General features: G+C 70.1%; 47 protein-coding genes and 1 pseudogene (2 of these 48 running past the window's edge). 21 read left to right on the top strand and 27 right to left on the bottom strand.

Going from position 1 to position 57,671, the window contains the following annotated elements:
• Positions 1-17, bottom strand: partial view of a hypothetical protein gene (locus tag OGH68_RS12475; protein WP_413470974.1) — the 5' portion only. Its footprint begins 349 nt before the window's first position; only the first 17 of its 366 coding nucleotides appear in the window; its start codon is at positions 15-17; its stop codon lies off the left edge, out of view.
• Between the two features lie 257 nt (positions 18-274).
• Positions 275-4,036, bottom strand: a complete 3,762-nt coding sequence (locus OGH68_RS12480; protein WP_264243462.1) for an ABC transporter ATP-binding protein — start codon at positions 4,034-4,036, stop codon at positions 275-277.
• A gap of 308 nt (positions 4,037-4,344) precedes the next feature.
• Between OGH68_RS12480 and OGH68_RS12485 the strand changes: the two genes are divergently transcribed.
• Complete coding sequence (locus OGH68_RS12485; protein WP_264243464.1) at positions 4,345-6,399, top strand: TerD family protein; 2,055 nt, start codon at positions 4,345-4,347, stop codon at positions 6,397-6,399.
• A gap of 66 nt (positions 6,400-6,465) precedes the next feature.
• Here OGH68_RS12485 and OGH68_RS12490 read toward each other — a convergent pair whose 3' ends face one another.
• Both OGH68_RS12490 and OGH68_RS12495 read right to left on the bottom strand, forming a co-directional pair.
• Complete coding sequence (locus OGH68_RS12490) at positions 6,466-7,212, bottom strand: ABC transporter permease (protein WP_413470975.1); 747 nt, start codon at positions 7,210-7,212, stop codon at positions 6,466-6,468.
• A gap of 2 nt (positions 7,213-7,214) precedes the next feature.
• On the bottom strand, positions 7,215-8,150 hold the full coding sequence (locus OGH68_RS12495) for an ABC transporter ATP-binding protein (RefSeq protein WP_264243466.1): 936 nt from the start codon (positions 8,148-8,150) through the stop codon (positions 7,215-7,217).
• Positions 8,151-8,267: 117 nt separating this feature from the next.
• On the opposite strand from OGH68_RS12495, the gene OGH68_RS12500 reads away from it, so the two are divergent.
• On the top strand, positions 8,268-9,458 hold the full coding sequence (locus tag OGH68_RS12500; RefSeq protein WP_264250050.1) for a sensor histidine kinase: 1,191 nt from the start codon (positions 8,268-8,270) through the stop codon (positions 9,456-9,458).
• Between the two features lie 4 nt (positions 9,459-9,462).
• Entirely contained in the window at positions 9,463-10,113 is a 651-nt protein-coding gene (locus tag OGH68_RS12505; protein ID WP_264243468.1) for a response regulator, read from the top strand.
• 105 nt (positions 10,114-10,218) lie between these two features.
• On the opposite strand, the gene OGH68_RS12510 is transcribed toward OGH68_RS12505, so the two are convergent.
• From OGH68_RS12510 to OGH68_RS12520, 3 genes are all read right to left on the bottom strand, one after another.
• Positions 10,219-11,901: a thiamine pyrophosphate-binding protein gene (locus tag OGH68_RS12510; protein ID WP_264243470.1), complete on the bottom strand. Its 1,683-nt coding sequence runs from the start codon at positions 11,899-11,901 to the stop codon at positions 10,219-10,221.
• A complete protein-coding gene (gene speB / locus OGH68_RS12515; protein WP_264243472.1) occupies positions 11,898-12,869 on the bottom strand; it encodes an agmatinase in 972 nt (323 codons plus the stop codon). The genes OGH68_RS12510 and speB overlap by 4 nt, the downstream gene beginning before the upstream one ends.
• 63 nt (positions 12,870-12,932) lie before the next feature.
• The gene (locus OGH68_RS12520) at positions 12,933-14,411 is read right to left on the bottom strand and encodes a sodium:solute symporter (RefSeq protein ID WP_264243474.1); all 1,479 of its coding nucleotides are present in this window, start codon (positions 14,409-14,411) and stop codon (positions 12,933-12,935) included.
• A gap of 132 nt (positions 14,412-14,543) precedes the next feature.
• Between OGH68_RS12520 and OGH68_RS12525 the strand changes: the two genes are divergently transcribed.
• The gene (locus OGH68_RS12525) at positions 14,544-16,016 is read left to right on the top strand and encodes a PucR family transcriptional regulator (RefSeq protein WP_264243475.1); all 1,473 of its coding nucleotides are present in this window, start codon (positions 14,544-14,546) and stop codon (positions 16,014-16,016) included.
• 247 nt (positions 16,017-16,263) lie between these two features.
• Here OGH68_RS12525 and OGH68_RS12530 read toward each other — a convergent pair whose 3' ends face one another.
• The 4 genes from OGH68_RS12530 to OGH68_RS12545 all read right to left on the bottom strand — a co-directional run bounded on the left by OGH68_RS12530 (position 16,264) and on the right by OGH68_RS12545 (position 21,356).
• A complete protein-coding gene (locus tag OGH68_RS12530) occupies positions 16,264-17,049 on the bottom strand; it encodes a M48 family metallopeptidase (protein WP_264243478.1) in 786 nt (261 codons plus the stop codon).
• Positions 17,050-17,054: 5 nt separating this feature from the next.
• Complete coding sequence (locus OGH68_RS12535; protein ID WP_264243479.1) at positions 17,055-20,615, bottom strand: type I restriction endonuclease subunit R; 3,561 nt, start codon at positions 20,613-20,615, stop codon at positions 17,055-17,057.
• Between the two features lie 100 nt (positions 20,616-20,715).
• Positions 20,716-21,030 carry a hypothetical protein gene (locus OGH68_RS12540; RefSeq protein ID WP_264243480.1) on the bottom strand — a complete coding sequence of 105 codons (315 nt, stop codon included), beginning with the start codon at positions 21,028-21,030 and terminating at the stop codon, positions 20,716-20,718.
• Complete coding sequence (locus OGH68_RS12545; RefSeq protein WP_264243483.1) at positions 21,027-21,356, bottom strand: hypothetical protein; 330 nt, start codon at positions 21,354-21,356, stop codon at positions 21,027-21,029. The genes OGH68_RS12540 and OGH68_RS12545 overlap by 4 nt, the downstream gene beginning before the upstream one ends.
• A 193-nt stretch (positions 21,357-21,549) precedes the next feature.
• Between OGH68_RS12545 and OGH68_RS12550 the strand changes: the two genes are divergently transcribed.
• Both OGH68_RS12550 and OGH68_RS12555 read left to right on the top strand, forming a co-directional pair.
• Positions 21,550-22,344 carry a helix-turn-helix domain-containing protein gene (locus OGH68_RS12550; RefSeq protein ID WP_264243488.1) on the top strand — a complete coding sequence of 265 codons (795 nt, stop codon included), beginning with the start codon at positions 21,550-21,552 and terminating at the stop codon, positions 22,342-22,344.
• Positions 22,328-22,552: a DUF397 domain-containing protein gene (locus OGH68_RS12555; RefSeq protein WP_319020200.1), complete on the top strand. Its 225-nt coding sequence runs from the start codon at positions 22,328-22,330 to the stop codon at positions 22,550-22,552. The genes OGH68_RS12550 and OGH68_RS12555 overlap by 17 nt, the downstream gene beginning before the upstream one ends.
• 55 nt (positions 22,553-22,607) lie before the next feature.
• Here the strand turns inward: OGH68_RS12555 and OGH68_RS12560 are convergent, their stop codons facing one another.
• The 8 genes from OGH68_RS12560 to OGH68_RS12595 all read right to left on the bottom strand — a co-directional run bounded on the left by OGH68_RS12560 (position 22,608) and on the right by OGH68_RS12595 (position 33,903).
• Complete coding sequence (locus tag OGH68_RS12560) at positions 22,608-23,378, bottom strand: transposase (RefSeq protein ID WP_264243492.1); 771 nt, start codon at positions 23,376-23,378, stop codon at positions 22,608-22,610.
• 76 nt (positions 23,379-23,454) lie between these two features.
• A complete protein-coding gene (locus OGH68_RS12565; RefSeq protein WP_413471087.1) occupies positions 23,455-24,198 on the bottom strand; it encodes a transposase family protein in 744 nt (247 codons plus the stop codon).
• A gap of 85 nt (positions 24,199-24,283) precedes the next feature.
• Positions 24,284-26,395 (bottom strand): AIPR family protein, encoded by a 2,112-nt coding sequence (locus OGH68_RS12570; RefSeq protein WP_264243494.1) that lies wholly within the window; start codon positions 26,393-26,395, stop codon positions 24,284-24,286.
• A gap of 27 nt (positions 26,396-26,422) precedes the next feature.
• Positions 26,423-27,652, bottom strand: a complete 1,230-nt coding sequence (locus OGH68_RS12575; protein ID WP_264243497.1) for a restriction endonuclease subunit S — start codon at positions 27,650-27,652, stop codon at positions 26,423-26,425.
• Entirely contained in the window at positions 27,642-30,245 is a 2,604-nt protein-coding gene (locus OGH68_RS12580) for a type I restriction-modification system subunit M (RefSeq protein ID WP_264243501.1), read from the bottom strand. Before OGH68_RS12580 ends, OGH68_RS12575 begins: the two co-directional genes overlap by 11 nt.
• A gap of 93 nt (positions 30,246-30,338) precedes the next feature.
• Complete coding sequence (locus tag OGH68_RS12585) at positions 30,339-30,998, bottom strand: RloB family protein (protein WP_264243502.1); 660 nt, start codon at positions 30,996-30,998, stop codon at positions 30,339-30,341.
• On the bottom strand, positions 30,998-32,257 hold the full coding sequence (locus tag OGH68_RS12590) for an AAA family ATPase (RefSeq protein WP_264243503.1): 1,260 nt from the start codon (positions 32,255-32,257) through the stop codon (positions 30,998-31,000). The genes OGH68_RS12585 and OGH68_RS12590 overlap by 1 nt, the downstream gene beginning before the upstream one ends.
• Positions 32,258-33,255: 998 nt before the next feature.
• Positions 33,256-33,903, bottom strand: a complete 648-nt coding sequence (locus OGH68_RS12595) for a hypothetical protein (RefSeq protein WP_264243504.1) — start codon at positions 33,901-33,903, stop codon at positions 33,256-33,258.
• Positions 33,904-34,061: 158 nt separating this feature from the next.
• Here OGH68_RS12595 and OGH68_RS12600 point away from each other — a divergent pair, with 158 nt between their 5' ends.
• The 3 genes from OGH68_RS12600 (at position 34,062) to tesB (ending at position 36,820) form a co-directional block, all read left to right on the top strand.
• A complete protein-coding gene (locus OGH68_RS12600) occupies positions 34,062-34,538 on the top strand; it encodes a hypothetical protein (protein WP_264243505.1) in 477 nt (158 codons plus the stop codon).
• 218 nt (positions 34,539-34,756) lie between these two features.
• Positions 34,757-35,914, top strand: coding sequence for an acyl-CoA dehydrogenase family protein (locus OGH68_RS12605; protein WP_264243507.1), 1,158 nt, complete (start codon positions 34,757-34,759; stop codon positions 35,912-35,914).
• A gap of 30 nt (positions 35,915-35,944) precedes the next feature.
• Complete coding sequence (gene tesB, locus OGH68_RS12610; protein WP_264243510.1) at positions 35,945-36,820, top strand: acyl-CoA thioesterase II; 876 nt, start codon at positions 35,945-35,947, stop codon at positions 36,818-36,820.
• A 42-nt stretch (positions 36,821-36,862) separates the two neighbouring features.
• Here the strand turns inward: tesB and OGH68_RS12615 are convergent, their stop codons facing one another.
• From OGH68_RS12615 to OGH68_RS12625, 3 genes are all read right to left on the bottom strand, one after another.
• Positions 36,863-37,204, bottom strand: coding sequence for a helix-turn-helix domain-containing protein (locus OGH68_RS12615; protein ID WP_264243512.1), 342 nt, complete (start codon positions 37,202-37,204; stop codon positions 36,863-36,865).
• A 353-nt stretch (positions 37,205-37,557) separates the two neighbouring features.
• Complete coding sequence (locus OGH68_RS12620) at positions 37,558-38,622, bottom strand: sensor histidine kinase (protein WP_264243514.1); 1,065 nt, start codon at positions 38,620-38,622, stop codon at positions 37,558-37,560.
• Positions 38,619-39,296, bottom strand: coding sequence for a response regulator (locus OGH68_RS12625; RefSeq protein WP_264243516.1), 678 nt, complete (start codon positions 39,294-39,296; stop codon positions 38,619-38,621). Before OGH68_RS12625 ends, OGH68_RS12620 begins: the two co-directional genes overlap by 4 nt.
• 159 nt (positions 39,297-39,455) lie before the next feature.
• Between OGH68_RS12625 and OGH68_RS12630 the strand changes: the two genes are divergently transcribed.
• Positions 39,456-39,662: a hypothetical protein gene (locus OGH68_RS12630; RefSeq protein ID WP_264243518.1), complete on the top strand. Its 207-nt coding sequence runs from the start codon at positions 39,456-39,458 to the stop codon at positions 39,660-39,662.
• A 171-nt stretch (positions 39,663-39,833) separates the two neighbouring features.
• Here the strand turns inward: OGH68_RS12630 and OGH68_RS12635 are convergent, their stop codons facing one another.
• Complete coding sequence (locus OGH68_RS12635) at positions 39,834-40,619, bottom strand: phosphatase (protein ID WP_264243522.1); 786 nt, start codon at positions 40,617-40,619, stop codon at positions 39,834-39,836.
• 221 nt (positions 40,620-40,840) lie between these two features.
• The gene (locus OGH68_RS12640) at positions 40,841-41,437 is read right to left on the bottom strand and encodes a TetR/AcrR family transcriptional regulator (protein ID WP_264243524.1); all 597 of its coding nucleotides are present in this window, start codon (positions 41,435-41,437) and stop codon (positions 40,841-40,843) included.
• Positions 41,438-41,525: 88 nt separating this feature from the next.
• On the opposite strand from OGH68_RS12640, the gene OGH68_RS12645 reads away from it, so the two are divergent.
• The 6 genes and pseudogenes from OGH68_RS12645 (at position 41,526) to OGH68_RS12670 (ending at position 49,355) form a co-directional block, all read left to right on the top strand.
• Positions 41,526-43,142 (top strand): carboxyl transferase domain-containing protein, encoded by a 1,617-nt coding sequence (locus tag OGH68_RS12645; RefSeq protein WP_264243525.1) that lies wholly within the window; start codon positions 41,526-41,528, stop codon positions 43,140-43,142.
• A gap of 20 nt (positions 43,143-43,162) precedes the next feature.
• Positions 43,163-45,169 carry an acetyl/propionyl/methylcrotonyl-CoA carboxylase subunit alpha gene (locus OGH68_RS12650; RefSeq protein ID WP_264250051.1) on the top strand — a complete coding sequence of 669 codons (2,007 nt, stop codon included), beginning with the start codon at positions 43,163-43,165 and terminating at the stop codon, positions 45,167-45,169.
• Positions 45,166-46,110, top strand: a complete 945-nt coding sequence (locus tag OGH68_RS12655) for a hydroxymethylglutaryl-CoA lyase (RefSeq protein WP_264243527.1) — start codon at positions 45,166-45,168, stop codon at positions 46,108-46,110. The genes OGH68_RS12650 and OGH68_RS12655 overlap by 4 nt, the downstream gene beginning before the upstream one ends.
• A gap of 6 nt (positions 46,111-46,116) precedes the next feature.
• A complete protein-coding gene (locus OGH68_RS12660; protein ID WP_264243530.1) occupies positions 46,117-47,277 on the top strand; it encodes an acyl-CoA dehydrogenase family protein in 1,161 nt (386 codons plus the stop codon).
• A gap of 177 nt (positions 47,278-47,454) precedes the next feature.
• The gene (locus OGH68_RS12665) at positions 47,455-48,489 is read left to right on the top strand and encodes an ABC transporter substrate-binding protein (protein ID WP_264250052.1); all 1,035 of its coding nucleotides are present in this window, start codon (positions 47,455-47,457) and stop codon (positions 48,487-48,489) included.
• 3 nt (positions 48,490-48,492) lie between these two features.
• Positions 48,493-49,355 (top strand): annotated as a pseudogene (locus tag OGH68_RS12670) (siderophore-interacting protein).
• 135 nt (positions 49,356-49,490) lie between these two features.
• On the opposite strand, the gene OGH68_RS12675 reads toward OGH68_RS12670, so the two are convergent.
• Complete coding sequence (locus OGH68_RS12675; protein ID WP_264243531.1) at positions 49,491-51,101, bottom strand: beta-N-acetylhexosaminidase; 1,611 nt, start codon at positions 51,099-51,101, stop codon at positions 49,491-49,493.
• 128 nt (positions 51,102-51,229) lie between these two features.
• On the opposite strand from OGH68_RS12675, the gene OGH68_RS12680 reads away from it, so the two are divergent.
• From OGH68_RS12680 to glmS, 3 genes are all read left to right on the top strand, one after another.
• Complete coding sequence (locus OGH68_RS12680; protein WP_264243532.1) at positions 51,230-52,126, top strand: DUF4429 domain-containing protein; 897 nt, start codon at positions 51,230-51,232, stop codon at positions 52,124-52,126.
• An 88-nt stretch (positions 52,127-52,214) separates the two neighbouring features.
• Complete coding sequence (locus OGH68_RS12685; RefSeq protein ID WP_264243534.1) at positions 52,215-52,481, top strand: hypothetical protein; 267 nt, start codon at positions 52,215-52,217, stop codon at positions 52,479-52,481.
• Between the two features lie 52 nt (positions 52,482-52,533).
• Positions 52,534-54,351, top strand: a complete 1,818-nt coding sequence (glmS, locus tag OGH68_RS12690; protein ID WP_264243536.1) for a glutamine--fructose-6-phosphate transaminase (isomerizing) — start codon at positions 52,534-52,536, stop codon at positions 54,349-54,351.
• A gap of 317 nt (positions 54,352-54,668) precedes the next feature.
• Here the strand turns inward: glmS and OGH68_RS12695 are convergent, their stop codons facing one another.
• Together OGH68_RS12695 and OGH68_RS12700 are read right to left on the bottom strand one after the other, a co-directional pair.
• Positions 54,669-55,244: an acetate uptake transporter gene (locus OGH68_RS12695; protein WP_264243539.1), complete on the bottom strand. Its 576-nt coding sequence runs from the start codon at positions 55,242-55,244 to the stop codon at positions 54,669-54,671.
• A gap of 180 nt (positions 55,245-55,424) precedes the next feature.
• The gene (locus OGH68_RS12700) at positions 55,425-55,946 is read right to left on the bottom strand and encodes a universal stress protein (RefSeq protein WP_159691796.1); all 522 of its coding nucleotides are present in this window, start codon (positions 55,944-55,946) and stop codon (positions 55,425-55,427) included.
• Between the two features lie 297 nt (positions 55,947-56,243).
• Between OGH68_RS12700 and OGH68_RS12705 the strand changes: the two genes are divergently transcribed.
• Both OGH68_RS12705 and OGH68_RS12710 read left to right on the top strand, forming a co-directional pair.
• On the top strand, positions 56,244-56,642 hold the full coding sequence (locus OGH68_RS12705; RefSeq protein ID WP_319020201.1) for a hypothetical protein: 399 nt from the start codon (positions 56,244-56,246) through the stop codon (positions 56,640-56,642).
• Between the two features lie 390 nt (positions 56,643-57,032).
• Positions 57,033-57,671, top strand: the 5' portion of a protein-coding gene (locus OGH68_RS12710; protein ID WP_264243542.1) for a helix-turn-helix domain-containing protein. Its footprint extends 564 nt past the window's final position; the window shows 639 of its 1,203 coding nt (coding positions 1-639); it begins with the start codon at positions 57,033-57,035; its stop codon lies off the right edge, out of view.

The following is a 57,671-nucleotide window of genomic DNA, read 5'->3' on the forward strand; positions in this document are numbered from 1 at the left end:
GCCAGCACCCGCCCCACACGCCCGGACCGTCCTGTGGTCCTGCTCCCCGCCCCACCGAACACTCTTGCCCCCAGCCGTCACCGATCCGTACATGCGTACGACGCACAATGGCCCCGCTTGGTTGCGACCCGGCCGCGCCCGCTCCCGCCTTCTGGGCCGGCCCCCGCCCGCTGGCTCCCGTCTTCGGGCCCGGCGGTGGCGTGGCGCACCGCGCGGCCGGCGCACCGCGACGGGCATGAGGCGAGAGGGGCGTCGGGGCGTCAGCCCCTCGCCCTCACACCGCGGCCGGTTCGTCCTCCCCTATGCCCTCTATGCCCTCTCCGATGAAGGTGCGCCACAATGCGGCGTACTTGCCGTCCAGGGCGAGCAGTTCGTCGTGGGTGCCGTCCTCCGCGACCCGGCCGTGGTCCATCACGACCACCCGGTCGGCGCGGGCGGCCGTGGTGAGCCGGTGCGCGACGACAAGGGTCGTACGCCGGCCGGTCAGCCGGTCCGTCGCCTGGTTGACCTGTGCCTCGGTGGCCAGGTCCAGGGCGGCCGTCGCCTCGTCGAGCAGCAGCACGTCGGGGTCGACGAGCTCGGCACGGGCCAGGGCGATCAGCTGCCGCTGGCCGGCCGAGAGGTTCCGGCCGCGCTCGGCGACCTCGTGGAGATAGCCGCCGTCGAGCGTGGCGATCATGTCGTGCGCGCCGACGGCCCGTGCGGCGGCCTCCACCTCGGCGTCACTCGCGCCGGGGCGGCCGTAGGCGATGGCGTCACGGACGGTTCCGGCGAAGAGGTACGCCTCCTGGGGGACGACGCCGAGCCGGTGGCGGTACGCGGTCAGGTCCAGCTCCCGCAGGTCCTTGCCGTCCACAGTGACCCGGCCGGCGGTCGGATCGTAGAAGCGTGCCACCAGCTTGACGACGGTCGACTTGCCCGCGCCGGTCTCGCCGACGAACGCGACGGTCTGACCGGCGGGGATGCGCAGGTCGACGCCGGTCAGGGCCTCCTCGTCGTCGCCGTAGGCGAACGACACCTCCTCGAAGGCGAGGTCGCCGCGCAGCGCCCGCACCTCGTGCGGCTCGTGCGGCACGACCGTCGAGGTCGGCTCCCGCAGCAGCTCCTGCACGCGGCGCAGCGACACCGCCGCCTGCTGATAGCCGTCGAAGACCTGGGAGAGCTGCTGGACCGGTGCGAAGAACAGCTCGATGTAGAGCAGGTAGGCGACGAGCGCGCCGGTGGTCAGTGTCCCCGCCTCGATCCGGCCCGCGCCCACGATCAGCACGGCGGCCGTGGCGACCGCCGCGAGCAGTTGCACGAACGGGAAGTAGACCGAGATCAGCCACTGGCCCCGGACCCGGGCCTGGCGGTAGCTGTCGCTGCGGGCCGCGAAGCTCTCCCGCCCGGCACGTTCCCTGCGGAACGCCTGCACGATTCGCAGTCCCGCGACGGACTCCTGGAGGTCGGCGTTGACGACGCTGATGCGTTCGCGCGCCAGCTCGTACGCCTTGACGCTCTGCTTGCGGAAGAAGTACGTGCCGACGATCAGTACGGGCATGGTCGCGAAGACCACGAGAGCGAGCTCCACGTCGATGACGACGAGAGCGACCATGATGCCGAAGAAGGTGACGGCCGAGACGAATGCGGTGACCAGCCCGGTCTGAAGGAACGTCGACAGCGCGTCCACGTCCGTGGTCATCCGGGTCATGATCCGGCCGGTGAGTTCACGCTCGTAGTAGTCGAGGCCGAGCCGCTGGAGCTGCGCGAAGATCTTCAGGCGCAGGGAGTACAGCACGCGCTCGCCGGTGCGGCCGGTCATCCGCATCGCACCGATCTGACCGGCCCACTGGACGACGACGGTGACCAGCGCGAGGGCGGAGGCCACCCACACCGCGCCGAGGGCGAGTTGCTCGACGCCCTCGTCGATGCCGTGCCGGATAAGCACGGGAAGCAGCAGCCCCATGCCCGCGTCGACGGCCACCAGACCGAGGCTGATCAGCAACGGCACTCCGAAGCCGCGCAGCACCGCCCGCAGCCGGCCGCCCTCCCCGGACGGCGCGCCCGCCGGTTCGGGGCGGGTGGCCTGTGCCTCGTCGATGTCGGGGGTGTCGGTGGCCGGCGGCAGCGCCTCGATCTGTGCCAGCAGTTCGGGGGTGGCGCCCGGGTCCTCCTTGGCCTCCTCGGCGCGCTCGTCCCGTGCCCACAGCCGGGGTGTGATGCCGCGTTCCACATCGAACTCGGCGTCCAGCTCGTCCCGTACGGTCCGGTCCTCGTCCGGCTCACGGCCGGCCTGCGGAAGGATGTGCCCCGGTGAGACGCCGCCCAGTTCGTCCGGGTCGGTCAGCAGCCGCCGGTACAGCGCGGAACGCCGCTCCAGCTCCTCGTGCGTACCGATGTCGGCGAGCCGGCCGGCGTCGAGGACGGCGATCCGGTCGGCGAGGTTGAGCGTCGAGCGGCGGTGCGCGATGAGCAGCGTCGTGCGCCCCGCCATGACGCGCCCCAGCGCTTCGTGGATCTCGTGCTCGACCCGGGCGTCGACGGCGGAGGTGGCGTCGTCGAGAAGCAGCAGCCGCGGGTCGGTGAGGATCGCGCGGGCGAGGGCGATGCGCTGGCGCTGGCCGCCGGAGAGCGTGAGCCCGTGCTCGCCGACCTCGGTGTCGTAGCCCTCGGGAAGCTCGGCGATGAAACGGTCGGCCTGTGCGGCGCGGGCCGCCTTCTCGATCTCCTCCTGGGTGGCCTCGGGGACTCCGTAGGCGATGTTCGCCCGGACCGTGTCGGAGAAGAGGAAGCTGTCCTCCGGGACGAGACCGATGGCACCCCGCAGCGAGTCGAACGTCAGCTCCCGCACATCGTGACCGCCCACCAGGACGGCGCCGCGGGTGGCGTCGTAGAGGCGGGGCAGCAGCAGCGACACGGTCGACTTGCCGCTGCCGGACGCGCCGACGACGGCGACGGTCTCACCGGCGGCGATCTCCAGCGAGAAGCCGTTCAGTACCGGCTTGCCGTCCGTGTACTCGAAGCTCACGTCGTCGAACTCGACGGTGGCCGGCGCGTCCGCCGGCAGCTCCTTCGTCCCCTCCTTGATGCTCGGCTCGGTGTCGATCAGCTCCAGGACCCGCTCCACACCGGCCCTGGCCTGCTGCCCGACGGTCAGCACCATCGCGAGCATCCGGACCGGGCCGACGAGCTGGGCGAGATAGGCCGAGAAGGCGACGAAGGTGCCGAGCGTGATCTCGCCCTTCGTGGCCAGCCAGCCGCCCACCGCCAGCATGGCGACCTGGCCCAGGGCCGGCACCGCCTGCAGTGCGGGCGTGTACGTGGCGTTCAGCTTGATCGTCCGGAGCCTGGCGGCGAAGAGCTTCCTGCTGACCTCGCGAAGCTTCCCGGTCTCCTGCTCCTCCTGCCCGAAGCCCTTCACGACACGCACACCGCTGACGGCCCCGTCGACGACCCCGGCGACGGCCGCGGCCTGCCCCTGCGCGTACCAGGTGGCGGGGTGCAGCCGGACACGGCTGCGCTTGGCGATGATCCACAGGGCCGGTGCGACGGCGAGCGCGATCAGGGTCAGGGGCAGGGACAGCCACGCCATGACGGCGAGGGAGATGGCGAACAGAAGGAAGTTCCCGATGGTCATCGGAAGCATGAAGAGCAGGCTCTGGATCAGCTGCAGGTCGCTGGTGGCGCGGCCGACGACCTGGCCGGTGGACAGCTCGTCCTGCCGCCGGCCGTCGAGCCGGCTGATCGTGCCGTACATGTCGGTGCGCAGGTCGTGCTGCACGTCGAGGGCGAGGCGCCCACCGTAGTAGCGGCGGATGTACGTCATGACGTACACGGCCACCGCGGCGGCGACCAGCAGCCCGGTCCAGGTGCTCAGCGACCGTGTCCCGGCGGTGATCACATCGTCGATGACGACCTTGATGATCAGCGGCACGATCGCCATGACAGCCATGCCGCCCAGCGACGAACCGAGCGCGAGCACGACGTTGCGCCGGTACCGCCATGCGTACCCGGACAGCCGCCGTGCCCATCCCTGCGCTGCTGGCTCCGCCGCCACGTGATGCCTCCCCGCTGTTCTGCCTTCGGCCCCTTGGACCTGATCTTCCGGAATGCACCAACGCGGCCGGCACCCGATTTCATCCCTTCCCCGCAAAGACCGGTCCCGGGACCTAGGACTCGGCACGCGACGGGCGCGGCACAGACGCAAGGATCGATCGCCCGAATTAAGTCTTCACTTCACCTCCACACAAGCACCTTGGGAGCGCTACGGTTCACATCGTGCGCACGGAGAGTGCGAACGACGTCACAGATCGACGCATGGTGGCCGCTCCGGCGTGCCCGGATGCGGCTATGCCTGGGGGCTCCATGCAGGAGATGGCAAAGGGATCCAACGTCGGCCTGGCGGCCCTGAGTGAAGACATCGATTCGGTTGTCGTAAGTCTGCGCTGGAACAGTGCGACCGGGGACGGGGACGCCGACGTCTCGGTACTGCTCCTCGACTGCAACGGCAAGGTACGCAGTGACGGGGACTTCTTCTTCTACAACAACCCGGCTGCACAGGACGGCAGCGTGCAACTGCTGGGGAAGAAACCGACCGACGACGGCAGCGAGGACCGGATCAGCCTGGACCTGACCGCTGTGCCTTCCGATGTCGACCGAATCGTCGTGGCCGCGAGTCAGTACGGTGGCTCGACCTTCGGGGAGCTGAACGACCTGAGGGTGACTGTCTCCGATCGAGCAGGCGAACCGTTGCTCGGCTTCTCCATCACTGACGCGAGTGTGGAGAGCGCATTCATCTTCGGCGAGCTCTACCGGCGGGCCGAGGACTGGAAGTTCCGTGCGGTGGGACAGGGATACGAGACGGGACTGGCCGGCCTCGCCACGGATTTCGGCATCACCGTGGACGAGGAGGCCGACGAGGAGGACACCACCGAGGAACCTTCGGCCGTCTCCGAACCCCTGCCGGCACCCCGATCAGCAACGCCGCAACAGGCACGGCCGACAGCGGTTCTCCCGGAACAGTCCGGTCCCGCTGCTCATCCGGCCGACGCGCAGTCGGGCACGCCGACGCGTGCCCGCGGACCTCGTACGAGCAAGAAGAAGATCACACTGCCCAAGACGGTCAAGCCCTCGCTCGCCGAGAACGACTCGTGGAAGTCCGCCCGGTTGTTCCCCGCGTCGTCACTGAAGAGCGACAGGGAACGCGAGACACGCGCCACCTCCGTTCTGCTGTCGGTCATGGCCGAGGTTCCGGAGCTCGGCCGCCGGCTCACCGCCGCGTTCGGTGCGCCGGCCGGGCGCATGCAGACGTTCACGGAAGTCTCCCTGCCGCACGGTGACACCCCGAAGCGCCCGGACGGCGTGGTTCGCGTGGAACGCGCCGGCAAGCTCTGGACTGCGCTGATCGAGACCAAGACGAACGGGAACGCCCTCAAGTCCGAGCAGGTCCAGAACTACATGGACATCGCGGCACGGCGTGGATACGAGGCTGTGATCACGTTGTCCAACGACGTGGCTCTGGAGGGCCGGCCGCTCGTCGAGGTGAAAACCGACGGGCGGCGCAAGCACAAGGTCGCCCTCTGGCATCTGTCCTGGGCCGAGGTGGCCCACCAGGCCCAGATGCTCATCCGCCACGAAGGAGTGGGCAGCGCCACGCACGCATGGCTCCTCCAGGAACTGCTCCACTACCTGCAACATGAGAACTCCGGCTGCCACGGCTTCCAGAACATGGGACCGGCGTGGGTGCCCGTACGGAACGGCATCGATGCGGAGACCCTCTGCCAGGGAGACCAGCGGGCCCTCGCCGTCGTGGAGAGCTGGGAGCAGCTTGTGCGCCAGGTCTGTCTGCGCCTGGGCGGCGAGCTCGGCCGCAAGGCTTTTCCCGTACAGCCCGCGAGGCGCGGTGCCGACCCACATGGCCGACGGCTCGCACTGGCGGACCAGCTGTGCGATGACGGCCGCCTGACAGCGGAGTTGCGGATCGAGGACACACCCGGCGTACTGGCCATCGTCGCCGATCTCAGGACCGGCAAGCTGCGCACGTCCGTCGATGTTCAGCCGCCGGAGGGCAACTACCCCCTCACATCGGCCAAGCGCCTCGTTCGTGCTCTGTCCGAGGCACCGGCGGACCTCCACGTGGAAACCCTGGTCGAGGACGGCAAGGGCCCGCGCGGAACCCTGGAACGCCTGCGTCCCGAACCGGGCGACCTCCTTCCCAAGGACGGATCACGTATCACCGGCTTCCGGCTGTCCCTGTTCAAGGGCATGGGCGCCACTCGGGGGAACGCCGAATCAGGCTTCATCCGCAGCGTCGACGATGCTGTCGACCGGTTCTACGCCGCCGTCGTCGCTCAGGTGTCCGCCTTCGAACGTCGGGCGGCGAACCGGTCCCGGGGAGCGCGGCCTGCGGCCGTCGGCTGATCGCCTCGGCCGCGCCGCCGATGGCTCGGCAGAGCGACGGGGCACGCCGCCGCGCCCCGTCGGCCCTCATGCGTCGCGTCGTGACAGCCGCCGGTTTCCGGCCCACAGGGCCGCGCCGACCCACAGCACCAGGACGCCCGTCCCCGTCCAGGGGTTCAGCGGTCCGTCGGGGTGCTGGAGCAGTATCTGCTGGCCCGCGCGGTCGGGGAGGAAATCGACCCAGCCGCCGCCCTCGGAAACGTCCCCGAGCACGAACGACAGCATCAACAGGAACGGGATCAGGATGCCCATGACCGCGGGGGCGCTGCGCAGCACTGCCGCGAGACCGGCGGCGAACAGGGTGATCAGCGCCAGGTAGAGCCCGCATCCCACCACTGAACGCAGTGCTCCCGGTGCGCCTATGCCCACGCCCCGGTCGCCCAGGGCCGCCTGGCCGAGGACGAAACAGGTCGTGCTCGTGACCAGACCGACGGCGAGCGTCAGCAGGCCGATGACGGCGAGCTTGGCCGCGTAGAACACGCCCCGGCGCGGGACGGCAGCCAGCGAGACGCGAATGGCACCGGCCCGGTACTCGCCGGCGACGGCGATCGCACCGAAGCAGATCGCTGCTATCTGTCCGAAGTTGAGGCCGAAGAAGGAGGCGCGGACGGGGTCGAAGCCCGCTTCGGCACCTTCTTCGGCGCCGAGCGTCGCGCACATCAGGACGGAGAACCCAACTGTGGCCGCGAAGACTGCGGCAAGCGTGACGCACTGGGAGCGCACGGAGCGGATCTTCAGCCACTCGGAGTGCAGCACAGGGACGATGGACGACATGGTCAGGCCTCCTGAACGGCCGATGCGGGCCGGGCGGTCGTGTACTCGGCCTCGTCGGCCGTGAGAGCGAGGTACGCGTGCTCCAGCGAGGGCTCCTCACCGGCCAGTTCGAGGATGGGAATGCCCTCCTCGGCGGCGAGCGGCCCAATGTCCTCGACCCGGGCGCCTTCGACGGTCCACCGACCGTCGTCAGCCGCCACGGGGTGCAGGCCGCGGTTCGCGAGGGCAGTCCGGAGCCGGGCATCCTCGGTGGTGCGCAGGCGGACCCGGGGCGTCGTCCACGCGTCGATGAACTCCCTCATACCGGTGTCGGCAAGCAGCCGGCCCCTGCCGAGTACCACCAGGTGGTCGGCGAAGGAGGCCGTCTCGCTCATCAGATGGCTGGAGACGAGGACGGCCCTGCCGCCGTCGGCCAGCTCCCGCACGAGCCGGCGGATCCAGATGATGCCCTCGGGATCCAGCCCGTTCGACGGCTCGTCGAACATCAGCACCGCCGGATCGCCGAGCAGGGCCGCCGCTATGCCGAGCCGTTGGCGCATGCCGAGCGAGTACGTCCTGATCCGCCGGTCCGCGGCGCTCGCGATCCCCGCCTGTTCCAGCACCTCGTCGACGCGCCGCGCCGGTATCCGCGCCGCCGCGGCGAGGATGCGCAGATGGTCCCGGCCCGTGCGGGAACTCATGGCTGCCTGCGCGTCGAGCAGAGCCCCCACGTGGCGCGACGGTTCGTCGATCGCCGCGTACGGGCGGCCGCCAATGGTGGCCGTGCCGGACGTGGGCCGGTCCAGGCCGAGGACGAGGCGCATGGTCGTCGACTTGCCCGCGCCGTTCGGACCGAGGAAGCCGGTGACCTTGCCTGGGCGGACGCTGAACGTGAGCCCGTCCACCGCGCGCCTGCCGCCGTAGTCCTTCGTGAGTTCAGTGACTTCGATGCTGGTCATGGCATCAGCCTCGCCGCCGGGCGGTTGCGGCGACCTCCCCCGCCGGAGGAGATTCTCTCCCCCACGAGGGGGAGCCGTCATGGCCGGTGCCGCTGGCACGATGACGGAATGCTCCACATGCTCCGCTTTCTGCATCCACTGACCCGGCGGCTCGCCCGCCGGGTCACCTACACCCGCTGGCTGCACCTGTTCATCGGCACCGTCGCCATGGGCGTGTGGCTGTTCATCGACACGACAAAGCTTTACGTGCCGGTGCTGGCGGTCGGTCTGCTCGGGTTCGTCCCCGCGATGCGGCTCGTCGAGGGGCTTCAGGCCCGGCTCCTGCTGTCGCCGTACGGATACAAGGACGACACCTCCGGCATCGCCGTCTCGTCCTCCTCCACCTGGGCCGACCGCTGGCGAACGGCCCTGTGGATGGAGATACGCCTCGGCCTCGGCCTGTTCACCGGGATACTGACGGTGAACCTGCTCGGCGCGTCGGTCGACCTGGCCCTGCTCGCGGGCGGCCGGCAGCCAGGTTCGGGCTCGCTCGTTCCGCTGCCCGCCGGCGACGGCCACTGGGGGTACGCGCTGCTGGTGCCGCTGCCGCTGGCACTTCTGCTCGGCGCAGTCGTCGGGCTCGGGGAGCTGATCACGGCGATCGCCCTGCGTCTGCTCGGCACCTCCGCGGCGGAACGGCTCACCGCCCTGGAAGAGCGCACGGAGCAACTGCTGGAGCGCAACCGCATCGCCCGCGAGCTGCACGACTCGATCGGGCACGCGCTGACCGTGGCGGTCGTGCAGGCCGGCGCGGCGCGGGCCGCAGGGGACAAGGAGTTCACCGAGCGGGCGCTGAGCGCCATCGAGGAGACGGGCCGCGCAGCCCTGGACGACCTCGAACGTGTGCTGGACGTGCTCCGAGAATCCGGGCAGCCGGTCGGCAGCCGCCCCACGCTCGCCGACGCCGACCGGCTGCTTGAGTCGGCCAGGGCGTCCGGAGCCGAGGTGGAGGCCGAGCTGACAGGCCCGGTGGCCCTCGTACCGGGGCCGGTGTCCCGGGAGGGGTACCGCATCGTCCAGGAGGCGCTGACGAATGTGCTGCGGCACGCCGGCCCCGTGCCCACGCGGGTGCGGATCGCCGTCGCGGACGGCCGGCTCGACCTGGAGGTCGTCAACGCGCTGACCGCCCCGGTCACTCCCACGGCCCGTGGCAGCGGACTGCGCGGCATACGGGAGCGTGCGGCACTGCTCGGCGGGAAGGCCACGAGCGGCCCGCATCAGGGCAGTTGGAGGGTGGAGGTGGGGCTGCCGCTCGACGGCATAGGCTGAGTGAGTGCCGATCACCGTGCTGCTTGTCGACGACGAACCTCTCGTTCGGGCCGGGCTGCGTGCCGTACTGGAGGCGCAGCCGGACATCGAGGTGGCCGGCGAGGCCGCCGACGGTGCGGCGGTGATTCCGATGGTGCGGCAACTGCGTCCGGACGTCGTGGCAATGGATGTGCGGATGCCGCTGATGGACGGCATCGAGGCCACCCGAGCCGTGCTGCGCACGGTCGAGGCCCCGCCGAAGATCCTGGTGGTCACGACCTTCGAGAACGACGAGTACGTGTACGAGGCGCTGCGCGCGGGCGCCGACGGCTTTCTGCTCAAGCGGGCCCGGCCGGCGGAGATCGTGCACGCGGTGCGGCTGGTCGCAGAGGGCGAGTCGCTGCTGTTCCCGGCTGCGGTACGGTCACTGGCCGCGGAGTACGGCAACTCGGCGGCGCGCACGGCCATGGAGCGGGCGGCGCTGACCGAGCGGGAGGCCGCGGTACTGCGGTTGATGGCGCGGGGGCTGTCCAACGCGGAGATCGCGGCGCAGTTGTTCGTCGGTACGGAGACGGTCAAGACCCATGTGAGCGCGGTGCTGGCCAAGCTGGGGGCGAGGGACCGCACTCAGGCGGTCATCGCCGCGTACGAGTCGGGCTTCGTCGCCCCCGCGTGACCGGCCCTGACCGACCAGGCCACGCCCGACCGGCCTCGACCGAACGGCCCCCGCCCGCCCGACAGCGCGGCCCCGCGGGCGGGCGGGAAGGGGGTCGGTGGTCCGTCAGAGGTGCGTCGGGGCGAACATCCGCAGCAGCGCCGGGAGGACGACCACGGAAGGGCCCGGGTGGGCGAAGGCCTTCGCCAGGTCCGCCGACAGCGACTCCGCGCTCGTACGGACCGCCGGGACGCCGAAGGACTCGGCGAGGGCGACGAAGTCCGGGCGGGCCAGCTCGGTCGCTGTGGCCTCGCCGAACGAGTCCGTCATGTACTCGCGCAGGATGCCGTAGCCCCCGTCGTCGACGATCAGCCAGGTCACCGGCAGGTCGTACTGGCGGGCGGTGGCGAGCTCCGCGATCGAGTACATCGCGCCGCCGTCGCCGGAGACGGCGAGCACCGGACGGGTACGGTCGGCGACCGCCGCGCCCAGCGCCGCCGGAAAGCCGTAACCGAGGCCGCCCGCGCCCTGAGCCGAGTGCATGGTGCCGGGCCGGCGGGCGTCGAACGCCGACCAGGCCCAGTACGCCAGGATCGTCATGTCCCAGAAGCTGGGCGAGTCGTCCGGCAGCGCTTCGCGCACCGAGGCGAGGATCTGCTGCTCCAGGGTCAGTTCCTGGGCATCGATCCGAACCCGCACCGCGCCGAGCACGTCCCGTACCGACGCGGCGGCCGACGGGTCCTCGCGCTCCGACACCGTCTCCAGCAGCGCGGACAGCGCGAGCCGCGCGTCCGCGTGGATGCCGAGCGCCGGGTGGTTGGACTCCAGCTTGCCGAGGTCCGCCTCGATCTGGACGACCCGGCCGCGCGGGGCGAACGTGTGGTAGTTCGAGGAGAGTTCACCGAGCCCGGAGCCGACGACGAGCAGCACGTCGGCCGACTCCAGGAAGTCGGTGGTGTGTCGGTCCTCCAGCCAGGACTGGAGGGAGAGCGGGTGCTCCCACGGGAAGGCGCCCTTGCCGCCGAAGGTGGTGACGACCGGCGCGTCGAGCTTCTCGGCGAGCGCGAGCAGCTTGCCGGACGCGTCCGACCGTACGACTCCACCGCCGGCGATGATCGCCGGCCGGGTGGCGTTCGACAGCAGGTCGGCGGCGACGGCGGTCAGTTCGGGACGCGGCACGACGTCCTCGGGCGTGGCGTCCATGGCGGTGACGACCGGCAGGGCGGTCTCGGCGAGGAGGACGTCCTGCGGGATCTCCACCCACACCGGCCCGTGCGGGGCGGTCAGCGCCGACTCCCAGGCCGCCGCGATCGCGGACGGGATCTGGGAGGCGGTACGCACGACGTGCACGGACTTCACGATGTCGCGGAACGACGCCTGCTGGTCGCGCAGCTCGTGCAGGTAGCCGTGCCGGCCGCCGCCGAGGCCGGCCGTGGGCACCTGGCTGCCGATCGCGAGCACGGGCGCCGATGCCGCTGCCGCCTCCTGGAGCGCGGCCAGGGACATCAGCGCGCCGGGCCCGGTCGACAGCAGCAGCGGTGCCGCTTCGCCGGTGATCCGGCCGTACGCGTCGGCCGCGAAGCCGGCGTTGTTCTCCACGCGCAGGCCGACATAGGTGAGGGGCGAGCGGCGCAGTGCGTCGAACATGCCCAGCGCGTGCTGGCCGGGCAGGCCGAAGACGGTCGTCGCGCCGAGTCCGGAGAGGGTTTCGACGACGAGGTCCCCGCCGTTGCGGCCGGCCGGCGGGTTCAGCGCGGCCTCGGTCTGCGCCGCGGTGGGGCGCAGCACCGGATCGTGGTCGTGGGTCACTGCGACGTCCTCGCGTCCGCGATCTGGCGGGACATGATCGTGGTCAGCTCGTATGCCGTGTGAGAGGCGGCGACCGACGTGATCTCGGCGTGGTCGTAGGCCGGGGCGACCTCGACGACGTCGGCGGAGACCAGGTTGCAGGACGCGAGACCGCGCAGGATCTCCAGCAGCTCGCGGGAGGTCATGCCGCCGGCCTCGGGGGTGCCGGTGCCGGGGGCGTGCGCCGGGTCGAGGCAGTCGATGTCGATGGAGATGTACAGCGGGCGGTCGCCGATGCGCTGGCGCAGCTGGTCGGCGACCTCGTCGGCGCCGCGGCGGTAGACGTCCGAGGAGGTGACGATGCCGAAGCCCATCTTCTCGTCGTCGGTGAGGTCCTGCTTGCCGTACAGCGGGCCGCGGGTGCCGACGTGGGAGAGCGCCTCGGTGTCGAGGATGCCCTCCTCGACGGCCCGGCGGAACGGCGTGCCGTGGGTGTACTCCGCGCCGAAGTAGGTGTCCCAGGTGTCGAGGTGCGCGTCGAAGTGCAGCAGCGCCACGGGGCCGTGCTTCTTGGCGACCGAGCGCAGCAGCGGCAGCGCGATGGTGTGGTCGCCGCCGAGCGTCATCATCCGGGCGCCGGTGCCGAGCAGGTCGTCGGCGGCGGCCTCGATGGTCTCGACGGCCTCGTTGATGTTGAACGGGTTGGCCGCGATGTCGCCCGCGTCCGCGACCTGGGCGAGTGCGAAGGGGGAGGCGTCCTGCGCCGGGTTGTAGGGGCGCAGGAGCCTCGACGCCTCTCGGATGGCGTTTCCGCCGAAGCGCGCTCCGGGCCGGTAGGAGACCCCGGAGTCGAAGGGCACGCCGACCACGGCGACGTCGGCGCGGCCGACCTCGTCGAGCCTGGGCAGCCGGGCGAACGTCGCGGGTCCGGCGTACCGCGGGATGCGGGAGGAGTCGACAGGGCCGCGCGGCTGCTCGTTGCTGCTCATGTGAAATGCCTTCTTTCCTGCGCTTCGTGGCGCTTCATTGCGCTTCAGTGCGGTTGTACGATTTTAGCTGTGTGCGGCAGCAGGTTCGGCCGCCGGGGGCTCCGGCTGCGCCTCCTGGTCGCCGCCCCGGCCGGCGAGCCGCTCGCGCCAGTTGGCGAGCACCGCCGCGTCGGTCGGTGGAGTGGCCAGCGAGACGATCACGTAGGCCGCGAGGGAGGACAGCAGGCCGTAGTAGACGGGCTCATTGGCCAGGATCCCGTACCCGGCCATCAGGCCGATGACCGCGCAGCCGCCGACGGCGACGGCGGCCAGCGCGCCGTGCACGGTGCCGCGCTTCCACAGCAGCCCGCCGAGGATCGGCACGAGAAGACCGCCGACGAGCAGGTTGTACGCGACCGTCAGGGCCTCGACGACGTTGTTGAGCGCGATGGCGATGCAGATGACGCCGATGCCCATGATCAGGATGAACGCGCGGTTGCCCTTCACCTCGTCCTGCTCGGGGCCCTTGTGCGCGAGGCCGCGCAGCCGCGACCAGATGTCGTTGTTGGCGACGGTGGCGCAGGCGATCAGCGCGCCGGACGACGTGGACATCACGGCGGCGAGGGCGGCGGCGAGCACCAGGCCGCGCACGCCCATGGGGAGTTCGTCCTTGACGATGGTGGCGAAGGCGTCGTCGGCGTTGGCGAGGTTCGGGTAGAGGACCTTCGCCGCGGTGCCGATGACCGCGCCGGCGATGGCGTAGACGAGGCAGTACGTACCGGCGACGGTGCCGCCGTAGCGGGCGACCTTGTCGCTGCGGGCGGTGAACACCCGCTGCCAGATGTCCTGTCCGATCAGCATGCCGAAGGTGTAGATCAGCACATAGGTGAAGATCGTCTCACCGCCGATGCCGAGCGGGGCGAAGTACTCGGTGGGCAGCGCGGCCTTCATCTCGCTGAACCCTCCGGCCTTGACGACCGCGATCGGAAGCAGGAGCAGCAGCACGCCGATCGTCTTGACGACGAACTGCACCATGTCGGTGAGGGTGATCGACCACATGCCGCCGAGCGTCGAGTACGCGACGACGATGGCGCCGCCGAGGATGATCGAGAGGGTGCGGTTCAGGTCGAGGAGGACGTCGAAGATCGTGGCGTACGCGATGGTCGAGGTGACCGCGAGCATCAGGGTGTACGCCCACATCACGACGCCGGAGATGACGCCGGCCCTGCCGCCGTAGCGCAGGTCCAGCATCTCGGAGACGGTGTAGACCTTCAGGCGGGCGATGCGCGCGGAGAAGAAGACCGACAGCGCCAGGAGCCCGAGACCGATGGTGAAGACCATCCAGGCGCCCGACAGTCCGTACTTGTAGCCGAGGCCCACACCGCCGATCGTCGACGCGCCGCCGAGGACGATCGCGGCCATGGTCCCGGAGTACATCCAGGGGCCGAGGCGGCGGCCCGCGACCAGGAACTCGCTCTTGGACTTGGCGCGGCGCATGCCCCACCAGCCCATGCCGAGCATGCCGGCCAGATAGACGACGATCACTGCGTAGTCGACAGCCATCGGCTTTCCTTCCGTCTCGTCCCCCGGAACAGTCCTTGGTCGCGCTGACGAGAGTCGACGGTAGGTGGCCGGAAAGCGTCGCTGAAGTGTACGTTTTATCCATTCTTCTCGCCGTCGATGGATGGAACGTCCATGCCGGAGCCCGCATCGGCCCCACCCACCCCACCGGTCCCGCTGGCCGCACTCCTCGCCGACCAGGAGCTCGGACTGCGCCAGCTCGCGGGCCCGCCCGCCGCCGAGGGCGCGGTCGTCCACATGGTCCACACCTCGGAGATGGCCGACCCGTATCCCTATCTGCTCGGCGGCGAGCTGCTGCTCAGCGCGGGCGTGCTGCTGAACGACGCCGACCGCTACGTCTCCCGCATCGTCCAGGCCGGCGCGGTGGCGCTCGGCTTCGGCGTGACGCCCGTATACGACACGGTTCCCGCGGAGCTGGTCGCGGCGTGCGAACGGCACGGGCTGGCGCTGCTGGAGGTGCCGCCCTCGACGACCTTCACCGCCGTCGCGCGAGCGGTGTGGCGGCTGATGGCGGAGGCCCGCCACCGTGAGCTGCGCCGGGTGACCCGGGCCCAGCAGGGCCTGGCCGCGGCGGCGGCCCGCCCGGACCCGGTACCGGCGGTGCTGCACCAGCTCGCGGTACGGCTCGAGGGCTGGGCGGCACTGCTCGGCCCGGACGGGACGCAGCTCTACGCGGCGGGCCGCGAACCTGCGGCCGACGTGGTGACGGACCTGACCCGGCTGACGCGCGTGGTCAGCCCAGGCACGTCGCCGCGCCCCGCCCCGGCCTCCGCGACCGCAACGAACCCCGGCGCATCGCCGCGGCCCACCCCGGCCTCCGCGACGGACCGCGGGGCCGCGGGGCACCTCGCCGCGTACGCCCTCGGCGGCAGCCAGGGCCTCGTCCTCGGGCTCGCCACGCCCGCCCGCGAACCCGGCGACCACACGGTCGCCGGCGTCGCCGTGGTACTCCTCTCCCTGCTCACCGCCGCACAGCAGGGCACGGACGCCTCCGGCCGGAGCGCGGCGCTGGTGCGGCTGCTCCTCGGCGCGGCACCCGGCGAGACGGCCCCGCTGCTGGGGCCGGGCCCATGGACCGTGGTCCACGCCCGCGGCGACCGCTCGCCCTTCGCGGCGGCCGCGCTCGGCGCGGCCCTCGGCAGCGCGCTCGTCGACCCGGACGCGGACGGCTCCGTACGGGTCCTCCTGCCGGCCGACCGGGAGGCGACGGCCCAGCCCGGCTGGACGCTCGGCGTCAGCGCCCCCGCCGGCCCCGACGAGCTCGCCACCGCCGACCTCCAGGCGGCCAGAGCCCTCCGCCACGCGGTCGCCACCCGCAAGGACCTCGTCCACCACCGGGCCGCCGACCCCCTGTCCCTGGACGCCGCCCGCCGGCGCCTGGCGCCGCTCGCGGACTCCCCCGCGCTCGTCGAGACACTGCGTACCTGGCTCTCCCTGCACGGCAGCTGGGACCGCACCGCCAACGCGCTGGACGTCCACCGCAACACCGTCCGCCAGCGCATCGGCCGCTGCGCGGCACTGCTGGACGCGGACCTGGACGACGTGGACGTCCGGATGGAGCTGTGGTTCGCGCTGCGGCAGGAGTGAGGCGGCCCTGCGCCCGGCCCGCCGCGGCTCAGCGGCACAGGCGGAGGCGAGGGCCGGGGTGTCCCAGCAAAAGGGGCACGCCTCGGTGTTCCGTCCGTCCTCGACCGTGATCGTCTGGAGGACATCGGACGTCGCGCCTGCGAGGTTCGTCGGTCTACGCCCGGGTCAGCGCGGGGCATTTCACCGTGCGGGCCCACCCGCGCCTTCATCTGGCCCCTGCTGGATCTGGTCGCAGCACCGTCGGCGGCTACGCAATGCCCCCCATCCACATGCGCCGCCCCAGCTCGTCGAGTTCCGTCCTGCGCTCCTCGAATTCGGGAAGGGCCCGCCCGAGCAGCGCCCAGAAGTCCGGCCCGTGGCCATGGATCCTCACGTGGGCGAGCTCATGGGCGACGACGTAGTCCACCAGGTGCATGGGGAGCTGGAACAGCGGCCATCCGAGACTCATCCGTCCCTTCTCCCGGCTGTGCGGGCCTGGCCGGTAGCTGCCCCACCGTCCTCCGAGATCGGACACGTCCAGGGCGGGTTCGGACACCCCCATGCGAGCCGCCCACGGCTGGAGGCGCCCGCCGGCCCACCGTCGGCCGGCCCGGCAGTACCAGGCGACGAGCGCCGCCCGGCCGAGCGCGGGATCGGCAGCCTGCGCCGCGCCCAGCACGAGCCGTCCGGCGACCAGCCGCACAGGGGCGTCCTCCGCGCGTTCCTCGTCGACGGTGAGCCGGTACGTGCGTCCGAGGTATCGGAAGATCTCGCCCTCCACGAGGCGCTTGGGTGGGGTGAGCGGACGGGTCCGTTCGCGGACGGCGAGTTTGTCCGTCACCCACGCCCGGTGCGCCCGGACGAAGTCCGCCGCGTCGGAGGCGGGGCGCCCCTGAGGTGTGTGCAGCGTGATCTCGGAGTCCAGCTCGACCGTGAGCGCGAACCGCTTGCGCCGGGAGCTGACACGCACGTCCAGCACCAGACCGTCGACGGCGAGCCGGTCGCCTTCTGTGAGGGCGACCGGCGAAGCGGAGTCGACGGTGGAGGTGGTCATTCCGCCTATTCTCCCCTCCTCCTCGCCCGGAACGGCCCAGGGTTGGCGTTGGCGTGGGCCGCGAGCCCCTGGGCGAGCGCCCTCAGCGCCCCCCAGTCCGAACCGGCGGGCCGGACCCGTCCTTGGAGCAGCACCATCTCGATCCTGCCGGCGAGACGGGTGACGTCCTGCTCCTGGCGCTGGTAGGAGGTTTTCGTCATGGTCTCGGCCGCCGTGTCGCACACCGCTCCGACGACGGCCCGCAGATCGGCCTCGGTCGTATCCACGCCGGGGTTGTCGACCGTGTCCCGCTCCAGGAGGCGGTACACGACCTGTTCCAGAGGGGTGAGCCCTGCGAACCTCGGATCCTCCTCGCTCTGGCGGCGCGCTTCCTCGAAGAGCGGACCGAACTCCCGGATCTGATCGTCGAAGCGGCCGGGCATCTCCCGAAGGATCTCCTCCAGCCGCTCCGAGAGCCGGGTGTACTTCTCCGGGTCCTCCCGCTTGACTCGCTCCTCCAGGTGGAAGCGCAGGGCGTGCCCCATCTCGGCGGCGGCCTCGCGGGCGGGCATGGCCCGCACACGCTCGTCGAAGAGGGGCGACGCCAGGGAGACAGGTGCGATCACCTGGTCGATCTCCGGGCCCTCCAAGTGCTCGGCGATCAGCGAGCGGACCTTGCGGCCGATCCTGCGCATCGTGAAGCCACCGCCCGCCGTGTCCCGGTGGAGGGTGCGGATGCGCTTCTGCAACAGACCCCAGCGACGGGCCTCGGCCACATAGTCCAGGCCGCGCTCGTGCGGAAGCACCCGCTCCAGCGTGTTCAGGAACTCGTGCAGCACGCTGTCGAAGCCCGCGCGCACGGTCTCGTCGTCGAAGGCCAGGGCCGCGTTGCGTACGGCGGCGAAGTCGACAAGGTCCGCATCGATAACGCCCGCGTGGTCGCGAAGATACCGGCGTACGTCGTCCGCCGCCGGTTCCAGGCTGTCGACCTCCGCGGACATGCTGAGCATGGTGTCGTCGACGTCGGCCTTCTTGTACTCGGCGAGTGCATCGTCCAGGTGCTGGAAGACACCGTAGTAGTCGACGACGTAGCCGATCTCCTTGCCGCGCATCGGACGGTTCACCCGGGCGACGGCCTGGAGCAGTTCCGCGTCCCGGATCGGACGGTCCAGGTAGAGCGACTGCTCGCGCGGGGCGTCGAAGCCGGTGAGCAGCATGGATTTGACGATGAGGAAGGCGATCGGGCTGTCGGGGTGCACGGGATCAGGCTCGGCGCCGGGCCGGTCCTGCTGGTCCACGCTCTCCGAGGACCAGGGATTGCCCCCGGCGGCCGCCGGAGCCTTGGGCTCGTTCACCGGAGTGTGGAAGGGTGTGGTGAGGACCCAGTCGGGCTCCGGAGGGAACGCCGGGAACGCCTGGTGGAAGCGCTCGATGTACGCGGCCTGCCTCACCGGGTCCGTCCAGTGGAGCCACTCGCGCCGCTTGCGCTCCGTGCCGGGCGAGACGACCGGCACGAAGTCGATCCGGCGCAGCAGCGAACGGAACCGGTGCGCCTGGAAGAGGTACCGGGTCCGCCGGTCCATGTCCTCGACCGGTGTCCCGCTGACCGACTCCGGACGGAACTCCGCCAACTCCGCCAGCAGCGCGTCGCGCGCGGCCCGCAGCGCGTGGTGGTACTCGACCGCCGCCTTCCGGCTGACGGCCGCGACCTGGGCCTTGAAGCCGCCGCTGGCCAGCACGGTGGTCACCCAGTGCTCCAGCATGTCCTCGGCCTTGGCGCGGATCATCGGCTTGGACTCGGCGACGTCCCGCTCGCTGGGCCACCGGTTCAGGAGTGTGCGCTTCTCCTCGTCGCTGCGGTCGCGGATGAGGTCCTCGAAGCGACGGTCCAGGCCCTCCTGGTCGAGCACCGCCCCTTCGCCGGTGCGGCCCTCGTAGCGGATGCGGACGACCACCCCGTCGTTCTCGGCGTCCGCCATCCGGTACTCGTCCAGGAACTTCTGACCGGTACCGCCATGGAAGATCCGGCGGGTGTCCTCGGCCTTCCCGGTCATGATCGGCGTGCCGGTGAAACCGATCTTCGCCGCGTTGGGGATCGCCTTGCGCAGGGCCGCATGCAGCAGGCTGGTGTGCGAGCGGTGCGCCTCGTCGACGAGGACGAGGATGTCGGGCGAGGTGTTGCACTCGGGGAAGTTCGGCACCGGCGGCAGCTTCGCCGCGCGCCGCTCCCGCCGGTTCTTCTCGGCCTCCTCGTACTCGGCGGCGAAGTCCCTCTCGTCGCCGTCCTCCTCCGGCTCGGCGGCGAAGGTGAAGCCACCGGCCCCGTACTTCTGAATCATCGCGAACACCACCCGCCTGCCGCCGTCCCGCAGCAGGCCTTCCATCTGGGCGGCGTTCTTCGCGGTCTCCACCTCGGACTCGCTCAAACGCAGGGTCTCCGCGAGCTGCCGCTGCAGCTGGGTCCGGTCGGTGACCACGACCACCATGAACTCGCTGAGCCGGTGGTGCAGATGCATCCGGCGGACGAGGAACGTCATGGTGAGGCTCTTGCCGGAGCCCTGGGTGTGCCAGATGACACCTCCGCGCTCGTCGTCGAGGACCGACCCGCCACGTGCCTTGCCGGTGAGCAGCTTGCGGACCGCCTTCTCGGCGGCCCGGTACTGCTGGTGCCGAGCGACGGCCTTGACCGTCCGCGCGCCGCCCGCCTCGGTCGGCACGGTCATCGGCACGATGTAGTGCCGGACGACTCTGAGAAGCGCGTCCGGGCGCAGCGCGACACCGACCAGCTTGTGGCGCTCGTTGAGTTTGCTGGTCCCGTCGGGGAGTTCGGCGGCAAGCGTGGCCGGGTCCTCGGGTTCGACGCTGCGCCAGGGGTGGAAGTGGTCCGGGGTGGAGGTGATCGTGCCGAGGTGAGCGGTCTCCGCGGTGGCGGCGACGAGGAGCTGCACGGTGCGGAAGAGCTCCGGGACGCCGGCGGGCAGCGGCGACCCGTCGCCGTCCCGTTCACCGTCGTCGGGGAGGGGAGAGCCGGCGTAGTGCCGCAGGTCGACGACGGCGTCGTGGATCGGGTCGACGAGGTCGGGCCGCTTGCACTCGAAGGCGACGAGCGGAATACCGTTCACGAAGAGGACGATGTCGAGGACCGACTCCTCACCGGACCGGTTCCGGACGCGGAGCTGGTCGACGACGGTGAACTCGTTGCGGTCGGCGCGCTCCTCGTGCCACTCGACGTACTGCACGGTGGCGGAGGGGCCGCCGTGCGCGGCGGACGGGCCGGGTAGCAGCAGGCCGCTGAGGAGGAGGTCGGTAGAGGCGAGGTTGGCCTTCTCGACGCCCTCGCCGAGGGAGACGGACGCCAGGGCGCTGACCGCGCGTCTGACGTCGTCCTTCTCGTCCATCCACGGCAGGCCGTCGGCGGCGCGGAGGTTGATCCGTCGCAGGGCCCTGGTGAGCTGATCGGCAAGGAACGGGGCGTCGGCGTCGAGCGTGCCGATGTCCGTGCCGGGGACGTGCTTCCAGCCCATGGCCTTGAGCTGCGCGACGGTCGGCCGCTCCACCTCGTCCCGCTCGGACTGCATCGTCGCCATGTCCCCACGCCCCTCGCCCGCTCACCGCACCCGTGCAGGTGATCCATTCTGCGTGATGGGCCGGGAACGGGCGAGAGTTCAAGCCGGTTGCCTGCTGGGGCTATTGGGGGTGACCGGTGCCTGCGGGGGCGGGCTTCAGCCGCGCGCCCCTGCTTCGCGCGATGCGGTGCACCTCGCGCAGGGACTCCGCGAGGCGGGCGACGACGTATCGGAGCTGCTCGGGCGTCGCGGAGGGGTCGCGCAGCAGGTCCTCGACGTGGCCGAGAAGGTCGGTGGCCATGCCGAGCTGCACGCTCTCGATGTTGTCGGCGACGCGGGAGACGTAGCCCTCGCCGTCTGTGACGAGAAAGCAGGGCTTGCCCTCGGGTCCGCTCCAGGGGAGCAGACGGGTGGCTTCCGTCGTGTGCGGGTTCATGCCGCGACCTCCCGTCCGTGGATGACGCGGGGGCCGACGTCGACGCCGTGCACGGCGAGCCAGAGGGCACGGCGGCGGCTGCGCTGCCAGCGGGCGTCGGCCTGGGTCTGGCGGCGCTCGTGGGCGAGGAGGTAGGGGCGCACGAGCGGGCTGTCCTCTCCCCGGAAGTACGGTTCGGGGGCGGGGGTCGGGGTGGGCTCGGTCTCAGGCTCGTGCGGGTGCTGTACGAGGGGGCAGCGGGCGCACGGCGGGCGGTGGCGTCCGGGCGGCGGTGGCCACAGGAGCCGCAGGAGCGGTTCCAGCAACTGGGCGATGCGGTGCAACACGTCTTCGTCTCCGTGCGTTGAGGGCCAGGCCCCTGGTCCGTTCGCGTCGGTCGCAGGGGTCTCGCGTGCTCGGCCCACCGGGTGTCCCCCAGGGGCTTCGCTCTGTAGTGATTCCCTCACAGCGTGAGACCGGCATGGCTACCCTGAACAGGGGGTTCGAGGTGACAGAGCGTTTGTCGCAAAGGGGTTGACGATGAGCAACGTCTACGGGGAGTGGCTGAAGGCGCAACGGGAGACCGCCGGCCTCACCCAGCAGGAGCTGGCCGACGTGGCGATCATGACGCGCTCCCACATCGCCCACATCGAGGCGGGCCGCCGGATTCCGTCACAGGAGGACGCGCGGCGGCTAGACAGGGCGCTGAGCACGGGCGATGTGCTGCAGAGCTTCCTGCCGAAGCAGGACGTGGCGGTCGCGGACTACTTCGAGTCGGCGCTGGCACTCGAACAACAGGCGACGGTGATCCGCGAGTTCGCGTTGTCGTTCGTTCCGGGCATCCTCCAGACGGAGAGGTACGCGCGTGCGGTTCTAAGCACGTCGTACCCTCCTGTGGGTGAAGCGGAATGTGACAGGCTCGTCGTCACACGCCTCCAGCGCGCGAAAGTGCTGGTGGACCCCGTGGCCCCCGTGGTGTGGGCGCTGATCGACGAGGCGGTGCTACGGCGGGTCGTAGGCAGCAGGGAGATCATGGCGGAGCAGATCACGCACATGGTCGGCCTGGTGGAGTCGAGGCGCGTACGGGTACACGTGCTGCCGTTCGGCGTCGGCGCCTACCAACTGCTCCAGGGCATGCTGAGCCTGATGTGGTTCGAGGACCAGCCACCTCTCGCATACTCGGAAGGGAACAGCGTGGGCACCGTCCATGACTCCCCCGTACTGGTCACCCGACTCCAAGGTGCCTACGATCTCGCACTGAGCGACGCGCTTCCGCTACGGGAATCTCTCGCCCTACTGAGGGCAACGGCAAAGGATTATGAAGATCGTGACTAACCACAGCATCCCTGACAGTTCTGCCCTCCAAGGCTGGCGGAAGTCGTCATACAGCGGTCCGGAGGGCGGTAGCTGCGTCGAGGTCTTGGACGGCTACCCATTTGGGATCCCCGTCCGCGACTCGAAGACCCCCTACACCGAAGCCTTGATATTCTCGAAGGCCAGCTGGACAGCATTTATCGCCGCTATGCGGCCTGCAGGCACCTAAGCGTTGTCCCGTAAATGGCTTCGGGCATGCCTGCTGACCTGGCTTTTTTGCTTCGTCATCCGGCGAGGGTGAGGTTGTGCAGGCGGGCGATGCCGAGCATGGCGTGGTGGACGCCCTCGCCCTTGAGACGGCAGTCGCGGAGGATCTTCCAGGTCTTCATACGGGCGAAGGCATGCTCGACGCGGGCGCGGACCTTGCGGTGCGAGCGATTGTGTTCCTCCTTCCAGGCCGGCAGTTCCGCCTGGCCGCGTTCGCGGCGATGCGGGATGACCAGGCCGGTACCCCGGTAGCCGCCGTCGGCGATCACCGTCGTGCGGCCGACGGCGGCCTTCGCTCCCGACAGCTCCCATGCCTTGCAGTCGTTGCGGTTGCCCGGCAGCGGCCGGCCGACCGCGACGACCAGCCGCGTGTCGGCGTCGATGACCACCTGGTGATTGGTCGAGTACCGATAGTTCTTCGACTGCTCGGCGACCTGATGGTCGCGGGTGGGGACCAAGGTGCCGTCCACGATCAGCACGGTGTCCTTGCGGAACCGTTTGCGAGGCTGCAGGGCCAGCGCCGGGCCAAGGTGGTCGACGATCCTGTCGGCCGCGGACTTCGACACCCCAAACAGCGGCGCCAGTTGGCGCAGTGTCAGGTTCGTCCGCCAGTACGCGGCGACCAGCAGGACCCGGTCCTCCAGCGGCAGGCTCCACGGCCGGCCCTTGCGTACTGGATCCGCACCCTCACGCCGCAACGCGGTGATCAGCTTGCCGAACTGACGCGAGCTCAGCCCGGTGAACGGGGCTATCCAAGACGGCTCCGACGCCGTGATGACACCAGCCACGACAAGATCATCTCACCCGTGACCAGCAGTTACGGGACAACGCTTAGGCTCACAATCTCACCTAACTGAACGCTTCTCATCCTGAGCTCCAGGCGATCTCGATGGCGTGAACGGCGGCGACCGTGCGGCCGATGCGGTTGGTGCTGCAGCGGGCTTTGCGGAGGATCCGCCATTGCTTGAGGCGCGCAAAGGCACGTTCGCCCGGCGCCCGCAGCCGGGCGTGGTCCCGGTTGAACTGGGCGTACTTCTCGGGAAGGTCTCGGCCGTAGTAGGGGGTGCGGACGGTGGCTCCGGCTCCGCGGTAGGCCCGGTCGGCAAGGACGAGGAGCTGACGGGACAGACAGGCTTGGATCACACCGTGTGCGCGGGCTGCGGTCAGGTCGTGCGTGCGGCCGGGCAACGCTCGCGAGAACCACAGCGGTGTCCCGTCCGGCGCGGCCACGACCTGCACGTTCATCCCGTGACGGCGGTGCTTCATCGAGTAGTACGGCTCGTCCGCCGCGATGCGGTCGGTGGCGATCAGGGTGCCGTCGAGGATGACGAACCCCTCCGGCGGCAACTCGCGCAGGGCCTCGTGCAGGCTCGGGGCGCGCTCGGCGAGGATGTCGACCGTTTCGCTCACGTAGCGGCCGGCGGTCGCGGTGGAGACGCCGAACCCGGCTGCGACCTGGGCCAGGGTCTCGTTCTTGCGCAGGTGCACCAGGACAAGCAGGGCCTGCCGGAAGCAGCCCAGCCTGCGCCAGCGGGAGTTCAGCTCACACCTTCGGGCGTAGATGAGCCAGGAAACGTGCTCCACGACCTCGTGCGGGACGTCGAGCATGGCACGATGCGGGACCAACAGGGCTCCTGTGTCGAGACGTTGGCGAGTGAGATCACCAGCCGAAACGACCAGGAGCCCTGCCGCGTTACGGCCCCCGACCGCCAGCCGTCATCACCCGCGAACCACAGGATGAGAAGCGTTCACTCTCTGGTTCGTTCCTAATTGAGTCGGCAATATCAACCAGAGATCCCCGATCCGGAACAAACCATCTGCGCGTTCCTTGGACCGCCTTAGGAACGTTCTTACCTGCTAGTTCAAACATGACCTGCACAAGGCGACTTGGCGAATATCTGCCGCCATCCCACTCCCAGAGCAGTGGATTTGCTTTATCATCCACCCAGGTCGCCCGCGATCTACGGGGATCTTCGGACACCCAAGCAGATAGAGCCCTCCTTTCCGGCTTAGTATTAGGCCGGAATTCAAGATGCACCCCTTCCTCAATCGCACCAGCATCAACGATCACGGTGACTGCGTTCGCTTGCCGGGCTCGGCGTTCTCGCTCCTCCGCCTTATAGTCAGGAGCGAGCTCGGGTGTCGGCCGTCCGGAGATCCAACCTTGCTTGACAGATTCAACAATTGCCACATATCTGCGCGCGGTCCGGAAAATACTCCATACCTGCAAAGTCTCAGCTGCACCGGAATCAATAGCCTCCATCACCCAGCGAAGGATCTCGTCCACCTGTGCAGAAACACTACCAAGAAGAACTCCCCATTCACCATCTGGAACGCTAGCCCATTCAGGGTTCTTCTGGAAAAAGAGATGCGAAATAATGTTCCGACCTTGATCGGCCAGAGATGCCGCTTTCCCTTCCCTGTCGGATTGAGTATCCTGAAGAAATGTTCCCACTTCTCGAACTACTTGAACCGCACGCCAAGTCTTACGGGCGTCCGGGTGGCGAAAAATCTCAAAGTAAGTATCGTCACTCCAAATGCGCCGCTCCTCTGAGTTAGAGCGAAACGACATCTCAGAGTTCGAGTGGGAGCACGCCAGTGCAACCGCTGCCTCAAGGATCCCGCACCCCTGCGACGCATCCGGAACTGACTCGCCACGCTTGTTCGCATACTTCAGATCCAGCACCACGTCGAATTCGTAGCGCAACCTAGCCTGAATCTTGTCAAGGGCTCGGAAGTCCTGTTGAGCTACACCATTCTGAGTGTTCGTAGCAACTGTCACTCTGCGATCAAAGTTTTGCGGTGTCCCCTGAAGCGGAATAACCCTCACTGAAATGCGAGCCTTAGCCACGGAGGTGGGGTTACGTTCATACGCCTCATGGATTGATGCAACAGTCTGAGCGCCGTTTACAACACTCGCACCAAGAAGCTCCAAGTCGCCCCGGAGGCCGGCTTCCATCCGATCACAAAGGATCGTAATCCCGTTATGGAAATACCAGAATTTTTCCGGCTCAGAAAGCAAGGTGTCCACAATCCCAGAGTTCACCTTGGTTAGACCAAGAGGGTGGCGAATATTTCTCCCAAAGAGACGATGCCTCTCCCCAGAATACCAATCCGCAATTTGATCGGCAGAGATATTTCCGAAGTAAGCAAGGTAGGGCTCCTCAAGGAATCTCAGGTCCGTCATTTTAGCCCTGAGGTTAACCCTTGGATCATGAATACCTGCACGGATCGCAGAAATGAAATCCGAAAGCAGGAGCGGCTCGACCCGCATCACTTCTGGATCAAATTCATCGCGCAGCTCCGTCAAGCCGATTTGCACGTTTGGGGAAATGGGTTGGTCGCCTGCAAGCGCGGGAACCAAGACAATCTTGACCCGTGGATTGTTCAGCGCAGAATCAAGATCCGGAACGAGTGGGTCAATTCTTTGATTAAAGCGATTGTACTCTCCCCTGACGAGCTTTCGCAGCCCGTCTTCTAGCGCCCTTAGGGCATTCCCGTCAAAGGTTGCATTTCCCTCCTTGCTCCACTTTGCTTGAACGATCCAAACTTGAGGAACTTCACTATCGGCATCGACGGCAATCGCATCAATACCCCAATCGTCAAAACTGTCAATTACACACTTCGCACTTTGCTCTGGACTCATTCCTGTAAGAACATGCACAGAAAGAGCCGCCAATGCGCGGCTGAGGAATGAGGAGCGCTGAATATGCTTCGGTCGATCGGCGAGGTCAGTCAAATCGATGAAGGGCGGGAACTGGGCGTCAAGTTCCGATTCAAGCTGTCGGACGTGAAGGTCTTTCATGCACTTACCCTCCTGATTTTCTAGAAATCACGGCATCGCTGGAGTGCCGCACACGGCTCCAGATAGAAGATTGCCGATCGCACCGATAGTAAGCCCTCTAAGCTTACTCAGCTCTGACACTTCGACATCAATCAGCCGATCACACGAGTGCAGCAAATCGATCAACTGCTTCTGTTCGCTAAGGTTGGACGGGAAATCGATCTCCAACTCTCGAAGCTTCGAGGGGTTGACGTTGACCTGCTGGACGGCGACAGTCGAAATGGCCCTGACTCTTTGACGGATCACGGGATGCATGAGCCACTCGACAAGATACTCCGCAGAAAGTTGCGATGCATCTGGGTTAATTCTTACAAGATAGGACGCGAAGGAAGCTCTTGGCAGCTCCTCTTGCCACATTGCCGACTTTCCAATGTGGTCAATACTGTTGGTCCGGTTGAACAACACGTCGCCGAACTTAAGTTCAAGTTTGGTAGGCACAGGTATGGGGCTGTACCTCAGGTCTGACAACTCAAGCCGCCCACCTTCGAGATTGTTCATCCGAAGAACGGGAATCCCTCGCACATCACCATCCAGAGCCTCGGAAACGCCGTACTCTGCCAAAGGAACCACTTCTTTGAGTGGCACCCGAACCCACCCTTTCGTGCGTTCTCCTCGCTGCAAAGGGAACATGGCTGACAGCAGCGCCCCCTGACGCACACCACGAAGCTTCGCGACCGTAGCTTGAAGGGCACGCTCCTGCGCCGCCACCGCGTCGATCACCTCGATGATCCGCCGCTGCTCAGACAAAGGAATCAGAGGAAAAAGCAGGGACCCGAACCGGTTTCCACCGAGGTGCGAGATGCTCGTCTTTTCCGCGATGCTGGCGAAAACCCCTTGCGCCCGCCATCGCACGAACACTGCTTGCGCATACTTCGGAAGAACCTCACTCCCCGGGCGGAACCTGATGAGCGTGTTCTGAAAACAGAACGCCCCCGGCTCGCCCGTATAGATGGCGCTCCTTCCCACCATCCGAAGGTTCTCTTGGCCTTCGTTGAGAAGAATGTCCCCCGAACGTAGCCCGTATACCTCGCGCTCCCCCGATGAAAAGCCCATCGTCTTGACGTCGGACAGGTCGATCCGTCCCTCGTAGACGTTCGCGACTCTCAGATAAGGGTGTTGCCCCGCCGCCTCTCGGCTGCTCGGCGAGAGCTGCTTGCCCATGCGGACCTCGCCGACCTCCCGTACGGGAACCCACCGGATCTCGGCGTCAGTCGACATAGCCCAGCTCCTTCAGAAACCCGTCCAGCGTCGCCGCCGCTCGCTCCCGCTCCGCGCGGATCTCCGCCAGCGAGACCGCGTACTTCTCCGTCCACACCCCGTACGCGTCGACCAACTCCCGCCGACGCCGCACCACATGGCCCTCCAGTTTCCCCGCCAGGTCGTCCCGCAGCAGATCGAGCACCACCCGGCGCTCTCCCTCCGGGTCCTTCGCATACCGCTTCTGCGCCGCCTTCAGCCTCGGCGGGTCCTCCGCCAGCTTCGCTGGGTCCGGCCAGGGGAACCAGAACTCCGCCTCCAGCTTCTTGATCCGCGCCGCCGCCTTCGTGCGCTCCCGCTTCACACTCGCCAACTCCGCCAGCTGCTCCACGCTCAGTTCGACCTGTTCCCGTGTGACAGCGTCTTCGTCACCCTCGGTCTCGCCGTCCTCCCCCGGCTCAGAGGGCTCCGCGTTGAGCTCCTTCCAGCGCGTGTCCAGCTCCGTCTTACGTGCGTCCGCCTCCGCCAACTCCGTCAGGAACTCGGGAACGATCGCCGCGACCACCTTGTGGTCGTACGCCTGACGGCGTTCCGCCGCCGTGCGCTTACGCACCTTCCGCGTCTTCGGGTCCTGTTCCGGCGCGAGCAGCGTCTCGACGTTCTCGACCCAGCCGTCCAGCACCCCGGCGAAGCCGTTCTCGGACAGGGCCAGCAGGTCGTACTTGGCCTCGTACCACCAGCCGGCCACCGCGCCCGCGAGCGCGTACCGGTCGAGGAGCCCGATCCCACCGAGCCGCTTCACGAACGACTCGATCAGCGAACCCCGCACCGCCATCAGCGCCGCCTTGCGCTCCGAGGCCGTCAGGTCCGCCAGGCGCTCGTCCGTGGCGGCCACCGCCTCCAAGTGACGGGTCTCCTCCTCCCACCACTTGGCGAAGACCCTCCGTAGCTCCTCCTCACGGGGCCGCGCAAGTTCCGCCAGCCGTGCCGCGTCCGGGCGCTCGCCCTCCGGGAGGAAGTCCACATACGCCGGGTCCACCGGGTCCCGCTCGACGAACAGGTCCTCCAGGCGCACCCCGTACGCGTCGAGCAGCTCCTGCTTCGCCTGGATCTCCGCGCGCGGCATCCCGCCCGTCAGATGCGCCCGCACGTCCTGCGGCTCCGGTGGAGGCGTGTTGTCCACGTAGCGGCGGATGTTGAGGTTGTAGTCGTTCTCCCGCAGCTCCTCGCGGTCGACCCACCGGGCGAAGCCGGGCACGTCGTCCTGCGCGCGGAAGGTGGTGACGATCTTCTCCGCGTGTTCGGGAAGCAGCACGTTCTGCGCTCGCTCCGCGTGGTACTCGCGGTCGGCGTTGACGAAGAGGACCTTGCCCTCCCGGTCACGGTGCTTCTTGCCGGGCGGGCGGAGCACCAGGATGCACGCGGGGATGCCCGTGCCGTAGAAGAGGTTCGGGGCGAGACCGATGACGGCCTCGATCGCGTCCTTCTCGATGAGCTCGGCGCGGATGTCACGCTCGCCGCCGCCCCGGAAGAGCACGCCGTGCGGCATGACCGTGATGACCATGCCGCCGTGCCCCTCCTGCTTGGTCATCCAGAGCATGTGCTGGAGGAACATCAGGTCGGCCTTGCCGCGCTCGCTCGTCGCGCCGTACTTCGCCCGGTCCGCCTTGTGCGGGTAGTTCTCGTACGCGTAGTCCATGGAGAACGGCGGGTTGCTCAGTACCCCGTCGAACCGGTCCGCGTCGGACCTCGGGACGTGCGCCGGTTCCGACAGGGTATCGCCGGTGCGCAGGTCGAAGCGGGTGCTGACACCGTGGAGCACCATGTTCATCGTGGACATGATCCAGGAGCCGCTGTTGGCGTCCTGGCCCGCGAAGAACATGTTCTCGGTGTCCCCGCCGTGCTCCTCCACGTACTCCTTGGCGTGGATGAGCATGCCGCCCGAGCCGACGCAGGGGTCGTAGATGCGGGTGCCGTCCTTGGGGTCGAGCAGCTCGACCATCATGCGGACCACTGCACGCGGGGTGTAGAACTCACCGCCCTTGCGGCCGGCGCTGTCGGCGAACTCCTTGATCAGATACTCGTACGCGGCGCCGATCAGGTCCGGGAACTCGAAGTCGGCCGTCCGCAGCCGCACCCGCCCGAAGTGGGCAATCAGCAGCTTCAGCCGCTGGTCGGCGAGCTTCGCCGCACCGGCCGTGGCGCCCGAGCCGCCGATCCGGTTGAAGTCGAGCTGGTCGAAGAGGCCTTGCAGCTTGGCGTTCTGTCCTTCGAGGGCCTGGAGCGCGGGGCGCAAGCGCTCCTCGTTGACGTTCTGGGTGGCGGAGGAGATCCGCGCCCAGCGCGCTTCCTCCGGGACGAAGAGGACTCCCTTGTCGCTGTAGGGGGTCGGGCTCTCCAGCCACCCTTCCAACTGCTCACCGGTCAGGCCGAGGGCCTTCTCGGCGTGCTCCCTGATCCGCTCCCGCGCCGCCTCGAACTCGTCGTTGGCGCGCTTCAGGAACAGCAGGCCGAAGATGTAGTCCTTGTACTCGGAGGCGTCCATCGTGCCCCGGAGGATGTCCGCGGCAGCGAACAGATGCCGTTCCAGCTGCGCGAGCGTGAGCTTGGCCACGTCACCGTCTTCCCTACGACCCGATACGACCAGGGAACCCTACGGCGAGACGGGGCACAGGTCCTAACCGCGAGCGTGAATGGCCACTTCGCGTCAGTACCCGGTGATCCTGAGGCCCTTCTCGACGAATTCGAAGACGTCCGTGTACGGGTCGCGCTGGTCCTTCGCCACATGGGCGGGATGCTGGGCGTTGATCTTCTGCGCCCACTTCTTCGCCTGGGCGAAACTGCCCTCGGGGAGTTCGTCCGGCCGCATGTGCTTGAGCTGCTCAGGGCTGCCGGTGAAGGGAAGCTGCCGCACCGCCTCACCGCAGACGCCGCCGAACTGGCCGTTGACCGGCTTGTGGTGGAGCAGCCGCCAGAGCTCGAAACACGGGTGCGAGAAGGCGACCTCCACCCCCGCCTCCTTCGCCCGCTTCAGGGCGTCCGGAATCTGCAGGTGCTGGTCCCGGTCGAAGAGGCACCACACCTCGGGCCACAGCTTCTCGTCCAGCTTTGCCTTCTTCGCCGCCCGCGTCTCCTCGCGCATCAGCCGCGCCGCGGCCTCGACCAGCGTGATCGGCTTGCGCTGCGATCCTGGCGCGGACGCGTTCGCGATGCGGACCTCGACACCGGTCTCCGCGGGCTTGCCGCGCACGATCTCGATGTACTGCGGCTCGGTCACCCGGCCCTCGGTGAAGACGTGGACGACCTTGTAACGCCGCTGCCCCTTCTTCGCGGGCCCCAGCGCGTCCTTCCCCCTCGTGCGCCCCATCAGCTCCCGCTCCGCTCCGCCTCGTGCTCCCGCTCCCCCTCGGTCGCCGCCAGCAGCCGCCGGGCGATCTGGCCCTCCAGCAGTGCGGGGACGGCGCCGAAGGCGCCGGCCAGGTAGGCCTTCATCAGGTCCTCGTCCTCCCCCGGGGAGGCGGCGGTCAGCGGAAAGAGCTCGGTGGCCCCGGCCTCGTCCTTCTCGGTGAGCCACACCTGGGCCGGCTCCAGCAGACGGCCGCCGCTCGGTGTGGTGAGGACGGAGGGGTCGTGCGAGGTGAAGACGAGCTGTGCCCCCCTGGCGTTGGCCTCGGGGTCGTGGAAGAGCCGGATGACCTCGGCCGCGAAGCGCGGGTGGAGGCTGGCGTCCAGCTCGTCGACGAGTAGGACCGCGCCCTCGTCCAGTGCCAGGAGCAGGGGGCCGAGCAGGGCGAACCAGGAGCGGGTGCCGTAGGACTCGTACCGCCATTCGAGCGGCGTGTCGCCCGTGCCGGACCGGTGGGTGAGCCGGACCTCCGGTCTGCCGTGTGCCCCCTTGACGGTTTCCGCGCCGGTGATGCCGAGGTCCGCGACGCGCAGCAGCTCGTTGATGCGCCGGGCGCGCCTGCCCGCCAGCTCGCGGGTGGTGAACGCCTCCCGCTCCGGCCGCTCCTCCTCGGGGTTGATCAGCCAGAGGTTGCGGCGGAACCAGTGGAAGAGAGGGGTGAGCTGGGGGTGGTTGTCGGTGCCCGCCGTGGAGAGGACCAGGGCGTTCGGCCGGGTGCGCCGTTCCAGACCTGAGCGGTCCTTGACCCGGGCGCCCGGCCAGTCGTAGACCTTGGCGCGCGAGGCGTCCCGGTCGAGCCACACCTGGCGGTGGCCGCGCGGATAGCTGTGCAGCCACTCGGCCTCGACCCGCTCGGGGCCGAGCTCGAAGCCGTAGGTCCAGCGCACGCCGTCGAGGACCAGGTCCACCTCGTAGAAACTCGGCTCCTCACCGCCCTTGCCGTCCAGTGCGAAAGGGATGCGGTCGGTGCCGTCGTACGAGGCCCAGCGTGCGTAGGAGTCCTGCACCGCACGGCTCATGTCGGTCATCGCGGCGAGGACGTTGGACTTGCCCGAGGCGTTCGCGCCGAAGATGCCCGCCAAGGGGAGGACGCCGACCGCTCCCCCGGCCAGCTCGACGCGCCGCGCGGCGGTGCTCGGCTCGTCCCCGGGTACGACGAACGTCAGCTCCTGCTCGTCGCGCAGTGACCGCACGTTGGCCGTGCGGAATCTCAGCAGCATGCCGGCCCCTCTCCGGCGGCCAGCCTAGTCGTCACCGGGGACAGCGCCTCGTCACGGGCCCGAACAGGTGGTGCCGTGGCCCTGTCCGGTGTGACGGGTCCGCTGTCACATCGGCTGCGCCCGGGCGCGGACCGGTCCGCGTCACCCCGTCGCGCTCGCCGCCGCCCTCCCCTCAACGCGGCCCGAGAAGAGGCAGCCGCCGAGGAAGGTGCCCTCCAGGGAGCGTCCGGATGGAGCTGTGGTTCGCGCTGCGGCACGGATGAGGTTCGTGGGACGTCCACGGTTCCGTGGCAAACCCACGACTGCCGCGCCCGAAGGCTGTCACCACACACCAACTTCCTTTTTCGCTCAGCTGTGTTGAAATTCCGTCATGGTGACTCCCGCCGACGGAATCATGCTTGCGGACCCGGACGGGCCCGCGCGCCGCCTGCGCGCGGAGATCGAGCGCTTACGGGACGAGGCAACACATCAGAAGAGGCTCGCCGACCGCCGGGCCGAACGCTGGAACAAGGCGAACATCCTCCTCGGCTTCCCCGCCGCGCTGCTCGCCGGCACGGCCGGTGCGGCGGGCCTGGCATCGGCCGACGCCCGCATCCCGGCCGCGCTGATCGCCCTGGCCTCGGCCGGTTTCGCGGCCGGCGCGGGCTTCCTCCGCGGGGACACCCGCTGCCGCGCCAACAAGCGCGCCCGCCAGGCATGGGCGGCCGTGGAGGGCCGCGCCACGGTGAAACTGGCGGGCGACCGCCTGGACCCCCGAGGACCTCGCCGAACTCCTCGACCACCGCCAGACCGCCCTCTCCGCCTACGACGGCGAAGACACCCGACCGGCCCCGCCGCCCGCCCTGTCGGGCTGAGCGACGGGCAGCCCGCCACCCCCGGCTGCGAGCGATGCCGTGCACATCGCGCAGAGCCTCCGCCAAACGTGCCGCGGTGCAACGCAGTTCGCGTGGTCCGCGTGCGTCACGGACCTGCCGCACCACGAGCGGTAGCGCCGCCGCTCAACCACCCACGCCCACGTCGTTGTTCGGCGCCCCGTCGCCGGCCGGAGGCAGATCGCCGCGCTCGACCGGTTGCCCGGCGTCCTCCCGCGCGGGAGGCAGTACGTCGTCGAGTTCCGCGTCGCTCGCGGCGTGCGCGGCCTCGGCCGCCTCGCGCAGGGTGTCACGTCCGACGGTCGCGGTGTCGGCCTCGACCCGTACCAGACGCCCGTCCACCTCGGTCGCGTACTCGTGCTGCGCGCCGCTGGTGCGGTACCAGCTCCTGCCGTCCTTCACGCACTCGACCGCGTCGCCACCCGTGCCGCCGGTGCCGACCCCGACCGGGATCTTCGGGCAGCTCGCCGCGTCCATGGTGCCCCGGTCGACACCGACGCGTATCTGCGCGCCGCCGCCCTGCTCCACGTACGTCGCCGAGAACCCGTCGGCGCCGAGGACGCCCACGGACTGCTCGGCGATCTCGTATCCCGGCACCTCGGTGACGTAGACGTTCTCGATCGCCACCTGGGCCGCACGCGCGCGTGCCTCGAGTTCCGACCGGTCGGCTCCGCCACCGCCGGTTGCCGTCTCCGTGCCGCAGCCGACGAGGGCGACGGACAGCACGGCGGTCAGGGGCATCAGGGTGCGCGGCGACCGCGCGGCAGGCTTCATGCAGGCCATGGTGGCGCACGGCGTTCCGCGCCCCGGTGCGCATTGTCGCGTTCGTTGCCGTGCCGCGACCTTCCGGGAAACGTTGACCGGCCGGGCAGAGCCGCCGTAACGTGCGTCACACCAACGGACAATCCTGCATTGGTCGGACTATGGGTACTTTGCGCGCAGATCACCGCAGCGGCATATTCGCCGGCACCGTCGTACTGGCGGCATTCCTGCTCTCGACACTCACCGCATGCGGGGCGCAGAGTTCCGCGTCCGAGCCCGCGGGCGACCACCCTCCGCGGATCTCCTCGCAGGCCGGGGCCGCCTCACTCGAAAAGGCCCTCACGGTCCAGGCCGCGGCCCAGAACACGGCGGCCGAGGATTCCGCCGCGGAGAGCGGCGCCCTCCGGACCGCCGCCCTCTTTGCCGGCAACGGGGGCCTGTGCACTACAGATCCCGCCGACCGCCAGAACTGCCGCAACCCCGGGGGAACGATCGACCCCAACGGCGGGGATCTGGACGGCGACGGCGTCTTCGAGCAGAACGAGCCGGTGGGCCCCGGATACAAGGACCCCCGCGCCTACGACGGCGGCAGGACGTCAGGTGAGACGCAGTGCGAGTGGCTGCGCTCTCAGGGAATCGCCTGCTGAGGGATCACCCACTCAGGGGACGCCTGCCGAGGGCGCCCGCAGCGCCGCCCACCTGGATGAACGGGGGCCCCGTCATGTGACGGGGCCCTCGTTCACGCCCGGGCGTGCGCAGCATCACTATGGACACTTTCAACAACCGCCGGGTAACTTGGACTGAGCAAGCGCTTAGACATCGCAGCGTATCCACCCAGTCATGACCCAGTCACGAGGAGGCGTCCGTGCGCCGTACCGTTTTCAACGAGGACCACGAGGCGTTCCGGGACACCATCCGCGCCTTCATCGAGGCCGAGGTCGTTCCGGTCTACGACGAGTGGTTCGCTGCGGGCCAGGCGCCGCGCGACTTCTACTACAAGCTCGGCGAGCTGGGCGTCTTCGGCATCAACGTCCCCGAGGAGTTCGGCGGCGCGGGCCTGGACACGCACAAGTTCGAGGCCGTGCTCTACGAGGAGACCGCACGCGCGGGCGTGAACTTCGGCGGCTCCGGTGTGCACGTGCTGCTCGCCCTGCCCTACATCAAGGCGCTCGCCACCGACGAGCAGAAGAAGCGCTACCTGCCGAAGTTCGTCTCCGGCGAGGAGATGTGGGCGCTGGCGATGACCGAGCCCGGCACCGGCTCCGACCTCGCGGGCATGAAGAGCACCGCCAAGCTCTCCGAGGACGGCACGCACTACGTCCTCAACGGCGCCAAGACCTTCATCACCGGCGGTGTGCACGCCGACCGTGTGATCGTGTGCGCCCGCACGGCCGCGCCGACCGCCGAGGACCGCCGCCACGGCATCTCGCTCTTCGCCGTGGACACCAAGTCCGAGGGCTACTCGGTCGGCCGCAAGCTGGACAAGCTCGGCCTCAAGACCTCCGACACCGCCGAGCTGGCCTTCGTCGACGTCAAGGTCCCGGTGGAGGACCTGATGGGCGAGGAGAACAAGGGCTTCTACTACCTCGGCCAGAATCTGCCGTCCGAGCGCTGGGGCATCGCGTTCGGCGCGTACGCCCAGGCCAAGGCCGCCGTCCGGTTCGCCCAGGAGTACGTGCAGGACCGCACGGTCTTCGGCAAGACCGTCGCCTCCTTCCAGAACACCAAGTTCGAGCTCGCTGCCTGCAAGGCCGAGGTGGACGCCGCGGAGGCCGTCGTCGACCGCGCCACGGAGGCCCTCGACGCCGGGGAGCTCAGCGCTGCCGAGGCCGCGTCCGCGAAGCTGTTCTGCACGGAGGTCGCGCACCGCGTCATCGACCGCTGCCTCCAGCTGCACGGCGGCTACGGGTTCATGAACGAGTACCCGATCGCCCGGCTGTACGCCGACAACCGCGTCAACCGCATCTACGGCGGCACGAGCGAGGTCATGAAGATGATCATCGCCAAGGACATGGGCCTGTAGGCACACCACGCCCACCAGTACGTTCCTCCCATGAGTTCAGCACTCGACGAGCTGCTCGATCTGCTCGACCTGGAGCAGATCGAGCAGAACATCTTCCGCGGCAGCTCCCGGTCCGCCGTCGTCCCCCGGGTCTTCGGCGGGCAGGTCGCGGCCCAGGCGCTGGTCGCCGCGGGCCGTACGGTCCCGGCGGACCGCACGGCCCACTCCCTGCACTCGTACTTCCTGCGCATGGGTGACCCGGGAGCGCCGATCGTCTACACGGTCGACCGCATCCGCGACGGCCGGTCGTTCACGACCCGCCGCGTGGTCGCGGTCCAGCACGGGCAGCCGATCTTCCACCTCTCCGCGTCGTTCCAGACGTACGAGGAAGGGCTGGAGCACCAGGCGGAGATGCCGGCCGCGCCGGGCCCGGAGACGCTGCCCACGGCGGCCGAGATGCTGCCGCGCCACGCGGACCGGTTCATCGACCCCCGTGTGGTGGACCGGCTGCTCGAGGCGCGGGCGGCGGTCGACCTGCGGTACGTGGACGAGCCGCCGTACGCCACGGCGGGCCGGCCGCGCGAGCCGCGCTCCCAGGTGTGGTTCCGTGCGAACGGGAAGCTCGCCGACGACTCCCTGCTGCACGTCTGCCTGGCGACGTACGTCTCCGACATGACGCTGCTCGACTCGGTGCTCCTCGCCCACGGGCGCGGCGGCTGGGCGGTCGGGGACGTGGTCGGCGCGTCGCTGGACCACGCGATGTGGTTCCACCGGCCGTTCCGCGCGGACGAATGGCTGCTGTACGACCAGGAGTCGCCGTCCGCGTCCGGCGGACGCGGTCTGGGTCAGGCCCGCATCTGGACCCAGGACGGGCAACTGGCGATCACGGTCATCCAGGAGGGCGTGGTCCGGGTACCGCGCGACTGAACGACCGTACGCCCGCGCACGCCCCCGCCACACGCCCGCTGCTCAGGCAGCGGGCGTGTGGGCGTTGAACGCCACGCGCGAGGTGTCGCCGTCCAGTTCCAGGCTGAGCGCGGCGTCGAGCGCCCGCGCCAGCCGGGCCAGCAGGGGCAGCGTCGGCATGGTGCCGCCAAGCTCCAGCTTGGAGATCTGCGGCTGGGTCATCTCGGCGCGTTTGGCCAGCTCGGTCTGCGAGATCCCGAGCTCGGTACGCCTGTCGTACACGGCCTGGCCGAGATCGAAGGCCAGCCTGATCTCTTCGCGCCTCCGAGCGGTCTCGGGACTCTCGGCGCTCCCCTCGGCGATTTCCCTCTCCCGCGCAAGCTTCCACCGTGCATGGCTGGTCATGGGTCTCCCTTTCCTCAATGACGCGGGTGTACTCCTCACGTGCGGGACCGTGCTCGGCCCACCCGCGGCGGCACGTCCTGGAGCGCAATTCCCGGACGCCGTCACCCAGATGACGCGAGTGCGGCTCTCCGAGGGTCGCGGCGTCCGCCGACGGGCGCTCCGCCGCGTGCTCGACCCGCTCGAAGTCGGCGCCGGACAGGTTCGTCAGCCACAGCCGGACCTCCGGCTCGATCTCGATGACCAACAGATCAACCATATGCGCGAATGTATATACCGTCGAATATATACAGGGGCGTTGAGCGGGTACATACTCCCTTCGTGCACACGACCTTGCCGGGTTGACGGGCCGCTGCTCAGCCGGTTGCCGTCGGCACCGGCAGGGCCGCGTCCACCGTGAAGCCTCCGTCCGCCGTCGGGGCCGCGATCAGGGTGCCGCCGAGGGCTGCCGCGCGGGTGCGGAGGCCGGGGATGCCGTGGCCGCCCTCGTCCGGGGGCGGGCAGGGGGCCGGCGGCGGGGTGTTGCGGACCGTGATGCGCAGAAGGCCGCCGGTGCGGCGGACCGAGACGTCCGCCGACGCGCCCGGGGCGTGGCGGCGGATGTTCGTCAGCGCCTCCTGGACGATGCGGTACGCGGTGTGCTGGACGGCCGGTGGGCAGTCGCCCGCATCGAGGTGGGCCGCGTCCACGATGTCGCCCGCCGCGTCGAGGAGTTCCGGCAGCCGGTCCAGGCCCGGGCCGTCGTGGCGGATGGCCCGGCGCAGGTCGGCCGCGGCCCGGCGGCCCAGTTCGCCCAAGGCCGCGGCCTCCTCCCGGTACGGGGCGGACTCGGCCGTCGCGGCGAGCGCGCCGCAGCGCAGGCTGATCAGGCTCAGATGGTGGGCGGCCGTGTCGTGCACGTCGCGGGCGAGCCGTTCCCGTTCCCGCAGTGCGGCCTGTTCGGCGGCGTAACGGCGCTCCCGCTCCCGGGAAAGGGCCAGCTCGGCGAGGCGGGCGGCGAGTTCGGCGCGGGCACGGCCGAGCAGACCGAGGGCGGCCGGGGCGACGGCCAGCAGCCCGGCCAGCATGATGCCGAGGACCGTGTCCGGCAGCGACCAGACGTATCCGCCGAGGTCCCGCCACGGTACGAACGCCACGACCGCGACGGCCGCGGATCCGGCGACCACTTCGCCGCGACGGCGCTCGGACGCGGCGAGCGCGTGCAGGGCGCACAGCGACGGCAGCCACAGCACGCCCGTCGCGAGGGTGGGCAGCGCGAGGGCGAGCACCGTGCGGGGGAAGCGCTTGCGCAGGACGAGGGCACCGGCGACGGCGAGCGCGCCCGCGGTCATCCAGGGCTTCAGCCAGGCGCGGGTGGCCAGGACCTCGGCGACGGCGAGGGCGACGACGAGCGCTTCGACCGCCCAGGTTCGGCGGGTCATCCCTGGTCCCGTCCGCCCGTGGTCCGGTGGACGACCGCCGCCAGGCCCACCCGGCTGGTGACGGCCAGCTTCCGTTTCAGCGCGCCGATGTGCGTCTTGACCGTGGTCACGCCCATGCCGAGGTGCGTGGCGATGTCGGCGTTGGCGAGCCCGGCGGCGATCAGGGCGAGGACGTCGCGCTCCCGGTCCGTGAGGCCGCTGAGGTCGTCCGGCCCGGCGGGAGCGGCTGCCGGGCCGGAGCGCGCCCAGCGGCCGAGGACCGCGGCGCTGCCGGGCGGCGTGCAGATCACTCCGCCGGCGGCGAGCAGCCGCACGGCATCGACGAACAGGCGCGGATCCGTGGTCTTGAGCAGGAAGCCGGCGGCCCCGTCGCGCAGCGCCCGCTCCACGTGATCGGCCCGGTCCAGGGCGGTGAGCATCGCCACCACGGGCGGATCGGGCAGCGCACGCAACTCCCGCAGGACATCGAGGCCGCCGGCCCCGGGCATGTCGATGTCGAGCAGCACCACGTCGGGGGCGAGCCGCCGGGCGGTCGCGACGGCGTCCGGTCCGTCGCAGGCGGCGACGACGGTCACGGCGCCGGCGGCGTCGAGGATGCGGTGCAGCGCGGTGCGTACGAGTTCCTCGTCGTCGACGAGGAGCACACGCACCGGCGGCCTCGAGTCGTAGAGCAAAGGTCGTCCTGTGGTCTGAGCGATGCGGCGCCTGCGGCTGCGAGCCTGGATGCAGATCCTAGGACGCCACAAGCGCCCGCCCGGATCCCCGGAGGCTGGACCACCCTCCGGGACCGCCACGCCGCCCGGGCCGCCGGGCCCCGTCCCGGAAGGGAACCGATGAGTGCGGACACCCCGGCCGAGGAGGAACCGTCGCACGCCGCTGAGCCGGCGCGCGACGCGGCCGGGACCGCCGGATGGGCGAAGGCGTCCCCCCACGCCCGGGCGGCGTGGACCACAGGCGGTGCCGTGCTGATCGTCGTGGCGGTGGTGGCGTTCTTCGCCCTGCACGAGCGGGTGATCGAGCTCGGCACCGGCCCGCGCTAAGCGATCGGTCTCGCCCTGCGCGGCACGCTCTCCCTGACGCTGCTGGCGGGCACGTACTGCGTGGTACGCGGCCGCTGGCGCGACTGAGCCCGGCCGCGGCCTGTCCCTGAGACGACTGAGTCCGGGCGGTCCGCCCACGGGGTCCTGCGCGGACGCAGGACCCCTTCGCCGTTACGCGGGCGTGAGCCCCGCCGCGTCCAGCAGGTACTCCGTCATCGGGTCGTAGAAGCGCGGGTCGGTGACGTGGTCGTCCAGGGGGACGGTCACCTGGAGCGTGCCCTCGGCCTCGCCGATGAACAGCGCCGGGTCGTTGCAGTCCGCGTATCCGATGGAGTCCAGCCCGCGCTGGCCCGCGCAGCCGGCCCAGCCGTGGTCGGCGACGACCAGGTCGGGAAGCGGCCTGTTCTCCCGCGCGAGGCCGTCGAGGATCGCGGCCATCGGCGCCGGTGAGTGGGTGTGCCACAGGGTCGCGCCGCGCTCCAGCATGGCGACGTCGGCGAACTGGAAGACCATGCCCTCGTCGGCGAACAGCCCGCCCGGGATCCGTACGATCTCGCATCCGGCCGCCCGCAGCGCCGCCGCGGTCTGCCGGTGCACGTCGAGCAGCCCGCCGGGGTGCCCGGTCGCGAAGAGCACGCGCTCCTTGGCGTCGGCCGCCTTGCGCAGCCGCGCGGCCATGCGCTCGAGCGCATCGACGGTGAGCTCGGGGTCGATGGTGTCCTGCCCCTGCCGGTGCCCCGGGTCGTCGCTCACGCCGCACCGCTCGGCCATGACCGCGAGCACGTCCTGCTCGTCGCTCCAGCGGTCACCGAGCTCCAGCCCGAGCCAGTAGTGCCGGTCGCCGTTGGCCAGCTTGCGGTAGTGGGAGAGGTTGTTGTCGCGTGGTGTGGCGACGTCTCCGGCGATACGTGAGCGGACGAGGTGGTCGACGAGAGCGGCACGGCTGGGTATCGGCATGGACCCATTGTGCCGTGGGGTGCGCGGAGGGTGTCGACCGTATTGCCCGCTGGGACGCGTGGGCCGCGGCCGCGGCGGTGGAGCGGAACGGAAGCCCCAGCCCCGTTTCCTGCCTCCCGACCGGCGGAGCGCGGCCTCGACGACCGCTCCGCCGGCACTCCCCAGTCCCCCGCCCGCCAGGCGGGCCGGAGGGGCCGGGGAGCCGGGCGCGACCGCGGTGCCTACCGGGTCGTCAGTGAAGCGAACGCGCCGTGTGCCAGGCGCCTGAGCAGGGCCTCCGTCGCGGCGCGGCCGAGGGGGCCGCCTCCGTCGGCCTGGAGGTGCGGGGTCGAGTTCAGCAGGCCGAAGACCGCGTGCACGGCCGCCCGCGCCTCGGACTCGGCGACGTCCGGGTGCAGCTCCCTGACCACGGTCACCCAGAGCTCCACGTACTGGCGCTGGAGCCGGCGCACCCGCTTGCGGTCGCTGTCCCGGAGGCGGTCCAGCTCACGGTCGTGCAGGGTGATCAGGGGGCGGTCGTCGAGTGCGAAGTCGATATGGCCGTCGATGAGCGACGAGAGCAGGGCCTCGGCCCCGGCTCCAGCCTCCTCGACCCGCAGCCGCCCGCCGTCGAGGAGGCGCTCACTGATGCCGACCAGCAGCTCCGCCAGCATCGCGTCCTTGCCCGGGAAATGGCGGTACAGGCCAGGGCCGCTGATGCCGACCGCGGCTCCTATCTCGTCGACCCCCACGCCGTGGAAGCCGCGCTCTGCGAAGAGGCGGGCGGCCTCCTTGAGGATCTGCTCGCGACGGGTCGGGGCCGCGGTCCTGGTGCTCATGAACATTCATTCTAGACAAGGCGGTTAGCGGTCGTTAACCTGGACGCAACACGTTAACGCTCATTAACCGAGCAAGGGAGCTCGATCGATGCAGCAGGCACCAGTGCTGACGAGCGCCGCGGACCCGGCGTCCGAGGCCTGGCAGGCCAATGAGGCGGCGCACCAGGAGCTGGCCGACGGCCTGCGCTCCCGCCTCGCGGCGGCGCGACTCGGCGGCGGCGACAAGGCACGGGCCCGGCACACGGCGCGCGGGAAGCTCCTGCCGAGGGACAGGGTGGACACCCTGCTCGACCCCGGCTCACCCTTCCTGGAGCTGGCACCCCTCGCGGCCGAGGGGATGTACGGGGGCCAGGCCCCGGCCGCCGGGGTCATCGCCGGAATCGGGCGGGTCAGCGGCCGAGAGGTCGTGGTCGTGGCGAACGACGCGACCGTCAAGGGCGGCACGTACTACCCGATGACGGTGAAGAAGCACCTGCGGGCGCAGGAGGTGGCGCTGGAGAACCGGCTGCCGTGCGTCTATCTGGTCGACTCGGGCGGCGCGTTCCTGCCGATGCAGGACGAGGTCTTCCCCGACCGCGACCACTTCGGGCGGATCTTCTACAACCAGGCCCGGATGTCCGGCGCGGGCATCCCGCAGATCGCGGCGGTCCTCGGCTCGTGCACGGCGGGCGGGGCGTACGTCCCGGCGATGAGCGACGAGGCCGTGATCGTGCGCAACCAGGGCACGATCTTCCTCGGCGGCCCGCCGCTGGTGAAGGCCGCGACGGGCGAGGTCGTCACCGCGGAGGAGCTCGGCGGCGGCGAGGTCCACTCCCGCGTGTCGGGCGTCACGGACCACCTCGCGGAGGACGACGCGCACGCCCTCCGTATCGTGCGGAACATCGTCGCGACGCTCCCCGGGCGCGGACCGCTGCCCTGGACGGTCGAGCCCGCCGAGGAGCCCAAGGTCGACCCGGCCGGGCTGTACGGCGCGGTGCCCGTCGACTCCCGCACGCCGTACGACGTCCGGGAGGTCATCGCCCGGATCGCGGACGGCTCCCGCTTCCAGGAGTTCAAGTCCGAGTACGGGCAGACGCTGGTCACCGGCTTCGCCCGCATCCACGGCCACCCGGTCGGCATCGTCGCCAACAACGGCATCCTGTTCGCCGAGTCCGCCCAGAAGGGCGCGCACTTCATCGAGCTGTGCGACCAGCGCGGCATCCCGCTGCTCTTCCTGCAGAACATCTCGGGCTTCATGGTCGGCAAGGACTACGAGGCGGGCGGCATCGCCAAGCACGGCGCGAAGATGGTCACCGCGGTGGCCTGCACGCGTGTGCCCAAGCTGACGGTGGTCGTCGGCGGTTCGTACGGCGCGGGCAACTACTCGATGTGCGGCCGGGCGTACGGCCCCCGCTTCCTGTGGATGTGGCCCAACGCCAAGATCTCGGTCATGGGCGGCGAGCAGGCGGCCTCCGTGCTGGCCACCGTCAAGCGGGACCAGCTGGAGGGCCGCGGCGAGCAGTGGTCCGCCGAGGAGGAGGAGTCCTTCAAGGACCCGATCCGCGCCCAGTACGAACAGCAGGGCAACGCCTACTACGCGACGGCCCGCCTGTGGGACGACGGCGTGATCGACCCAATGGAGACCCGGCAGGTGCTGGGGCTCGCTCTGACCGCGTGTGCCAACGCCCCGTTGGGGGACGCCGGCTTCGGCGTCTTCCGGATGTGAGGGACCTCAAGACGATGACGATGTTCGACACCGTTCTGGTGGCCAACAGGGGCGAGATCGCCGTACGGGTCATCCGCACCCTGCGGTCGCTCGGCGTCCGCTCCGTGGCCGTCTTCAGCGACGCGGACGCCGACGCCCGCCATGTGCGCGAGGCGGACACGGCCGTCCGTATCGGCCCGGCACCGGCCGCCGAGAGCTATCTCTCGATCGACCGGCTGCTGGACGCCGCGACCCGCACCGGCGCCCAGGCCGTCCACCCGGGCTACGGCTTCCTCGCGGAGAACGCGGGCTTCGCGCAGACCTGCACGGAGGCCGGCCTGGTCTTCATCGGCCCGCCCGCCTCCGCGATCTCCCTCATGGGCGACAAGATCCGCGCCAAGGAGACCGTCAAGGCTGCCGGTGTGCCGGTCGTGCCGGGCTCCTCCGGCAGCGGTCTGAGCGACGACGAACTGGCCGCCGCGGCCCGGGAGATCGGTATGCCGGTGCTGCTCAAGCCCTCGGCGGGCGGCGGCGGCAAGGGCATGCGTCTCACCCGTGTCGAGTCCGCGCTGATGGACGAGATCGCGGCCGCCCGCCGCGAGGCCCGCGCGTCCTTCGGCGACGACACGCTGCTGGTCGAGCGCTGGATCGACCGCCCCCGGCACATCGAGATCCAGGTGCTGGCCGACGGCCACGGCAATGTGGTCCACCTCGGCGAGCGCGAGTGCTCGCTCCAGCGCCGCCACCAGAAGATCATCGAGGAGGCGCCGTCCGTCCTGCTCGACGAGGCGACGCGCGCCGCGATGGGCGAGGCGGCCGTGCAGGCGGCCCGCTCCTGCGGCTACCGGGGCGCGGGCACGGTGGAGTTCATCGTTCCGGGCACCGACCCCTCGCAGTACTACTTCATGGAGATGAACACCCGTCTCCAGGTCGAGCACCCGGTGACCGAGCTCGTCACGGGCCTCGACCTGGTGGAGTGGCAGCTGCGGGTCGCGGCCGGTGAGCCGCTGGCCTTCACCCAGGACGACATCACCCTCACGGGGCACGCGGTCGAGGCCCGTGTCTGCGCCGAGGACCCCTCCCGCGGTTTCCTGCCCTCGGGCGGTACGGTGCTGCGGCTCCAGGAGCCGCAGGGCGACGGCGTGCGCACCGACTCCGGTCTCACCGAGGGCTCGGAGGTCGGCAGCCTGTACGACCCGATGCTCTCGAAGGTCATCGCGTACGGTCCCGACCGCCCGACCGCCCTGCGCAAACTGCGCGCCGCCCTCGCGGGCACGGTCACGCTCGGCGTCCCGACGAACGCCGGCTTCCTGCGCCGTCTGCTTGCCCATCCGGCCGTGGTGTCCGGCGAGATGGACACCGGCCTGGTGGAGCGAGAGGCCGACACCCTCGTGCCGGACGGCGTCCCGGAGGAGGTGTACGAGGCGGCGGCCGCGGTCCGGGCCCAGGCCCTCGCGCCCGGCGCGGACGGCTGGACCGACCCGTTCTCGGTGCCCAGCGGCTGGCGGATGGGCGGACAGCCGGCACCGCTCGCCTTCCCGTTGCGCGTGCCGGGAGCCGAACCCGTCATCCACTCCGTCGGCCGGCAGGCGGCTCCTCGCGTCGAGGAGCACACGGTCCTGGTGGAGATGCACGGCGTCACCCACGCCTTCCACCGCGCGGGTGACTGGCTCGGCCGGGACGGCGACTCCTGGCACGTGATGGACCACGACCCGGTCGAGGCGTCGCTCAGCGGGGCCGCGCGCTCCGGCGTGGACACCCTGGCCGCTCCGATGCCCGGCACTGTCACGGTCGTCAAGGTCGCCGTCGGCGACGTGGTGGCGGCCGGGCAGAGTCTGCTCGTGGTCGAGGCGATGAAGATGGAGCACGTCATCTCCGCACCGCACGCCGGGACGGTCACCGAGCTCGACGTCACCGCCGGCTCGACCGTCGCCATGGATCAGGTGCTCGCCGTGGTCGCCCCCGACGAGACCGGAGGGCCCGGCGAAACCGGTGCGACCGGCACGGCCGGCACTCCCGGCGGGACCGACGAGGAGGCCCGGGGATGACCGGCACGGAAGAACTGCCCATGGCCGTCCGCGCCGCGGGCCTGCCCGCCCGTGTGCGCATCCACGAGGTCGGCCCCCGCGACGGCCTGCAGAACGAGAAGTCGACGGTGCCCACCGAGGTCAAGGCCGATTTCATCCGGCGCCTCGCCGGCGCCGGGCTGACCACCGTCGAGGCGACCAGCTTCGTCCACCCCAAGTGGGTGCCGCAGCTGGCCGACGCCGAGAAGCTGTTCCCTCTCGTCAGCGGCCTGGCCGGCGTACGGCTGCCCGTCCTGGTCCCCAACGACCGGGGTCTGGACCGGGCGCTGGGCCTCGGTGCCCGCGAGGTGGCCGTGTTCGCCAGCGCCACGGAGTCGTTCGCCAGGGCCAACCTCAACCGCACGGTCGACGAGGCGCTCGCCATGTTCGAGCCGGTGGTGACCCGGGCCGTCGAACACGGCCTGCGGGTGCGCGGCTACCTCAGCATGTGCTTCGGCGACCCGTGGGAGGGGCCGGTCCCCGTCGAGCAGGTGGTCCGGGTGACCCGGCGCCTCGCCGACCTCGGGTGCGACGAACTGAGTCTGGGCGACACGATCGGCGTCGCCACCCCCGGCCATGTGGCCGCCCTGCTCACCGCACTGAACGAGGCCGGGGTGCCGAGCGACCGGCTCGCCGTGCACTTCCACGACACCTACGGCCAGGCCCTCGCCAACACGCTCGCCGCGCTCCAGCACGGCGTGAGTGTCGTCGACGCCTCGGCGGGCGGCCTCGGCGGCTGCCCGTACGCGAAGAGCGCGACCGGAAACCTGGCCACCGAGGACCTCGTGTGGATGCTTCACGGCCTCGGCGTCGAAACCGGGGTCGATCTCGGCCGGCTCACCGCCACAAGCGTGTGGATGGCCGAACAACTGGGCCGCCCCAGCCCCTCCCGTACCGTCCGTGCCCTCTCCCACAAGGAGTGACTCCTGATGTCCCTTGACCACCGGCTCTCCGCCGAACACGAGGAACTCCGCCGTACGGTCGAGCAGTTCGCGCACGACGTGGTCGCCCCGAAGATCGGCGACTTTTACGAGCGGCACGAGTTCCCTTACGAGATCGTCCGCGAGATGGGCAGGATGGGTCTGTTCGGCCTGCCGTTCCCCGAGGAGTACGGCGGCATGGGCGGCGACTACCTCGCCCTCGGCATCGCCCTGGAGGAACTGGCCCGGGTCGACTCGTCCGTGGCCATCACCCTGGAGGCGGGCGTCTCGCTCGGCGCGATGCCGATCCATCTGTTCGGCACCGAGGAGCAGAAGCAGCAGTGGCTGCCCCGGCTCTGCTCGGGCGAGCTCCTCGGCGCCTTCGGCCTGACCGAGCCCGACTGCGGCTCCGACGCGGGCGGCACGAAGACGACCGCCGTGCGGGACGGCGACGAGTGGGTCATCAACGGCTCCAAGTGCTTCATCACCAACTCGGGCACCGACATCACCGGTCTGGTGACGGTCACCGCGGTCACGGGCCGCAAGGCGGACGGACGGCCGGAGATCTCCGCCATCATCGTCCCCTCGGGCACGCCGGGTTTCACGGTCGCCGCCCCCTACTCCAAGGTCGGGTGGAACGCCTCCGACACGCGTGAGCTGTCGTTCGCCGACGTCCGCGTCCCGGCCGCCAACCTGCTGGGCGAGGAGGGCCGGGGGTACGCGCAGTTCCTGCGGATCCTGGACGAGGGCCGCATCGCCATATCGGCGCTGGCGACGGGTCTGGCACAGGGCTGTGTGGACGAGTCCGTGAAGTACGCCGGGGAGCGGCATGCGTTCGGCAGGCCGATCGGGGCGAACCAGGCGATCCAGTTCAAGATCGCGGACATGGAGATGAAGGCGCACATGGCGCGCGTCGGCTGGCGTGACGCGGCGTCGCGGCTGGTGCGTGGCGAGCCGTTCAAGAAGGAGGCGGCCGTCGCCAAGCTGTACTCGTCGACCGTCGCGGTGGACAACGCCCGTGAAGCGACCCAGATCCACGGCGGCTACGGCTTCATGAACGAGTACCCGGTGGCCCGCATGTGGCGCGACTCCAAGATCCTGGAGATCGGCGAGGGCACGAGCGAGGTCCAGCGGATGCTGATCGCACGGGAGTTGGGACTCACCGGCTGATCAGGCACCGAGCGGCGCGCGGCATCCCGGCACGGGGGCCGCGCGCCGTCGCGTGCGCGGGGTGACGCGGCGTCCGGCCGTTCGACCGGCACCCCCTCTGGACACCTTATGAGGTTAGGCTAACCTACCTTCAACCTGCCAGTGGCCTATGCGGCACGCATGAAAGCGGACACCACCATGCCCAACGCCCGAGCATCTCACCTCACCCGACGCGGCCTGCTCTCCGCAGGCGGCGCCCTCGGGCTCGGCGTGGCACTCGCCGCGTGCGGCCAGGAGAGCAAGGACGACACCAGGGGCACCTCCGGCAAGGCGGCTCCCAAGTCCGGCCCCTGGTCCTTCAAGGACGACCGCGGTCTGACGGCCGAGGCGAAGTCCACCCCGAAGAACATCGTCGCCTTCACCGGCACCGCCGCCGCGCTGTTCGACTACGGCATCCAGGTCACCGGCGTGTTCGGCCCGACCAGAACCGCCGACGGCAAGGCCGACGTCCAGGCCGGCGACATGGACGTCACCGAGCTCGAGATCCTGGGCAACGTCTGGGGCGAGTTCAGCATCGAGAAGTACGCGGCGCTCGCGCCGGAGCTGCTGGTGACGGACATGTGGGAGAAGGACGCCCTCTGGTACGTGCCGGACCAGTCCAGGGACAAGATCCTGAAGCTGGCCCCGAGCGTCGCCCTGTGGGCCGCCCGGATCAACATGCCGGGCGCTCTCCAGCGCCGGGCGGACCTCGCCGAGTCCCTGGGCGCCGACATGAAGGCCAAGAAGGTCACGGACGCCAAGGCGCGGTTCGAGAAGGCCGCGGAGCGGCTGCGCCAGGTGGCCAAGACCAAGCCGAACCTGAAGGTCCTCATCGGCTCCGGCAGCCAGGACCTCTTCTACGTCTCCGTCCCGAAGATGTCGGCGGACACGCTGTACTTCCAGGAACTCGGCGTGAAGTTCGTCGAGCCCGAGCCGAACGCCCAGGGCTTCTTCGAGGAGCTCAGCTGGGAGAACGCCGCCAAGTACGATGCGGACGTCATCATCCTCGACAACCGCACCGGCACCCTCCAGCCCGACACCCTCAAGGCCAAGCCCACGTGGGCCCAACTGCCCGCCGTGAAGGCCGGCCAGGTCGTCCCGCGCGTCACCGAGCCGATCTACTCGTACGGCAAGTGCGCGCCGATCCTCGAGGACCTCGCCAAGGCCCTCGAGAGCGCGAAGAAGGTCTCCTGAACGATGACGACCGCGGCCGAGCTCGCCCCGTTCCGCTTCTTCGGCCTCCAGGTGGCGCGGACGAGGCGGCTCGGCCCGTCGCTCGTCCGGGTCACCTTCACCGCCACAGCCACCGAGGACGGCGACGGCCTGCGGGACTTCACGGCCGGCGGCCGCGACCAGTCTCTCTCCCTGTTCCTGCCGCACCCGGGCCAGGACGCGCCCGTCGTCCCCGTCGACGCGGGTGATCTCCACGCGGTGCTCGGCGCCCACCGGGCGCTCCCCGAGGACGAGCGGGCGGTGATGCGCTCGTACACGGTGCGCGAACACCGCGCCGACGCGGGCGAGGTGGACATCGACTTCGCCTCCACGACGACGGCGGCCCGGCCTGCCGCTGGGCGCTGTCCGCGGAGCCGGGGCACCGCGTGACGGTGCTCGGACCGGCCGTCGCCGACAACACCGGCGTGCGCTGCCGCCCGCCCGAGGACACCGACTGGGTGCTGATCTGGTCGGACGAGACGGCACTGCCCGCCGCGGCGGCGATCCTGGAGTGGCTGCCGGCCGGCCGGAAGGCCAGGGTCTGGATCGAGGTGCCGCACGCCGGTGACCGGCTGCCGCTGAAGACCGACGCGGACGCCGACGTCACCTGGCTCGTCCGCGAGGAGAACGCTCCGCCGGCCGTGGAAGCCGTCGCCGCCGCCGAACTGCCCGGGGGCGTCCCGTACGCGTGGATCGCTGGGGAGTCGGGGAGCGTCAAGGCGCTGCGGCGCCATCTGGTGAACGACCGCGGGTTCGACCGCCGGCGGGTCACGTTCGTCGGCTACTGGAAGCGCGGCCTGAGCGAGGACGGCCTGCGCGAGGCGCCGCCGGAGGAGACCGAGCAGTAGTACGTCCGCCCGAACCGCCCCGGCCGGCGGGTGGTTGCGATCAGCACCGTGCGGCACCCGATCGCGCGGCTCGCCGCCCGGAACGGCCGGTGCCCGGCGGGATACGGTCCCTCCCGCCGGGCACCGGTTCCTGGGTCACTGCGCCGGCCACGGCACCTGCGGCGAGCGGTAGTAGTCGATCCCGAGCGCCGACAGCCGCGGCCCCTGTGCAGCGAGCCGCACCTTGTAGGTGTCCCAGTCGTGCGTGGACGCCGGCGACCACCCGAGCTCGGCGACACCGGGCAGCCGCGGGAACGCCATCTGGTCGATGTGCGCGTCGCTCGAGATGGTCTCCGTCCACAGCGGCGCCTCGACGCCCTTGACGGCGCTCGCGGGCGCGCCCGGCAGATAGGTCCCCGGGTCCCAGTCGTAGGACCGCCGCACCTCGACGTAACCGGCCCAGGAGAGGCCCAGCTTGGTCTCCTTGTTGTACTTCATGTCGAGGTAGACCCGGTCGGCCGGCGAGAGGATCAGCCCGGTGCCGTTCCTGGCCGCCTCCGCCACCTGCTCCTTCTCCGCCTGGCCGGTGCCGTCGAGGCCCCAGTACTGGGCCAGTGCGCCCTGCTGCGGGCTCGCCCCGGTCAACTGGTGCCAGCCGATGACGGTCTTGCCGTACTTGGCGACGATCGGCTGCACCTTGTTCATGAACGCCACGTAGTCCGCGTGGCTGGTGGAGTGCGCCTCGTCGCCGCCGATGTGGATGTACCGGCCGGGTGTGAGCGCCGCCAGCTCGCGGATCACGTCGTCCACGAAGTCGTACGTGATCTCCTTCCGCACGCACAGCGAGCTGAAGCCGACGGCCGTGCCGGTGTACAGGGGCGGGGCGACGCCGTCGCAGTTGAGCTCGGCGTACGAGGCGAGGGCGGCGTTGGTGTGGCCGGGCATGTCGATCTCCGGCACGACCTCCAGGTGGCGGGAGGAGGCGTAGCGGACGATCTCCTTGTAGTCGGCCTTGGTGTAGTGGCCGCCGGGGCCGCCGCCCACCTGGGTGGAGCCGCCGTACGTGGCCAGCCGCGGCCACGAGTCGACGGCGATGCGCCAGCCCTGGTCGTCGGAGAGATGGAGATGCAGTTTGTTGATCTTGTAGAGCGCCACGTGGTCGATGTAGCGCTTGACCTGGTCGACGGTGAGGAAGTGCCGTGAGACGTCCAGCATCGCGCCGCGGTGGGCGTAGCGCGGGCTGTCCGTGATGGTGCCGCCCGCGACCTGCCAGGGACCGCTCTGCCGGGTGTCCGACTCGACGGCGGCGGGCAGCAGCTGACGCAGTGTCTGCACACCGCGGAAGAGCCCGGCCGGACGGTGGGCGGTGATGGTGACGCCCTCGGGCGCGGACCGCAGGCGGTAGCCCTCCTCGCCCAGGGCGCTCTCGTCCGCCGCAAGCCGGAGCCGGACGGAACGGGCCGCGGGCTGTGTGGTGACCGGCAGGGCGTAGCCGGTCGACGGGCGCAGCACCTCCGCGAGGCGCTCACCGACGGCCCGCGCCTCGGGCGAGGCGTCGGTCCGGATGCGGGCCCCGGCGGTCAGGGTGAAGGGCGCGCCGGCGGGGCTGACGGAGGCGGGTGCGGGGACGACCTGGCCGAGCGGCCGGACGGTGGGGGCGTGTTCCGCGCCGGAGGCGGCGGCCGCCGGGACGGAGCCGGAGAGGGCGGCCGCCGTGACGAGCAGGAGTGAACCGAGCAGTCGGGGAATCGGTCGGGGCTGACTCACAGGCTGGGTCCCTTCGACGGATGTCGTCTGTGCGCAGAGCAACCAGACTGTCACCATGCGTACCGTGCGCCTCAACTGCGGTCAAGGTGTAGACCACTTGCTCGTTCCTCCGGTGAAAGAATCCCCTCATGGTGGAAATCATCCAGAAGGACGGGACCTGGACGTTCGACGGGGACACGGTGCGCATCGTCCCGGGCAGTGACAAGAGCGTGAGCCCGCTGCGCCGGACCCTGGGGGAAGTCGCGGTACCGCTCGGGGCGTTGGCCGGCATCTCGTTCGAACCCGGCAAGAAGGCGGGCCGTCTGCGACTGCGGCTGCGTGACGGCGCGGACCCGCTGCTCCAGATCACCGCCGGCAGGCTGGAGGACGCCTGGGACCCGTACCGGCTGAGCGTGGAGCCGGGGCGCACCGGTGTCGCCGAGTACTTCGTCGACGAGGTGCGCCACGCGCTGCTGCTGGAGCAGGTGGAGTCGGGCCCGCTGGACGGCTACGTACTGCCGGGGCCGCCGCTGCCGATCACGGTCGGCGCCGGGGACGGGACGGCCACGTTCGACGGCGAGCGGATCCGCCTGGAGTGGAACTGGAAGACGGAGGAGTCGAAGCAGGCGGGCGGCCCGCGCACGCTGGCGCTCGACGACGTGCGCGCGGTGGAGTGGCTGCCCGCCGCCGGACTGGAGAACGGCTATCTGCGGTTCCGGACGACACCGGAACCGGTCAGGACCCCGCCCAAGCACGATCCGCACGCGGTGGAGCTGTGGGGCTTCCGCAAGGACCCCCTCATGGCCCTGCTCGCGGCGGCGGTCGTCGCACGCCTGCCGCACCCTTACGCGGCCGGTACGGCGCAGTCCGCACCGGCGCCGTCGGCACAGACGCGTGGGACTGCCGGGCCGGACGGCTCGACCGGGGCGGACGATCACGACGTGCTGCTGCGCAGGCTGCGCGAACTGGGCGAGCTTCATCAGGCCGGGATACTGACCGAGGACGAGTTCAGCACCGCGAAACAGGCCGTCCTCAAACGAATGTGAGCTATCTCCTGCCCGGAATCGGGCAGGATTCTTGCAGACGGGAGCGTCCACCCTCCAATATCTACGGGTGCTCGAACCTCGCCAGTCAGTGCGCACGTCGCACGACGACCTCATCGACCACCTGGTGCGCAGCACCGCGCTCCAGCGCGGTGAAGCCGCCCGGGTGATCCTCGACGTACTGGCGTACTTCGACGAGACGACCGAGGAGTTCGTCCGCCGCCGCCACCGCGAACTGCAGTCCGGCGGCGCCGTGAACTCCGCGATCTTCGAGCGGATCGCGGCCGAACTCCCGCACCGCGCCGTGGCGCCGCCGGAGCTCTCGCTCCGCCAGCTGCGCCGCATCGTCTACGGCTGAGCAGCCCGTCAGGGCCGGGCACACATCTGATCTATGGAGGGGCAGAAACCGTATGTGCGGAATCGTCGGATACATCGGCAGGCGTGATGTGGCTCCGCTGCTGCTGGAGGGCCTGCAGCGGCTGGAGTACCGGGGTTACGACTCCGCGGGTGTGGTGATCAACAGCCCCAGGTCGGCCGGGCTGAAAATGGTCAAGGCCAAGGGCCGCGTCCGCGACCTCGAGGCCCGCGTCCCCAAGCGCTTCGCCGGCACCACCGGCATCGCGCACACCCGCTGGGCCACCCACGGCGTCCCGAGCGACGAGAACGCCCACCCCCACCTGTCGCCCGACAACCAGGTCGCCGTCGTCCACAACGGCATCATCGACAACGCCGCCGAGCTGCGCGCCAAGCTCGAGGCCGACGGGGTCGTCTTCGCCTCCGAGACCGACACCGAGGTGCTCACCCACCTGATCGCGCGTGCCCAGGCCGAGACCCTCGAGGAGAAGGTCCGCCAGGCGCTGAAGCTGATCGACGGCACGTACGGCATCGCCGTCATGCACGCCGCCTTCCCCGACCGCATCGTGGTGGCCCGCAACGGCTCCCCGGTCGTCCTCGGCATCGGCGAGAAGGAGATGTTCGTCGCCTCCGACGTCGCCGCCCTCGTCGCCCACACCCGCCAGGTCGTCACCCTCGACGACGGCGAGATGGCCACCCTGAAGGCCGACGACTTCCGTACGTACACCACCGAGGGCTCGACGACGACGGCCACCCCGACCACCGTGGAGTGGGAGGCCGAGTCGTACGACATGGGCGGCCACGACACGTACATGCACAAGGAGATCTCCGAGCAGCCCGACGCGGTCGACCGCGTGCTGCGCGGCCGGATCGACGACCGGTTCAACACCGTGCACCTGGGCGGCCTGAACCTGGACGCGCGCGAGGCCCGCTCCATCCGCCGTGTGAAGATCCTCGGCTGCGGCACCTCGTACCACGCGGGCCTGATCGGCGCCGGGCTCATCGAGTCCCTCGCCCGTATCCCCGCCGACGCGGAGCCGGCCTCCGAGTTCCGCTACCGCAACCCGGTCGTGGACCCCGACACCCTCTACATCGCCGTCTCCCAGTCCGGCGAGACGTACGACGTGCTCGCGGCCGTCCAGGAGCTGAAGCGCAAGGGCGGCCGGGTGCTCGGCGTCGTGAACGTCGTCGGCTCGGCGATCGCCCGTGAGGCGGACGGCGGCACGTACGTCCACGCCGGCCCGGAGGTCTGCGTCGTCTCCACCAAGTGCTTCACCAACACGGTGGTCGCCTTCGCGCTGATCGCCCTGCACCTGGGCCGCATCCGCGACCTGTCGGTCTCCGAGGGCCGGCGGATCATCGACGGTCTGCGCAGGCTGCCGGCCCAGATCAGCGAGATCCTCGAGTCGGAGGGCGAGATCAAGAAGCTCGCCGAGCAGTACGCGGACGCCAAGTCGATGATGTTCATCGGCCGGGTGCGCGGCTATCCGGTGGCCCTCGAGGCGTCCCTGAAGCTCAAGGAGATCTCCTACATCCACGCGGAGGCCTATCCGGCCTCCGAGCTCAAGCACGGCCCGCTCGCACTGATCGAGCCCGCGCTGCCGACCGTCGCGATCGTGCCGGACGACGAGCTGCTGGAGAAGAACCGGGCGGCGCTGGAGGAGATCAAGGCACGCAGCGGCCGGATCCTCGCGGTCGCCCACCGCGAGCAGGAGAAGGCGGACCACACCATCGTGGTGCCGAAGAACGAGGACGAGCTGGACCCGATCCTGATGGGCATCCCGCTCCAGCTGCTCGCCTACCACACCGCGCTGTCGCTCGGCCGGGACATCGACAAGCCGCGCAACCTCGCGAAGTCGGTCACCGTCGAGTAGCACTGCCGCACCCGCCCTGTGGCGAGTGAGCCGAAGGGGCGCGCGGCTGTCGAAAGGGAGTGGGGGCACCTCCCGCCGACGGCGGGGGGAGCGCGGAGGTCCCGAGGAACGTGGGGGCACCTCCCGGACGAAGTCTGGGGGAGGACCGAGCACGATCGACCGTCGACAGACGCAGAGAGCGCCCTGGAGGCGAACCGAGCCTCAAGCAGAAGGAGAGCGCCCTCCGTGCGCGCCACCGGCGCGACGGAGGGCGCTCCCCTTTCCCGGCCGGTGCCGCCCGGAGCACCGGCCCTTCTGCTGCCGTGAGGCCCGCGACCTCAGCCGGTGGCCGTCACTCCCCGGCGGCCGGCAGCGCGTCCGGTGAACGTGGGCCACTTGGCGAGCGCCGCCGTCGCGCCGTACCAGGCCACCAGGCCCGCCACCGCGCCGACCCAGCCGCCGGCCTTGGCGAGCCCCTCGTTGCCCGCGAAAGCGGCGATGCCGCCCAGCAGCAGCGCGAGGGTCAGCAGCCCGTACACGCCCTGGCCCAGCACGCCGCTGCCGGAGGCCGCGGCGGTCAGGGTCAGCGCGAGCAGCGCCCACAGCAGCATGAAGAGCCCTGCCGCCTCGGCCGAGGTCTCCGCGCCGACGGCGGTGCCCCAGGTGAACCAGAACGCGCCGAGTCCGGCGAACGCCGTGCCCGAACCGCCGTTGCCGGCACGGAACTCGAGCAGGCCGACGACGAAGAGCGCCACTCCGCCGACCCAGGTGGCGAGCGCGGCCGTGTCCGCCGCCGTCACGTTGTCGATCACGCCGGTGTTGCCGACGCCGAACGCCAACAGGGTCAGACCGAGGGCGAGATGGCCGAGAGTCGAAGTAGAACCAGCGCTTCCCGCAGAGACGTTGTTGTCCACGGCGGGCTCCCTTCCTGTCCTGTGCAGTTGTGCTGCAAGTGCCGCTGTTCCCAGGACCGTTATGTACCCTTCACAAGCGCACAATCCACCTGCTACGGATGGGTAGCTTCTGCGGTGCCGGAGAAGTCCGAACAGGAAGGGGGACATTGACGCCGCCTCAGCGGCAGCCCGGGTACGGGACTACGGGATGACGACCACCGGGCGCTGCGCGCGCTTAGCGAGCCGCCCCGCAACCGAGCCGAAAAGCCGGCCGACGATTCCGTGCGTGGAGCCGACCACGATCGCGTCGGCCGAGTACTCACGGCCGACCTCTTCCAGTTCATGACAGATGTCGCCGCCGCGCTCGACCAGGATCCAGGGCACCTCGGTGAGGTAGTCCGCGCAGGCCAGCTCCAGGCCGAGGACCTCGGTGCGGTGGTCCGGCACATCCACGAAGACGGGCGGCTCGCAGCCGGCCCAGACGGTGGTGGGCAGCCGGTTGGCGACATGGACGATGATCAGCCCGGACCCGGTCCGCCGCGCCATTCCGATGGCGTAGGCGAGCGCCCGCTCACTGGAGGTGGATCCGTCGAAACCCACGACGACTCCGTGCCGGAAGGCGGGATCGCAGGAATGGCGTGCTTCTTCCGCCGCCCGCAGGTCCGACAGGGGATCGGCTACCTGCTTGCGGTCCGCGGGTTCGGGAATTTCGTGACCGGCCATCGGTGTCTCGGCGAAGGAGGTCCTCTTCGGAGGGATCGACTGAGGGAGCTGCGTCGGCTGGGGCGGCGGAGCCGTGTCCGGGAATCATCTTCCCAACCCCATACCCCAAGGGTACGGCGACACTCCTCTCCTGCCCAGGGCCTGCGGCCCCCATGCGCGACGTTCCAGGGAGCATGCCCGAGCGGGCCCGGGATCGCAATGCCGCTTGGCCACTACAGCCGTCTGCGCGCCGTGCGGTGACCGGATGACCGCGGCCCTCGTTGGCCACGGGCCACCCGCCGCCACCAGGAGACCCACGTGCCCGCACGACCGTCCGGACCCGCCCGCTCTCCCCGCCGCGCCACCGGCCCCTCACCCTCGCGGCCGCCCTCCTCGCGACGGGGTCCCTCGCGGCCGCCCTCGTGCCGGCCGTCCGACCCGACGGGCGAGATCGTCCGCTGGGGAGCATTCAGCTGTCTGCTGGTCCCCGTCGTGCTCGTCGTGTACGGGACGTCCGTCGGCGGCGCGGCCGCCGCCGCCCTCGGCCTCGCGGCGGTGACCGCGGCCTGCCGGGTCCTGCTGCGGCACTCCGAGCGGACCGCGGCGCGGTGCCGCGCCGCGGTGGACACGCCACCCACCGGAAGCCGTGACTCCGGTACCGTCCCGAGGGCGCGCCGCGGCGCACGGCACGGATCGAGGCGCACTCCGGGCGGCTGAACGGTTTTCGCGCGCGGGCCATCGCATGTTTTCAGCCAACTTCACCGCACAGCCCAAACCTTGCCGAAATGGCCTGCGAACCCCCTTGCCACCAGGGAGGAAAGGGCCGAGGGCGGCGTCCGCACCCTACGGGGACGGGCCATGCCCGTGAGGCGCACTTCCCTGCGGGCCCCCCTGAGTGAAACGCTTCGTGATCGAATGCATCGCGCCAAGTTGCCATGTCGACATAGCAGGGCATCCCGAACGTGTCACACCGGCGCCACGGGACGCAGTAGATTCGATCATGAGTATCGAAGGCCGGGGGACTCGTGCAGAACCGAGGGGAAACGTGCAGGAGCGAAAGGCCCGAAACGAACGGGGAGACGCGCACTTCGAGGGGGGTTTAGCGTCATGAGTCAGGACTCCGCCGCATCGGAGACGGCACGGAAGCTGTCCGGGCGCCGGCGACGGGAAGTCGTCGCCGTGCTGCTGTTCAGCGGCGGCCCTATATTCGAAAGTTCCATCCCGCTCTCGGTGTTCGGAATTGACCGTCAGGACGCCGGAGTTCCCCGCTACCGCCTGCTGGTGTGCGGGGGCGAGGACGGACCGCTGCGGACCACCGGCGGTCTGGAACTGACCACACCGTACGGCCTCGAGGCGATCAGCAGGGCCGGCACCGTCGTGGTGCCCGCCTGGCGCTCGATCACCTCGCCGCCACCGCCCGAGGCGCTCGATGCGCTGCGCCGGGCACACGAGGAAGGGGCCCGTATCGTCGGCCTGTGCACCGGGGCGTTCGTCCTGGCCGCGGCCGGCCTGCTCGACGGCCGCCCCGCCACGACCCACTGGATGTACGCCCCGACCCTGGCGAAGCGCTATCCGTCGGTGCACGTGGATCCGCGGGAGCTGTTCGTCGACGACGGGGATGTGCTCACATCCGCGGGCACGGCGGCCGGAATCGACCTCTGCCTGCACATCGTGCGCACCGACCACGGCACGGAGGCAGCCGGGGCGCTCGCCCGCAGGCTCGTCGTCCCGCCCAGGCGCAGCGGC

The sequence above is a fragment of the Streptomyces peucetius genome (assembly GCF_025854275.1).
In the GTDB taxonomy this organism is placed as follows: domain Bacteria; phylum Actinomycetota; class Actinomycetes; order Streptomycetales; family Streptomycetaceae; genus Streptomyces; species Streptomyces peucetius_A.

Bases quoted from the DNA above. Each gene is read 5' to 3' on its own strand.
- OGH68_RS12485 (WP_264243464.1), top strand. From the start codon at position 4,345: ATGCAGGAGATGGCAAAGGGATCCAACGTCGGCCTGGCGGCCCTGAGT.
- OGH68_RS12490 (WP_413470975.1), bottom strand. From the start codon at position 7,212: ATGTCGTCCATCGTCCCTGTGCTGCACTCCGAGTGGCTGAAGATCCGC.
- OGH68_RS12495 (WP_264243466.1), bottom strand. From the start codon at position 8,150: ATGACCAGCATCGAAGTCACTGAACTCACGAAGGACTACGGCGGCAGG.
- OGH68_RS12500 (WP_264250050.1), top strand. From the start codon at position 8,268: ATGCTCCGCTTTCTGCATCCACTGACCCGGCGGCTCGCCCGCCGGGTC.
- speB (WP_264243472.1), bottom strand. From the start codon at position 12,869: ATGAGCAGCAACGAGCAGCCGCGCGGCCCTGTCGACTCCTCCCGCATC.
- OGH68_RS12520 (WP_264243474.1), bottom strand. From the start codon at position 14,411: ATGGCTGTCGACTACGCAGTGATCGTCGTCTATCTGGCCGGCATGCTC.
- OGH68_RS12525 (WP_264243475.1), top strand. From the start codon at position 14,544: ATGCCGGAGCCCGCATCGGCCCCACCCACCCCACCGGTCCCGCTGGCC.
- OGH68_RS12530 (WP_264243478.1), bottom strand. From the start codon at position 17,049: ATGACCACCTCCACCGTCGACTCCGCTTCGCCGGTCGCCCTCACAGAA.
- OGH68_RS12535 (WP_264243479.1), bottom strand. From the start codon at position 20,615: ATGGCGACGATGCAGTCCGAGCGGGACGAGGTGGAGCGGCCGACCGTC.
- OGH68_RS12540 (WP_264243480.1), bottom strand. From the start codon at position 21,030: ATGAACCCGCACACGACGGAAGCCACCCGTCTGCTCCCCTGGAGCGGA.
- OGH68_RS12550 (WP_264243488.1), top strand. From the start codon at position 21,550: ATGAGCAACGTCTACGGGGAGTGGCTGAAGGCGCAACGGGAGACCGCC.
- OGH68_RS12555 (WP_319020200.1), top strand. From the start codon at position 22,328: ATGAAGATCGTGACTAACCACAGCATCCCTGACAGTTCTGCCCTCCAA.
- OGH68_RS12565 (WP_413471087.1), bottom strand. From the start codon at position 24,198: ATGCTCGACGTCCCGCACGAGGTCGTGGAGCACGTTTCCTGGCTCATC.
- OGH68_RS12570 (WP_264243494.1), bottom strand. From the start codon at position 26,395: ATGAAAGACCTTCACGTCCGACAGCTTGAATCGGAACTTGACGCCCAG.
- OGH68_RS12575 (WP_264243497.1), bottom strand. From the start codon at position 27,652: ATGTCGACTGACGCCGAGATCCGGTGGGTTCCCGTACGGGAGGTCGGC.
- OGH68_RS12585 (WP_264243502.1), bottom strand. From the start codon at position 30,998: ATGGGGCGCACGAGGGGGAAGGACGCGCTGGGGCCCGCGAAGAAGGGG.
- OGH68_RS12590 (WP_264243503.1), bottom strand. From the start codon at position 32,257: ATGCTGCTGAGATTCCGCACGGCCAACGTGCGGTCACTGCGCGACGAG.
- OGH68_RS12595 (WP_264243504.1), bottom strand. From the start codon at position 33,903: ATGAAGCCTGCCGCGCGGTCGCCGCGCACCCTGATGCCCCTGACCGCC.
- tesB (WP_264243510.1), top strand. From the start codon at position 35,945: ATGAGTTCAGCACTCGACGAGCTGCTCGATCTGCTCGACCTGGAGCAG.
- OGH68_RS12615 (WP_264243512.1), bottom strand. From the start codon at position 37,204: ATGACCAGCCATGCACGGTGGAAGCTTGCGCGGGAGAGGGAAATCGCC.
- OGH68_RS12620 (WP_264243514.1), bottom strand. From the start codon at position 38,622: ATGACCCGCCGAACCTGGGCGGTCGAAGCGCTCGTCGTCGCCCTCGCC.
- OGH68_RS12630 (WP_264243518.1), top strand. From the start codon at position 39,456: ATGAGTGCGGACACCCCGGCCGAGGAGGAACCGTCGCACGCCGCTGAG.
- OGH68_RS12635 (WP_264243522.1), bottom strand. From the start codon at position 40,619: ATGCCGATACCCAGCCGTGCCGCTCTCGTCGACCACCTCGTCCGCTCA.
- OGH68_RS12640 (WP_264243524.1), bottom strand. From the start codon at position 41,437: ATGAGCACCAGGACCGCGGCCCCGACCCGTCGCGAGCAGATCCTCAAG.
- OGH68_RS12645 (WP_264243525.1), top strand. From the start codon at position 41,526: ATGCAGCAGGCACCAGTGCTGACGAGCGCCGCGGACCCGGCGTCCGAG.
- OGH68_RS12650 (WP_264250051.1), top strand. From the start codon at position 43,163: ATGTTCGACACCGTTCTGGTGGCCAACAGGGGCGAGATCGCCGTACGG.
- OGH68_RS12655 (WP_264243527.1), top strand. From the start codon at position 45,166: ATGACCGGCACGGAAGAACTGCCCATGGCCGTCCGCGCCGCGGGCCTG.
- OGH68_RS12660 (WP_264243530.1), top strand. From the start codon at position 46,117: ATGTCCCTTGACCACCGGCTCTCCGCCGAACACGAGGAACTCCGCCGT.
- OGH68_RS12665 (WP_264250052.1), top strand. From the start codon at position 47,455: ATGCCCAACGCCCGAGCATCTCACCTCACCCGACGCGGCCTGCTCTCC.
- OGH68_RS12680 (WP_264243532.1), top strand. From the start codon at position 51,230: ATGGTGGAAATCATCCAGAAGGACGGGACCTGGACGTTCGACGGGGAC.
- glmS (WP_264243536.1), top strand. From the start codon at position 52,534: ATGTGCGGAATCGTCGGATACATCGGCAGGCGTGATGTGGCTCCGCTG.
- OGH68_RS12700 (WP_159691796.1), bottom strand. From the start codon at position 55,946: ATGGCCGGTCACGAAATTCCCGAACCCGCGGACCGCAAGCAGGTAGCC.